The organism is Candidatus Nitrosopumilus sp. (genome assembly GCF_040878665.1).
GTDB lineage: Archaea > Thermoproteota > Nitrososphaeria > Nitrososphaerales > Nitrosopumilaceae > Nitrosopumilus.
This window is the reverse complement of record NZ_JBBDLU010000003.1, coordinates 113,205-169,964: the sequence shown is the minus strand read 5'-3', so window position 1 is coordinate 169,964 and position 56,760 is coordinate 113,205. Positions and strand designations below refer to the sequence as shown.

Sequence of the window (56,760 nt, the reverse complement as noted above, 5' to 3'; positions counted from 1 at the left end):
ATATCTGGTACATTTGCTGACAAAGAATTACTTGATTATGTATCAAAAAACAGAATCATTGTAGCTACTATGGATAAAAATTTAAAAAAACAGATCAAAAGTAATGGAAGTTCTGTAATGTCATTTTCAAATGATAAAATTGTTTTAGAAACTTAGAAATCTTTAATTTTGAGCATTACTAAATTTTGATATGACTTTGACGTTGAAAAGTGATGCATTTGATAATGGTGGAATTATTCCCAAAAAATATGGCTACAAACATGGAAACACTAGTCCTCCACTAAAAATCAGTAACATTCCTGAAAATACAGTATCTCTTGCTTTGATAATGGATGATCCTGATGCTATGGGTGCAGTAGGAAAAGTTTGGGTGCATTGGGTTGTTTGGAATATTGATCCTAATAATATTGAATTTCAAGAAAATTCCACACCATCAAACTGTATTGAAGGTGAAACTGATTTTGGAGAGATAGGTTATGGTGGCCCTGCTCCTCCAGATAAAGAACATACGTATATTTTCAAATTATATGCGTTAGATAAAAAATTAGAAAACAGTAAAGGTTCAACTAAAAAACAAATTGAGGAAGCAATGAATGATCATATAATTACTGAAACTAAACTAGAAGGAAGATATTCTCCTTAAATTATAACTACTCAGCTATTTTTTATACAAAGAATAATAAGCCAAGTTTTTTAAAAAACACTAATTGTTAGCAAATACAAAACTTGTTTCTGTAGGTAGCTTTGACTTTAGATTAAATCATCTTTTAATAATTGGAATTCTTGTTTTATCATTTACTATTTCATTTCTTCTTCGTATTCAGCCTGCTGAATTTGGCTTTGAATTAAATGAATTTGATCCTTTTTTTAATTATCGAGCAACGCAGTATATAGTAGATAATGGAATACCTGCATATTTTGAATGGAATGACAGTCTCAGTTGGTATCCACATGGTAGAGATGTTTCTTCAACTTCACAAGTAATGCTTCATTTAACTGCAGCAACAACTTATTGGATTTTTGGCGGTGGGACTGATCTCTATGACTTTACAATCTTGTTTCCTGTGATATTTGCATCACTATCTGCAATTGTAATTTTTGCTTTGGTAAGAGTGATTGGTGGTACAACTGCTGGATTGTTTTCAGCTTTATTGTTTTCTATTTCTATCCCCATTCTAATTCGGAGTCCAATTGGATGGTTCAAATCAGAACCTTTGGGATTATTTTTTGGTCTTTTGACTCTTTATCTGTTATTAAGTGGAATCAGTTCACAAAACAAAAAGATTGCATTTTTGAAACTTGTAGGGGCAGGAATATTTACTGTATTTTCTATTTCATCTTGGGGAGGGAATCAATTCTTTATCATTCCAATAGGAATTTTTTTCATTTCTTTACCATTTATCAGAACAGATCACAAATTCATAATATGGGCTATTCCACTCTACACAATTACTACCATTTTAGTTTCTTTGACATTAGAACGAGTTAGCTCAAATTTCATTTTTGGGTTAGGTGGAATTTCATTAATCATTCCTACACTATTTCTAATTTCATGTATTTTTATTCAACATAAAAGTTCAAAAAATAAAACAAGAAATGGATTGCTATTTTTGCTTGTACTTTTAATCACTGCATCAATTCTTTTTATGATAAATTCTGATTCTCAATTTTTACCAACAGCTAGTCACAGATACCTAAATGCTCTGAACCCATTTTTGACTACAACAGATCCATTAGTTGATTCTGTTTCAGAACACGCAACAACTACAATACAACAGTCTTTCCTATTCCATTCAGTTTTGATGATTTTTTCGGGTCTAGGAATATGGTTAATAATTAAAAATATTCAAACGAAAAATTTTAGTATTAAGAATGATATGCTATCTTTTTCTTTAATTATGGGATTAGTTGGAGTTTATGTTGCTTCAACTTTTGTTCGATTAGAAGTTTTTGCTTCTATTTCTGTAATTATATTGGCCTCTTTAGGATTAACTGTGTTGACAAAAGAAGTTTTTGCAAACAAATCAACATCAAAAAAACTATTCAATAAATTACTATCATTTCCATTTTTTGCAGGAATTATTATTTTATTGATGCTTCCTATGGTATATCCTGTTGGTTCAGAACCATCATCAATTACTCACATGCCACCAACAATTTTGAATGGTGGTTCAGCATATGGGGTTGCTACAAATGATTGGTTGGATGCATTAGATTGGATAAAAAATAATACTCCTAAAGATGCTGTTGTTGCAGCATGGTGGGATTATGGATACTGGATTTCTACAATGGGAGAAAGAGCATCTCTTGCTGATAATTCTACACTTATTGATTCAATTATTAAAAATATAGCGAGAATATTCCTTGATAATCCTAACAATGCATGGAATTCATTAAATGAAACGCAGGCTGATTATGTATTAATTTTTGTAGCTGGTGAAAAATTGAATCTAAATACACCTGATTCATTTTATACCCTTCTTGGTGGAGGTGATGAATCTAAGAAACAATGGTTTATGAGAATTGCAGGATATGATACTTCAAAATACTTGCATTCTGATGGTAGTAGTGGTACCGATTATTTCTGGAATGAAACTTTACTTGGAAAAATGATACCTTTCAATGTATTAGGATATGTTAATCCTAATAATTTGAATCAACAATCTCCAACTTTTGTTCCAGGAATGGTAGCTATCTATGAGAAAGATATCAAATTTACTTCTGATGGTGATGGACCATTAAGATTAGTTTATGCATCACCAGGTTTTACTGAGGAAAAAATTGGACCCCTAATCGGTGTTTTTATTTATGAAGTAAACAAAGATTACAAACCACTTTCATGATTTTAAGAATATCTCTCAGCTAATCTGTATCTCATGTATTTGTCATCTGGTGAAAACTTGGCAGGATGTACAGAAATTGTTTCTTCACCACACTTTGGACATTTTTCTTTTAATGTATAGTGATTACACTTTGAACATTTTCTTAAAAGAAATCTCATTTTAATTCTCTCTAGTTTTCTTTGACTCTTCTCTAGTAAATTTGAACGAACCTTTCTTCTTCTCCATGTTGGATTCTATCTCCTCAATTATTGGTTTTAATGATTTTTCAGCAGATTTGAAATCTTCAGCTGTAATTGACAGTCTGTATTTTGGAGCTCCTAAATAAGTAATATCTACTGTAGAGTCTTTTTTCAAAACATCTAATAATATTTTTTTAATTATCTCAACACCATCTGATCTAGTACTTGTAACTTCCATAATTCCTCTAATCTCTACTGAAGGAAGTTTAATTTTTGAGCAAATTTCTTCAATTACGGTTGCAGTTTTTTTTGCAAGTTTTAATTCTTTTACAGATTCTATCCCATTTCTTCCAATGGATATGAACGCATCATAAACTGAATCAAATTTTGAATAAATACTGTCCTCAAGCTTTTCAACTTCTTCATCTGTTAATTTTGCTTTTTCTTGAACATTTTGTAATATTGTTTTCCCTTTCTCAAACTTCTTGACTTCTTTTAGTTTTTGTTTTTTCTGGTCCTTTGAAACCTGCTTTAATGACAAATCTATGTCTCCTCTTTGAGAATTTATTTTTTTTACAAGTAGGACTTTTTTCTCCCCGTCTCTGACAAATCTGTTTACTGATCTAATCCAACCTGGTGCAATCTCTGAAATATGTAAAAATCCTTGAATATCATCATATTCATCTAATGTTACATATGCTCCATGATCCATCACTTTGGTAATAGTTGCAAGAACAATTTCACCTTGTTCAGGCATTTCTTGAATCTCAGTAGACATTTCTTCTAAAACCTTTATCAGCGTAAATTAATGTTGCTGGTTAGAAATCAATTCCTTTTTTAGCTTTAATACCCTGTTGAAACGGATGCTTTATCTCTCTCATTTCGGTAACTAGGTCAGCTACTTTGATAACCTCGTCTTTGGCATAATTACCTGTCAGTATCAAATCCATTTCTTTTGGTTTTGATTTTATTATATTTAGAACCTCCTCAACTGAAATTAGATTAAGATTCACTGCATAGTTTATTTCATCTAAAATTACAATATCATAATTCCCTGATTGAATCTTCTCACTACTAATCTTAATTGCTTCTTTGGCAATTCTTTCATGATCCTCTTTTGGACTTTTATCATCAATAATCCCTACAAATCCCTTACCTATTGCAATCATTTCAAATTCCGGTTCAAGTCTTTTTGATGAATCCATCTCACCATAATGCCATGAACCTTTGATGAATTGAATCATACAAATTTTCTTTCCATATCCGGTTGCGCGTAATGCAATACCCAACGCTGCTGTTGTTTTCCCTTTTCCTTTTCCTGTGTAAACAATTGTTAAACCATCATTTTCCATAAATTGTATTCTGGGTTCTCACTAAAAACATTGAGCATTTACTCCAAAATATATCAATTTAAATAAAAAATGATTCTAGTCATGCAAATTGAAAATTCCAAGAATCGTAATAGCAGGTGCATCCAGCGGAGTCGGTAAAACATCAATCACATGTTCAATTATTCATGCATTGCAAAAGCAAGGATATTCAGTTCAACCATTCAAAGTTGGACCTGATTATATTGATCCTATTTATCTGTCTAGTATTTCAAAACATGAAACATACAATTTGGATGCTTGGTTGATGGGTGAGAGTCAGCTATTGGCCAGTTTTATTTCAAATTCAAAATCAAACATATCTGTTATAGAAGGTGTGATGGGGTATTATGATGGATTTGGTGGAGATTCAAATTATGCAAGTACTCATCATATAGCAACATTAACTCAGTCTCCTGTTATTTTGATTTTGGATGCAAGTAAAACTTCTCGCTCTATTGCCGCAACAGCACTAGGATTTTTAAAATTTCATAGAAATTCTCGTATATCTGGAATTATTCTCAATAAAGTAGGTAGCAAAAAACATGAACTTTTGTGTAGAAATGCTTTGTCAAAAATTAAAATTCCAATTATTGGCGTAATTCCAAAAAATAATCTACTTGATATTCAGTCACGTCATCTTGGTTTGATTTCAACATTTGATAAAAAAACTCTTACCTCTCAAATTCAAAAAATTTCCAATATAATTTTAGAATATTTAGATATAAAACAAATCATTAAAATTTTAAAAGATACAATTGATCTTACTAAAAAATCTAAACCCATTTATAAAAAAACGAAAACTACTATTGCAGTTGCACTTGATACTTCATTTAATTTCTATTATCAAGACAATCTAGAAGCATTACGTCGTGAAGGGGCAAATCTTAAATTTTTTAGCCCTGTTAAAGATAAAAAAATCCCAAAATGTGATGGATTATACATTGGTGGTGGATTTCCTGAAGTTTTAGCAAACTCTCTTGAAAAAAATCAAATCATGAAAAAATCAATAAAGAAATTATCTGAAGATAATCTTCCCATTTATGCTGAATGTGGTGGGTTGATGTATCTGACAAAATCCATTTTATCTGAAAATAAAAAATACAAAATGATCGGTTTGTTTGATGCAGAAACCAAAATGACAAAAAAGATGAGGCTCAATTATACAAAAGGTAAAATTATTACAAAAAATCCAATCTCTGATAAATTACATGCTCTCCAAGGCCATGAATTTCATTACTCTCAACTAGATTCGATTGCATCTGATTCAAAATTTGCTTATAATTTAGAAATTGGTGAGGGCATTAAAAAACATCAAGATGGACTAATTCAAGATAACACTTTGGCGTCTTATGGGCATCTATATTTTGATAGTTCAAACTATGCTGAAATTTTTGTTAAAAATTGTATAAATTATTCAAAACGATGATTCTGCTCTAATTAATTTAAAAATTGCATTAATTGTAGCTGATACTGAAGAACTACCTCCCTTCCTGCCAATATTTGTGATAAATGGAGCTCCTTCTAACTTTGATAACTCTTCTTTTGATTCTGCAGCACAGATGAATCCGACTGGCATTCCTATGATTAAGGCAGGTTTTACTATTCCTTCTTTGACCATCTGAATCACTTCTAGTAGAGCGGTTGGAGCATTTCCAATTGCTACTACTCCTCCATCAATATCTGAGACAGCTTCCCTCATAGACACTTGCGCACGAGTTGTACCTTCTTTTTTTGCCAATTCCATGATTTCTGGATTTGAAATATTACAAACTATGTTATTTCCAAAATCTTTTGGATTTTGTTTATTCATACCTCCAATCACTCCGTTAACGTCTACAACTATGCTGCAACCGTTTTTCAAGGCATTCATTCCGCTTTGAATTGCATCTTTATGAAAAATCAATTTGTTTTTGTTTGCAAAATCAAAATCTGCAGTTGAGTGAATTATTCTTCTAACTATGGGCCATTCTTTTTCATTAAATTCATGAGTACCTATCTCATCTTCAATCATCTGCATACTAGCATCTTCAATTGATTGACCTTTCTCAGTTTGCATTTTCTACCTCTTTTGCTCTTTCCAATATCAAATCTATCATTTTTTGATCGGTTCCTATATGTTTTGTAATGAAAGATTGTTTTATACTTGAATTTTCAAGTGCAGGCATCAAATCATTATTGATATCAGTTTTTACATGTGCACCTTCATGAAGAAAATAAAAAACAATGATCAGAACTTTAGGACTGTCTTTTTCACATTTTTTAATTCCCTCAAAAATATCTGGCTGTTCTATCTCTAACCAACATCTACTGACATTTCTATAGGAATCTTTTAGCTGATTTACGATATAATCCATTGACATTTGAGCATTCGGATCTTTGCTTCCATGTCCAATTATCATTACATCTACTTCATTATTTGAAAGAGTAACATTATTTTCTTTTAATGTTGTAGAAATTCTATTTTCAACAACTTCGACCAATTTTTTATGCATACTCATTTGTTTTGTGATTAAAAATTTGACTTTGGTATCTTTTTGGAATTTCATAACATCTGTGACTGCATTTTTCACTTTCTTCCCAGGATACAAAAAATAAGGAACAATTGTCAAAGAATCAATGTCTTCTTTTAGACATTTAACAATGCCGTCTTCAATATATGGTGGCTCTACCTCCAGAAAACAAAAATCAGTAAAAACATAGTCTCCTTTTGCTTTGATCCCTTTACAAATTACATCTAGTTCTTCAGATGCCTCTCTTTCCCTGCTTCCTCTATCAATTAGTAATAATCCTCGCTTCAATACATAATCCTCGCTATTGCTATAGTCAAATTAGGTGGGAATTTCTGTTTTTCCACTATCAATTTTCCTCCAGAAATTTTGATGGCAGCAGCTTCTGACACGCTTGCAGTTCCTTCAAAAGCTTTTACAGTCTCTGAAGGATTTGGAGCAGAAATCTCAGCTAGATCTTCTCTATCTATATATTCTACTGGAATTCCCATCTCTTTTCCAAGATCTATCAGTCCTTGTACATCTTGTGGTTTTTTTATTGACACTAATTTTGCAATAGATTTTGAACTAATCTTGAACTTTTCTAAAGATTCCACAAGTCCTTCTCTGATAGTTTCTTTTGTAGTATCCCAGTGTAATCCAATTCCAACAATTAAACTTGGAGGTCGATATATTACTGACTCCTTTGATATTTCATCATCAATTATTCTATCTGAGATAATTAGACATGCTTTAGAATTTGATTTTTTTAAATCTTCAATACTTTCATAAATTGAAACATTCTTTGGTAATGTTTTATACCATTCTTTCTCACCTGTATCTTGAAAGACTCCTATAGGTTCCTCATTTACCATATGTGCACTGATTTTAGTTACAGTAGAATCATCATCAATTTTCCAACTAAATTCCCTTCCCACAAGATCTACTGCAATTGTTTTGTTTACATCTGCTGCAGTAGTAATAACAGGCAGCGCTCCAAGTTTTTCAGCAATCTCCTCAGTTAATTCATTAGCTCCTCCAATATGTCCTGATAAAACACTGATTACAAAATTCATTTTATCATCAATTACAATTACAGCAGGATCAGTTTTCTTATCTTCTAAATGTGGTGCAATTAATCTAATTACTGCTCCTAATGAAAAAAGACAAATTAACGCATTATTGTTTTTAAAGAGTTCAATTATTTTGTCTGTTGTAGGCTCAGAATACCATACTATCTCATTATTTTGATTTGACAGTTTTGAAGGTGCAAATATGCTCCAATCTGGAAATATCTTCTTTAGATCTTCTCCAATTTTTACTCCGTTTTTAGTAATGGCAAGAACCACTGTTTTTTCCATAATCAAAACTTTCTAACTTTAATAAAATACCTTACTGTTCTGATTTCCTAGCCAAAATATTTCCATCAAAATCAAACAGTATCACATCTATTGGAACTTTTTCTTCAGAATGTTTTCTCATATGATTATAGGTTTCACTACAAATTAAATCAAAAAATCCTTCTATCTTATTTTCTTGAATTATCTCAGAAACGTGTCTTGCGGTATTTGCTTTTTTTATATTCTGAATTACATTTTCATTTGCATTACACTTTTTTGCCAGTTCTGCTAGAAAACTCATGTCTACCTTTGAGCCTTTAACATGAGTTTGTTTTACACCTGCAGCCATCTTTGCAAGTTTTCCAATAAAACCAACAACATATGCTTTTTTGATATTTTTTTTACTGCATTGTTGAATTGTATATCCTGAAAAGTCTCCCATTTGTACAAAACAATGTACTGGTAAATCTACTATCTTTTTTGCAAAATCTTCACTTCTTCCACCTGTAGTTAGTACCACTGTATCATTTCCCATTGCAAGTGCTACATCTAGATTTTGTCTAATTGATGCTGCATACGATGCTGTGGAAAATGGAATTACAATCCCACTAGTTCCTAAAATTGAAATTCCATTTATGATCCCTAATCGTGGATTGTCTGTTTTTGGTCCAAGTTCTTTTCCTTTAGGAACTGAAATTACAACTCTAATTCCATTTTTTAAAAGAATTTCTTTTCCAATCTCTCTCAAATTTTCAATAATCATTTTTTTAGGTACTGGATTAATGGCAGGTTTGTTAATTTCCAAGCCTAATCCTGGTTTAGTAACAATTCCAACTCCTTCCCCACCATCAACTTCAATCTCATTGATTTTTTTTGTAAGTGATAACTCAACAATTATTTCTGCACCATGAGTTACATCAGGATCATCTCCTCCATTTTTTATAACTGAACATTTTGCTTGATTGGATTGAAATTCACATGAATACACTGGAATTTGAATAAAAGATCGTTTAGGTAATAAAATATCTACATTTTCTATCTTTTGTTGTGTAGTCATTGATAATAATGCAGCCTTGGCTCCAGCAGTTGCACAACTTCCAGTAGTGTACCCTGTTTTTAATTTTGATTTTTCTTCTTCCACACTAGTCATATTCATTTTATGGTATTAACTCTTGTTTGATTAATTTTCAAAATCAATTAAATAGATTTAAAATTAAAAATTATCTAATACTATTATGCTTAAATGTCATAATGTAGTTGTTATAGGTGCAAGTGGTTTTATTGCAAAAAATCTTCGAAAACATCTATCTGATAATAATATTAAACTAATTTCAATCTCTAGAAATGATTTTAAAACATTCAAAAATGAATCAAAAATAATCTCAAAACACTGTGATGAAAAAAATATTTTACAAAAAATAAAAAATTCAGATGCTTTAATTCATCTTGTTGGAATAGGAAAACAATCTGTAAAAACTGATTTTGAAATGGTTAATGTTCAATTTACAAAACATATTGTAAATTTAACCAACAAAGCAAAAATCAAAAAAATTATTTATCTGAGTGGTTTGGGAGTTTCACCAAATACATCATCTGGGTATTTTATTTCAAAATACAAAGCAGAAAGAATTATTATTGATTCTGGCCTAAATTACACTATTTTTAGACCTTCATATATTGTTGGACAAGATGATCTGTTTACAAAATATCTTAAAAAACAAATCAAAAATACTCAAATTTTAATTCCCGGTTCTGGAAAATATTCTATTCAACCAATTCATATCACTGATGTTGTACAAATTATTTTACAATCTATAGGTGATAGAAAATTTAATCATAAAATAATTGATCTTGTAGGTCCTGATCTTATAACTTTTGAAAAATATGTTAAACTTTTTTTCAAAGGAACTAAAATTAACATGAAAAAAATTAGTTTAGAAGATGCTTATCATAATGCGATAATTAATCCAAAATCTGATTTTGGAATTGATGATCTCAATATACTAATTGGTAATTTTAAAGGAAATCATGAAAAGTTACGTAAAATGACTAAAATGAAATTCCAATCAATAATTGAATTATTACAATCCAGCAGATTGTCTTAAAATCTGTGCTTTGTCTGTTCTTTCCCAAGTAAATTCTGGCTCATTTCTTCCAAAATGACCATATGCTGCTGTTTTTTTGTAAATTGGTCTCTTCAAATCTAGCTGTGATATGATTCCTGAAGGTTTCATATCAAAATTCTTTCTAACCAAATCCTCAATCTGATTTTCTGGAATTTTGTTTGTTCCAAATGTATTTACATAAAGTGATACTGGTTCTGCTACTCCTATTGCGTATGCTAGTTGTACTTCACATCTATCAGCTAGTTTTGCTGCTACAAGGTTTTTTGCAATATATCTACACATGTAACATGCAGACCTATCTACTTTAGATGGATCTTTTCCTGAGAAAGCTCCTCCACCATGTCTTCCAAACCCACCATAACTATCAACGATGATTTTTCTTCCAGTTAAACCTGCATCTCCATGAGGACCACCAATTACAAATTTCCCTGTAGGATTAATGTGGATTTTAATTTCATCATGCCAAAGATTTCCTAAAACTGGTTTGATTACTTTATCAATGATTTCTCTTGAAATCTCTTCTTGAGAAACTTCTGGTGCATGTTGTGTTGATATTACAATTGTTTCAATCTTAGTTGGTTTGTTGTCTTCATATCTTACAGATACCTGTGACTTGCCATCTGGTCTAACCCATGGTAAAGTTTGGTCTCTTCTTACTTGGGACAATTTCTGAATAAGTTTATGAGCTAATAGGATTGGCATAGGCATTAATTCTTCTGTTTCATTTGATGCGTAACCAAACATCAAACCTTGATCTCCTGCACCTTGTTCTTTGTCTTCAGTAGCTGTTACACCTTGACTAATGTCTGGACTTTGTGAATGAAGTTTTAACTCAACTTTACAACTATCACCATCAAACATCAAATCTTTGTTATCATAACCAATTTCTCTAATTGTTTTTCTGATTAATTCTTCTTGAGCCTTTTGATCAAATACTGCTTTTGATGTAACTTCTCCAGAAACTATAACAAAATCAGTAGTAACCATTGTTTCAACTGCAACTCTAGAGTCTGGGTCTTGTCTAAGATATTCATCCAAGAATGCATCTGAGATATTGTCACATACTTTATCCGGATGTCCTTCTGTTACTGATTCTGATGTAAATAGAAAATTATTGGTCATAAACCACACCCACTAGAGTTCGTTTTCTAGTTTGATAAATAATACATTATTGCCTCTGACGATAACTCTGCCGTAATTTGCAATTGTTTTACCATCATGAAGCTCCTCTGCATCAGTCATAATCAAATTCATGTATGAATCAACGTTATCCATCTTACCTTTGTACTCTACTTCATTTTTCAGTCTGACAGTAACTTTCTTCTTGGTACTTTTTTGAAGAGTTGTTAGAGGTCTTTTTGCGCTATTTGTCTGGGACACTAATTGTTCACTTGTTTTGCAACTTTGTTCTCTACCATAAAAGCCTTACCTCTTTTGCAAATATTGAAATTCCTTAAATTTTTTCTTCTTTTTCTAATAATCATACAAATGATTTCCACTGGTTTGCAAAAATTAGACAAATTCTTGTCTGGAGGAATTCCTGATAGTGTAATTGTAGATATTTTTGGTGGAAATGGAACTGGAAAAACTCTACTATTACTACAATTATCAATAAACTCAATCAAAAACGGTGGTAATGTTTTGTATTTGGATACAACAGGAGGATTCAGACCTGAACGAATATTGGAAATTCAAAAAGAATCTAAAATACTGTCTAATTTACTTGAAAAAATTACAGTATCTAGAATAACAAATACCTCTGAACAGATCAAAATGATACAAAATCTAGAAAAAAATATTTTCTCTCTAATTGTAATTGATAATATCACTGACTTATTTTCTTATGAATATCAAAAAGATGAATCTACTTTTAAAAAAAATTCATTATTTATGAAATACATGCATGATTTATCGAAATTGGCAATTACAAAAAAAATTCCTATTGTTATCACTAATATGATTAGAAATATTGAAGATAAGGAAGTTGAAAATATGAAAAGCGCAATTGATCCTTTTACCCATATCAAAATTCATCTTTTTAAAAATTCATCAAAGTTTAATGGTGAAATCTATTGGGCACTAAAAAAAGAATATTTCTCTTATACAATAAGTCCAATTGGATTTTCTGATAATAGTGAAGATTTTTAATGGTCCATCTAGAAGTTTAACAATGGCAGGAATTTTTGATTCAATCCCGATTATTACTCTAGTTTTACTTGCCCTTGGTTTAGTTGGTGTAATTGTTTATGAAAAATCACGATCACATAACTCAGCCGAATCAACTTGAATCTTTATTCGGAAAATTCGGATTTTCTAAACTAACTGAGATACAGAAAAAAGCTTCACCAATAATATTACAAAAAAAAGATTGTCTTGTAATTGCTCCCACAGGATCAGGAAAGACCGAATGTTCTGTCATCCCAATTTTTTCACTTTTAAAAAACTCTAAAAAAACTGGTAAAATTAAAACTCTTTACATAACTCCATTGAGGGCATTAAATCGTGATGTTTTTAGACGAATTACAAAATATGCACACGCAAATGAATTGACTATTGAAATTAGACATGGTGATACTAGTCAAAAAGATAGAAAAAAAATAGTTGCAAATCCACCTGATATTCTTATAACAACTCCTGAAACTTTGGTTATTCTTTTAACACAAATCAAAATGCTTTCTGCATTATCTGATTTAGAATGGATTGTAATAGATGAAGTCCATGAATTACTATCTAGTGAAAGAGGTTCTCAATTATCTTTAAGTATTGAAAGATTAGAATTAAACTCAAAATATCCACTTACCAAAATAGGATTATCTGCTACAGTAGGAAATTTTGATGAAGCAGGTAAATTTGTTGTTGGTACCAAAAGAAAATGTGAAATAATTCGAGATACATCTGTAAGAAAGTATGATGTAGAAATCAAATATGTTGATGGAACTATTTCTGATGTAGCAGAAAAAATACTAGAATATGTATTGGAGATTGATCTAGATTCTCCCATTCTCTTATTTACTAACACTAGGGGAGAAGCTGAGTTTTTAGCATCAATATTAAAAGAAAAATCTTCAATTCCTATTGAGTTACACCATGGTTCTTTATCCAAGGAGGTTAGAGAAGAAACAGAATTAACTCTACGTGAAGGAAAACGTGGTATTGTAGTGTGTACATCATCATTAGAATTGGGATTAGATATTGGTTCTATTGAATTAGTAATTCATTATGGTTCACCAAGACAAGTATCAAAATTTGTACAAAGAATAGGTAGAAGTAAACATAATCGTGGCGCTTCAGCTCAAGGATTAATCATTACAAATAATCCTGATGATGAATTTGAAGCAAGAGCTATACTTGATCGTATTCAAGAGGGATCAATCGAAGAGCAAAAAATCCATGATGGCTCTCTTGATGTTTTAGCTCATCATTTAGTTGGATTGTCGATGCAAATAGGCGAAATTTCGGTTCCACAAGCTTTTGATTTAGTGACAAAAGCGTATCCATTTAGAAATTTAAAATTTCAAGAATTAGTAGATGTATTAGATTTACTTGATTCAAACTATCTGATATTTTTTGATCGAATGAAAATGACATTTTGGAAAAAGGGTCGCTCATTCAAATATCATTTTGAAAATCTTTCAACAATTCCAGATATTCTTAAATTCAAAGTTTTTGATAGCGTAGGCAAAAAAATTATTGGATCTTTAGATCAAAGATTTGTAGGCGATTTTGGAGATTCTGGAAACATCTTTGTCTTAAAAGGTTCACAATGGAGAATACTCAATGTAGATGAGAAATCATTCACTGTAAACGTTGAACCATTTAGAGGTGGAGGAATCACAGTTCCTTACTGGGAAGGAGAAAGTATCCCAATTGATTATAAAACCGCAAGAAAAGTGGGAAATTTTCGTAGTAAAGTTAAGAATGGAACATTAGTATTAACTAACCATATTATTGAAAAACTAACTTTTGATCAAATTCCTGATGAGAATAATATTGTAATTGAATCAAATAGATCCCAAGGCTCTATTGTAATTCATTCATGTCTTGGTACAAAAATCAATTCCACACTATCAACATTACTTTCATCTATGCTTTCATCAATGTTAGGCTCTATAGTTGATTCTCGTTCAGATGGTTACCGAATTGCTTTGTCATCTAGATCTCGAATTTCAGAGAAGCTTTTTCTTGAAGTTTTAAAAGATGATTATGATTTACATTCAATTGTTAGTGCTTCATTGACTGGAACTCATAATGTAAATTGGAGGACATGGTGTGTTGCAAAAAAATTTGGAATAGTTGGTAGAGGTGCAATATATGAAAGAAAATCTGCCAGATTTTTATATGAAAGATATTCTAAAACTCCTCTTGTACATGAAGCGTTACGTGAATTGTTTCATGATAAATATGATCTTAAAAATACCGCTGAAATACTAAAAATGATTAGAGAAAACAAAATTAATGTTAACTGGTTAGAAATTGATCAATTTTCTAAATTAGCAGAACCAATCTTAGATCATACTGCAAGATATTATGCATCTCCTGCAAATCTTGACAAAGGAATTCTTGATCTTGTTAAAGCAAGATTAGAAAAAACCAAACATCGCTTGGTTTGTGCCCGTTGTGGAAAATGGGAACTAGTAATTCAAACATGTGATATCAAAAATACCTTGATATGTCATTATTGTAAAGGAAGACAAATCACTGCAACATATTATTCTGATTATGAACTACCGAAAATTATTCGTAAAAAATATGATGGAAAAAAATTATCTGCTGATGAGAAACATAAATTTGATCGTGCTTGGAAAGTCTCTTCTTTAGTTGAAAATTTTGGCAAAACTGCTATCACTGTAATGTCTGGATATGGTGTTGGTGCTGACACTGCAGCAAGAATTTTGAGAAATATGGTAGATGAAGAACATCTGTTTAAACAAATCTATGAAGCAGAAAGACAATATATTGTAACAAGAGGTTTTTGGGATTCTTAATTTTTCTTTGTAATTTTAGAAAATGCAGTCACAAATAATTCTATTCTGCCTTCTAATCCTGCTCTAGCATTAAGTCCTGTAATTGAAACAATCTCACCTAATTCACATTTGTCAATTAATCTTGCTTGATTTCTCCAACCTTTCACCCAAATTTGTCCTGTATCATCTTCTACAAACATTTCAGAAAGTGATATTGATTCCCCAGATTTTGTTTGTACTTCACGTCTTTCAGGAACTTTTAATATTATTGCCTCAATACAATAATTTCCATCTACTTTGACATCATTAATTTTTGTTCTAAGTTGTGACAATAATGGGATTGATTCATCGTTATCTAATTTTCTTACAAAAGAATTATCATCTAGCGTAATTGAATTTCCATATATTTTTGATGGCATGCATTCTATTATGTCTCCCTCAGTACATATGCTAGTTGAATTTGAAAAATCACTAATGTTGTACAAGTTCTTTTTACTATCTACTGCTAAAATCAAGTTTTTACCATTTTCAGTTGGTGATATTGATAAAATTCTCGTGATTATTGGTTCTGCTTCTTTTCCTCCTTCAATTTCAATAATTGTTGCATCATTTCCATGAATTTCCAAACCTTGATTTCCTGATTTTACCCTGATACCTAGTAATCGTACTTTAGCTGATTGTGAAATCATGTTTGGTATGGATGATTCATCTTTTCCCCATAATACTGCTCTAACACTAACTCCATCTTTTCCTTTCAGTCTCATTCTGAGCGCTTTTCCAGGTAGGCCACGAGAATTTGTAAATTCCATTTCACTGATTATCCCATCAACCATTCCAGAAATCACAATATCTTTTTGTCCTTCCTGTAATTCGCTAACATCTTTTGTAATAGTATCTATCGTTGGAATCTTACTTTCCGTGTCTACGGTTTCTATATTTGAACCAGAACCAATGTTTATTGTTGGTGATCCATCAAGATCAGATTTCACATAAGCTTTTATAATTTTGATTAAATCACCTGGTTTTAGATTTTCCACGCTTGATAATTTTGCCTTTTCATCCCATAGTTTCACACTGACTGTAGAATCTGCGTCATACACTGTCATCGTTCTGAGATAAAATGGAGAACCATCCTTTCTTGAAAATTGTTTAGCTGGTGAAAAATTTAAAACTCTTGTTTCTAATGATATCTCTTTTGCACCTGCATATAGATCCTTTAAACCAATTTCATTCTTCATTGGTTCTGATAATGTAATTCCATAATCTGACGCAATTAAGAATATAGCTCCTTGATCAGTCAAGTATCCTGCACCAATTTTTTCTTTCTTTTGTTTTATCTGTTCTTCAAGATCAGTTCTTGATAATTCTGGTTTTAGTTCAAGTAATTTACTGACAAGACTCTCAAATTCTGACAATTCATTTTCAGTAAATTTATTCTATTAATAAAAATTTCATTATTTTCCAGAATCCACTCTTTCCAAAAATGATCGCTATATCAAGACTTTTCATAATTTTCAATTTGTGCAATCATCAATTTTTTAAATTCATTCATGATTTGCCTGAATTAATTCCGATCTTTTGAAAATTATCATGATTTACCTCATTAACTAAATTAATAGGAAGATCGCAGTTTTGATATGTCATGCATTGAAGTTAATCATTTGTCTAAATCATATGGCTCAATTACTGCTGTAGATGACCTTGTTTTATCAGTCAAATCAGGCCAAGTTTTTGGATTTTTAGGTCCTAATGGAGCTGGAAAATCTACTACGATCAAACTTCTCACTACTTTGATTCCCCCCTCAAGTGGTTCATTATCTATTTTAGGTGTAGATGCTATCTCAAATCCTCTTCAAATCCGTCATAAAATTGGCGTTGTATTACAACAACCAAGTTATGAACCAACTCTATCTGTTGAAAAATCTCTTGATAAATATGGAATGATGTGGAATGTACCAAAAATTGAACGTAAAAAAAGAATGGAACAACTTTTGAAAGATTTTGATCTAGTTGAAATTCGTAAGAAAAGAAATGAAGATCTGTCCATTGGACAACGTAGAAGAGTCCAAGTTGCACGTGAATTCATGCATGAAATGGAGTTGTTATTTTTAGATGAACCAACTGTTGGATTAGATCCAAGTGCTAGGAGAAAATTATTAGATTACTTGAAAAATAAAGTCAAAACAGGTTTAACTATTTTTTACACTACACATATTTTATCTGAGGCTGAATATCTTTGCAATGAAATAGCTATTATTGATAAGGGAAAAATCATTACTGTTGATTCACCTGATGCATTAAAGTATAGATTTGGAAAAGAAAAAACTATAAAAATTCATCTATTAAAAAAACAATCTGAAATTTCTTCTCTCTTAACTGGAATTTCGGATTGTAAAATTAATTTTGAAAATGGAACTAATATAATAATTCACTCAGAACAATCTGAATTAGTTTTGTTAAAAGTATTAAAAATACTTAATGATAATGGTATTGAGATTGAAGATTTATCTGCTGTTCCAACTAATCTTGAAGAAATCTTTTTAAAAATGATGGAAGAAAATGCACCCAATAGTTAGACTTGTAAATAGAAATCTCACAATTTCTCTTAATCCTGGATTTTTAATTTGGCAAGTGATTTTTCCCCTTATCTATATTTTTGTTGCCGGTTTTGCATATGCGCCATTGATCAATCAAGTTCCATTTGGTGGTAGAGATCTTGACTATCCCGCATTTTTAGCATCAGGAATGATTGGATTTAATATTATGAATAGTACACTGGTTTCTGGTATTATTATTTGGAATGATAGGAGACATGGAATGTTTGAGCAAATTATGTCTGGCCCATTCACTCGAAGTCATTACATTATTAGCAATATTTGTACAATAGGTATAGTTGGGTTGGTAAGTGCTACATTGATAGCTTTAGTAGGTTATCCAGTATTTTTTGAATCAGTAGAATTTTCACTCATCACAATTCCAATGATTGTATTTGGTGCTGTTACTGGTTCAGTGTTATTTGGTTCTCTTGCATCAATAATTTCTACTAGATTACGCTCAAGTGAAGGATTCAATGTAATAATTAATACTGTTTTTCTTTTCTTTGCTTTTGTTAGTACAGCATTTTATCCAGCTGAAGGCGCTCCTGAACCATTACGAACAGCGTTTTATCTAAATCCATTAACATATCTTGTTGATATAATCAGAGCAGGTATCTTTGGAACTGTTAATGAATTTGTGATTATTGAAATGGTTATTCTTGTTAGTATTGCATCTATTTTGTTTGTAATTGCATCTAAACTACTCACTAAATTAGATTTTTAAATATTAAAATTATTTTTTAAATTTTTCATATATTTCATTTATTTTTTTAATGATTTCTAGATTTTCATACTCAATTAAATTTAGATTTGGTATTACACAATGTCCTCCAATAATGCCTGGATACATTTTTGGTCTATTACCTAAATTTTCATGTATTTCATCCGCAAATTTCCACATTTCATCAAAATCTATACCTTCTTTTTCACAAATCATTTTTGTAATTTGAGCATAATTGATTAACCATCCATAATACGTTGTATCAACTAATATTTTTGCTAGCTCTGCAGTTTTAGTTGTTGACATCCAATCCACTTTTTCAAATCTTTTTTCTAAATCAATTTTTATTTTAGTGTCTATCTGTTTATCATCTGTTGAGATAAATTTTGTATATTTTTTAATATCATCCAAAAATCTTCTGTGAACACCACGTACTGGTGAAAATAAAACTGGTATGGTAGATTTGTCTTGAATTTTTTTTGTAGTTCCAGGTTTTACAGTAGAATGAATTACAACTGCTTTCAAATCTTTTATTTTGTTTATCCAATTTGAAACAATATTTGTAAATTCTGTTAATTCGCCTGATAGACAAACATGCAAATATTCTGGATTTTCAATGATTTGGTTCTCAGAATAATTTTTTGATTTGGAGTTAACTGAATCAATTCCAACACAATTGAAATTTCGTTTTACGAGTAAATCAAATAGTGTTTCTCCAACTTCTCCCATTCCTAATATTACATCTGTCATATACCTAATCTCAGAAAAACTATCTGTGTTATATTCGTGTTACAAATACCATTTATTTTAAATAAAGTAGCCCGGCCCAGACTCGAACTGGGGTCAAAGGCTTCAAAGGCCTCTATGCTTGACCGCTACACTACCGGGCTGCTAAATCGAGCACTTTCATTCCCTTAATGAACTTTTTATTTGAATTTGACTCTTAAAACTAAGTCAAACTATTCCTTGATTATACTGATTAATTTTTGTATGGGATCTTCCATCAGGTTCACAATATTTTTTGCCCTTTCCTGATTTTTATTGTTTGTTGATTCAAAAATTTTTTTAATATGATTAGATATTTTATTTGGATTTGTTTCCCTTTTCACTAAATGTTTTTTCACCAAGAAATTTTCAATTATGTTTGGAACTGCATTATATGATATTGTTGGAATTCCCATTAATGCAGATTCTGCAGTCATAGTTCCGCCAGATCCGATAAAAATATTTGTATTATTTAACAAATGTTTTCCATCAAATGACATTTTTACAACTTTTGCTTTTTTACCAATTATTTTCTGTAAATTTTCAACTTGTTTTGCATATCTTCCTAAAATTATAATATTTTCATCTCCATATTTATTGATAATTTTTTTAATAATTGGAATGATTTTACTTGATTTTGATGTATATGATGCCTCTTCTTCTTCTACTCTGATCAAAATATTTTTCTTGTTATTCTTTCTAAATGGCAATGTTGTATCTTGCTTGATTTTTCTTTGTATGGTAACTGCTGCATCAATTGCTTTGTATTGTATGATGTTTTTCTTACTAATCCCATATTTAGAAAATTCATTTTTTGAGATCACATAAGGAATTAATAATTTTTGAATTAATGGCAATGTTAATCGCATAACTGCATCTGCATGTGGCGAATCACAAAATGCTACATGTTTTACCCCTAATCCATATGAAATCCTTGCTGCTTCAGGAGAACAAAAACTAATAACAATATCTGGGGCAAATGTATTGATTTTTCTAAATAATTCGTCCATTCTATCTATGCTTGCTTTGAGTTTAGATTTTTTATCTCCCCCACCGTGTTTTCCAACAAAAATAAGGTCAAAATGGCGTATTTTTGCTAATTTTACAACTTCTCTATAATCTCTTGATGTGCACAAAAGATCATGTTTTTTCCCTAATTTTTCAATTATTGGTTCAGAAAACAATAATTGTTTTGGTGTAAGAATATCTATCCATATTTTCAAGTATTTCTACTAATTATTGTAAGTTCAATAAGTTTTTCTTAGTCTATACCAGTTGTAGTTCAATGGGGGGAGCAAAAGTTGTAGTTTATGGTCTTAGTACAGAAGGATATGCTATTGCATCTCAGATGGCAATTAAAGGTGCCGATGTATATATCATCGACGAATCAACCCCATCAGCAATTTCTCTTAAAGCAGAAATAGCCAAGACCTATCCAAACGTATCTTCTCTGAAAGAAGATGAACCGCTCTTAGCTATGGAACCAATAGATATTGCAATATCTAAAGCTCAATATCTTTTCTTCACTCCAAGAATCAGAAAAACTGGACAAGATATCAAAACCGAAATTCATTCTAAATTTAAAGATGCAATAACATCACTAAAGAAAAATAGTTCCGTTATCTTTACTCTTCCAACAGGGTTTGGTGGTAACAATGAAAATATTTCATTGTTAGAACATGTTACAGGTCTTGAAACAGGTAAACAAATTTCATATTTCTATTACCCATTAGAAGATCTTAATGAACAACCAAAAATAATTGGTTCTTTTAATGGAAAAGAAGATTCAGTATTATCTGAACTACTTACAGTAGGTAAAAAGGAGAAAAGGTTTGTGGCTATTTCATCATCAGAGCATTTTCATGCTATTAATGTATTATCCAGATTTTCTAGTTTATGTAGTGTTTTAGAAGTTTGTAAATATGCTCAAGACGATATTACAAAAAATGATCTTGCTTTAGATGATTTTCAAGAAATCTTTCTTGATAATATGGTTAGTGGATTATTTGATTTGAAATCCTTAAGCTCTTCTTTTGAAGGTACTAATTCTCTTATGTACTTGATTAATGGGAGTGTAAAAGGAATTGACGGATACATTAAACGATTGATTGATGAAATTCGTTTAACATTAAAGAAAAATGATCTAAAAGCTAGTAGAACCAAGATTGCGTTATCTTGGACACTTGATCAACATGCAATGCGTGGAGATAAAATTGAGATGCTTCAAAATTTGACATCACGATTACGTGATTATATTGGTGATGTTGAGGCTTATGAAGATCCAAATTTTGATCTATTTCACAGTGACAAAACCACAATTGTTGTTGCATGTTCAAAATTTGATTTTGATAATATTGAAAAAACCAAACAAAATTCTGATCTAATAATAATAAAAGCTAATCCTTTATGTGAAACAATTCAATAAGAGTATAAATTACCTAAATCATAATTTTGGGTGAATTGTCAAGTGAAACTAATAATGATGAAATTCCAGTCAATATAATATCTGAAAATAAAGCAGAAGATGATGAATCTACAGAGGATTCAAAGTTTTCAGAAATTAGCGTTGAAGAATTAATTAAATTGTTAGATCTAGAAAAACAAAAATCATCTCAATATGAAGAAAAATTAAAACATGTTTTAGCAGACTTTCAAAATCTTAGTCGTAAAACTCAATCAGATATAGAAAATGGTGTAAATACAAAAATTAATGAGTTTTTATTAGATTTTTTAAAAATTTATGATGATTTTATTCTTGCAAAAGAAGTTTTTTCTGATACAAAAATTAATTCAGAAGGATTAGATTCTATTTTAAAAAATATGGATTCTTTATTGAAAAAATATCATGTTATTCCAATTGACGCATTAGGAGAAATTTTTGATCCAAACTTCCATGAAGCTATATCTATCATTAACGATCAGAATTTGGATGATAATACAATCACAAAAGAGATCAGGAAGGGATATATTTCTCATGAGAGAGTTATAAGACCTACGTTAGTAGAAATTTCAAAAAAAGGATGATAAAATATGGCTAAAATTATTGGAATTGATTTAGGAACAAGTAATTCTGCAGCAGCAGTAATAATGGGTGGAAAACCTACCATTATTCCTGCAGCCGAAGGATCTACTGTAGGTGGAAAGGCATTTCCATCAGTTGTAGCATTTACTAAAGACGGTGAACTTTTAGTTGGTGAACCTGCACGAAGGCAATCTGTGACAAATCCTGATAGAACTATTGTTGCTGCAAAAAGAAAAATGGGTTCTGATTATACATTTAAAATTTTAGACAAAGAGTACAAACCACAACAAATCTCATCATTCATTTTACAAAAAATCAAAAAAGATGCTGAAGCCTTTATTGGCGAACCTGTAGAAAAAGCAGTTATTACTGTACCTGCATATTTTGATGATAATCAACGTCAAGCAACTAAAGATGCCGGAACTATTGCTGGCCTAGATGTTGTTAGAATTATCAATGAACCAACAGCTGCATCTTTGGCATTTGGATTAGATAAAGCAGCACAAGATATGAAAATTCTTGTATTTGATTTTGGTGGTGGTACATTAGATGTTACTATAATGGAAATGGGTGGGGGTGTTTTTGAAGTTCTTAGTACTTCTGGTGATACTCAGTTGGGTGGTACCGATATGGATAAAGTTCTAATTGATTTTATTGTAGATGAATTTAGAAAAAAAGAAGGAGTTGATCTTACTAAAGATTCAACTGCCATGACCAGAATTAGAGAAGCTTCTGAAAAAGCTAAAATTGAATTATCTACTGTTATGGAAACTGATGTAAACTTACCATTCATTTCTCACGATCCGTCTTCAGGTGCTAAAAATCTCGAATTAAGAATTACTAGATCTAAACTTGATGAATTGATAAGACCAATTGTTGAAAGATGCAAGCCTTCTATACTCAAAGCATTAGAAGATGCAAAACTCACCAATTCTAATATTAATAAAATTGTCATGGTTGGTGGACCTACAAGAATTCCATTAGTTAGAAAATTTGTCAGCGGAATTGTGGGTCAAGAATCTGAATCTGGTGTAGATCCTATGGAAGCTGTAGCGATGGGGGCTGCAATTCAAGCAGGAATTATTGCTGGTGATGTTACTAGCGACATAGTTCTACTTGATGTTACTCCTCTAACTTTAGGAATTGAAACTTTAGGAGGTGTACGAGAACCATTAATTGAAAGAAATACTACAATTCCAACTTCTAAAAGCAAAGTATTCACCACCGCAGCTGATAATCAAACAGCAGTCACTATTCATATTGTTCAAGGTGAACGACCCATGGCAACTGATAATGTGTCGTTGGGAAGCTTTAATCTTACTGATTTGCCACCAGCCCCACGAGGAATTCCTCAAATTGAAGTAAAATTTGATATCGATGCAAATGGAATAATCAATGTAACTGCCAAAGATCTAGGTACTCAAAAAGAAGCAAAAATCACTATTGAATCCTCATCAAAACTATCCAAAGAAGAAATTGAAAAATTGAAAGAAGATGCAGAAAAATTCTCTGATGAAGATAAAAAGAAGAAAGAGAAAATTGATCTAAAGAATGAAGCAGAGAGCTACATTTACACTACAGAAAAATTAGTCAATCATGATCTTAAAGATAAGATCTCTCAAGAGCAGGGAATTAAAATAACTGATGCTGTTAAAGAAGTTAAAGAAGTTTTAGATAAGGAACCTGCTGAACTAAAACCTAAGCTTGAAGCATTACAAGCTCTAGTTAGTGAAGTTACTACTGAACTTTACAAAAATGCTTCACCCCCACATGGTGCTGAAGGACAACCTGGTGCTGAAGGACAACCTGGTGCTGAAGGACAACCTGGTGCTGAATCATCTACCGATGAAACAAAAACTAACTAAGTTCCAATTCAATTATTTATACTATAATTACAATAAAGGATGATGATTTATGACTGCAAAACGTGATTATTATGAAGTCTTGGGCGTTACAAAAACATCATCTTCGGATGAAATCAAACAACAGTATAGAAAATTAGCACTAAAATTCCATCCTGATCGTAATAAATCTGCAGAATCTTCAGAACATTTTAAAGAAATTTCTGAAGCATATGCTGTTCTTTCAGATCCTGCAAAGAAGCAACTCTATGATCAACATGGACATGCAGGTGTAGATGGTAGATATTCAAGTGAAGATATCTTTCAAGGCGCGCGTGGGGATTTCAGTGATATTTTTGGTCGTAGTGGAGGAGGATTTGATTCAATTTTTGAATCAATCTTTGGTCGTAGTGGAGGAGGATTTAATCAACAACGCGGATCTGATCTTCTATATGAAACATCTGTAACTTTAGAAGATGTACTTCATGGAAAAAAAATGGAAATTAATTTACAAAAACAAGTTCAATGTGATAATTGCCAAGGAACTGGTTCTAAACCTGGTACCAATAAGAAAACATGTGCAACATGTAATGGTCAAGGGCAAGTGAGACAAACTCGTAATATGGGATTTGCATCATTTGTAACTGCTGCACCGTGTTCTACTTGTAGGGGTCAAGGCTCTATCATAGAATCTCCTTGTAGTGAATGTAAAGGACAAGGAAAGAAAAGAGGTTCTAAAACTGTCACATTTGATATTCCACCTGGCATTGATTCAGGTGATTATACTGTTTCTGGTGAAGGAAATGAAGTTCCTAATGGTGTTAATGGTGATTTAATAGTTCGAGTACGAGTTCAACCTCATTCACAATTCACTAGAGATGGAAAAGATATTTTCTATGATCACAATATTTCTATGATTGATGCTGCATTAGGTTGTGAGATAATTGTTCCAACTTTAGAGGGTAAAGAGAAAATTAAAGTTGATTCTGGTAGTCAACCAAACACTATAGTCAAACTAAAAGGAAAAGGAGTTCCTCATATCAATTATAGGGGACAAGGAGATCAATTTGTTCGGATTGTAGTAAATGTTCCAACAAAACTCAACAAACATCAAAAAAATCTTTTAGATGAATTTAGAAAGGCAAGTGACTAATGATAAAATATGAAAATTGCATTAGATGTTGACGGTGTTCTTGCAGATGTAATAAAATCATGGCTAAATCATAGCAATACAATTAGACCTATTATATCCAAACATGAAATTACTGACTGGGAATTCTGGAAGAAATTCAAAATAGATCGTTTTGATTTTTATGCTGAACTTAGTTTATGTTGGAAAAATTGGGTATCTATACCTCCAACAGAAAAAGATCTGTCATCAATTACTAAATCACTCTCAACTATGGGTCAAGTAGACATTGTTACTGCAAGAGAACGTTCCACAGATTCTTTTGTTAAATCATGGCTCAACCATCATGACATATCGTACGACAATTACATATCAGTTATAGATGGACCAATGAAAGCTGATCTAGACTATGACATATTTATTGATGATTCTCCACTTAATGCAGAAAAATTTCTTAAAAATAATAAAAAAATGATTTTGTATTCACAACCTTGGAATCAACATATTTCTGAAACATCAATCCATCGTGTTTCAAATCTTTCAGAAGCAATTGAGAAAATAAAACTTTACTAGTCTTTTTCAAATTTTCTAATGTGAACTTGATGTCCATTCCTTATGTGTGTAGAATGAGTATTGTTCACTAATTCACCAATTTTCTCATCATTATAGTATTTGGTGTTGTAACGACCAAGAATCTTTTTACAATTTGCGCAATACACTTCTCTGAATTCCATTTTATCTCTAGATTAATTGTATGTAATTGTTTAATGGTATAATAAAGAAACTTATTCCTGATCCCAAAATTTTACTATGCGGGAGTCACCCAGCCTGGTCAACGGTGTAAGGTTCAGATCCTTATCTTCTAGGAGTTCGTGGGTTCAAATCCCACTTCCCGCATTTAATCAAGCATTTCTAATTTCTTTTTTATATTTTTTACAAGTAAATTATTTATCATTTCACCAGAAGCTCTCCCTCTCAACTCTTTCATTACAATTCCCATCAATGGACCAATGGCTCTTTCTTTTTGATTTTCAATAATTTCCTGATTTTTCTCTATTATGTTTATGATAATTTTCTCTAAATCATTTTCATTAACAGCCTCAATAGATGCATTTTTCAAAGACTCCTCAATTGTTTTAGATTTTCCAGACATAATGTTCTCATATATTATCTCAATTGATTCTTTAGCAATCTTTCCTTCTTCTAACAATTGGAATGATTTTATGATCTCTTCATTTTTTAATAAATCTGGCCTTAATCCACTTCTTTCTAAATTTGTAATTAATGAACAAAGAACTGACGCAACAAAAGTAGGATTAGTTTTAATTTTTTCAACAATAGTTTCAAATAATTCCATATAACGTGAATCAAAAATCTGTTCAGCGAGTTGTAGATTGATGTTGTATTTTGTTTGTAATTCTTGTATAGATTCATCCCAAGATTTTGGAATATTTTTTTCTGCTTCTATCAATTCTTTTTTTGTGATAATTATTGGAGGAATATCTGTTTCAGGATACATTCTAGCTGCACCAGGTCTTGGTCTAAGAAATTTTGTTTCACCTGATTGAGTAGCTAATCTGGTATCTATTGGGATTCCATGATTTTGAACATATTTGATTCTTAAAATTATTTGATCTATTACTACATTCATTTTTTCTTCAGGAGACGCTAAAATTAAAAATGCATCATTATCATTAATCTCTAAATATTCTCTTAGATTGTTAATGTCTGACTTTTCTATTCCGTAATTTGGTAATTCATCTGAATGGAAAATCCCACCTATTCCAAAAAATCGTACTAGTTCGGCCACTTCTTTACCTAATCTTATTCCTTCGTATGGCGAATAACCAAACAATCCTCCCATGTTTTTAAAAGATAAAGCAATAATTTTTTGATTTTTCTTTATTGCACTTTGAATAATTTTTGATTTGCATTCTGAAAATATTTTTGTAATGTCTTTTTTATCACTCTCACTATATGTCCAATTTCGCTCTTGTATTTTTTTTGAGATTTTGAGTAATCCATGTTGCCTTTTAGCCTCATATTCTACAACTTTTTCTAATTGTTCTAACTGCTGAACTCCTTTTACCTCGATTACTACACCTCCATCTCTAATTGAAACATTAACATCTTGACGAATTGAACCTAAACCTCTTTTCACTTTTTTTGTACTTCTCAAAATTCTTCCTAAAGCCAACGCAATTTTTTTAATTTCATTTGTTTCCACTTCAAAAGGCTCTGTTGCAATTTCAACTAATGGTATTCCTAGTCGTTCTAAACCAAATTTTCTTACAGTACCTTCATCTCCTAATATCTTTGCAGCATCTTCTTCAAGACAAACTGACTGAATTTTTATCTCTGTTTCACCGGCTTTGTAAGAACCTCCTTGCGAAACTAACATTGTACGTTGAAAACCTGTTGTATTTGATCCGTCAATTACTGTTTTTCGCATAGGATAAATTTCATTAAAAATATTTGATTTCAATGAAGAGCAAATAACTAATACAATTTTTTTTGCATCCTCATCTAGTTCATGTGGAGGTTCTTCATCTTGTTCTACCAAACAACTGCTTTGTGGATTTGCATAATACACTATACTTTTTGATTTTGTACTCTCAAACAATGCTGCAGGATCAAATTCTCCTAATTCACTTTTAGATGCTCGTAATTTTCTCTGGAATTTCATTGAATACTCCTCTGATTCAATTGGTGTACAATTACAAAATAATTTTTTATCAGTTGCAAGCTGTTGATGAATTTCTAATCCAACTTTAACTCCTACATCTTTAATTGAAAATTCTTCCATGTTGATACCTGATCATATAGAAAATTCTGATGCAATTTTGTCTAACATAATTTCTTTAATCTCATCACGTTTTTCAGTATTTCCAGCTGCCCACATTGCTTTTACCAACGCAACTTCTGGAATCATATTTTCTAATGGAATTATTCCTAAATTAAGCAAATCTCTTCCACTTTCATATACTGTCATTCTTACTCTACCGTCTATACACTGTGAAGTCATTCCCATAAAGATGTCTTTTTCATTTGCAATTTTCACTATTGGATACATGTTTTCTCCTATGTGTCCTAATCCTGTTCCTTCAAAAATTATTGCCTTATATCCTGAATCAATAATATTTTTTAACAATTCTGGATTGTATCCTGGGTAGTATTTTACTAGAGCTACTTTTTCATTTATTTTTATTTTAGGATCAAATTCTTTAATTGTAAAAAATTCTGTTTTCATATTATTATGAATTTCATTATTTATAATTAAAAATGCAGGATCATCTCCAACCGTTTGAAATGCTCCTCTTTTACTGGTATGATTTTTCCTTACTCTTGTACCAATATGACATGCAATGGTTTCATCATTCTCATCTTGATGCATTATTATGTAAATTCCATTAGTTTTACATTTCGTAAGAAATGATACAGCTCCAATCAAATTTAATGCAGCATCTGATGACGCACGATCTGATGATCTCTGTGATCCAACTAATGCTATAGGTATTGAAAAGCCTGCAAGTGCAAAAGAGAGATAAGATGATGTATAATGCATTGTATCTGTACCATGTGCAATAATTATTCCTGCATAATCTGAATTGGAATATTCTTTTATTGTTTCGGCAATTTTTAGCCAATGTTGAGGCATTATATTTTCGGAATATTCTGAAAATAGTACTTTTGTGTCAATGTTTGCAATTTCGGCAAGTTCTGGCACAGACGAATTCAATTCTTCTGCAGTTAATACTGGTGTGACTGCACCTGTTCTATAATCAATTTTACTTGCAATTGTACCGCCAGTTGACAACAACAAAATGTTTGGTAACTCTTCATTTTTTTTGATTACTTTATTTTTCTCTATAATTTTTTCCGAAGATGCAATTTTTTCAATTTTTTCAATTTTTGTAATTTCTAATCCTATGTTATATCCACTCTTTAGTTTCAAAACAACATGCTTGTCATCACTGTGCTCATATCTAGGCATTATTATTCCTGAATATGTTATATCCGCTGAAATCTTTACAGAATCTCCAACTGTAATTTTGTTTTTCTTGAGAAATTCTAATGACTTTCCTTCATATCCAGTATGTTCTGACATTTATGAGGATTAGATTTGTTATTTTATTAAAACTACCTGTAATAGGAGGCTACTAATTTTTCACCCAACTTGAGGTCTTTTTGTTCTCTTACTTTCTTTACTGCTTCCTCAAAGTGTTTCATAGTCACTTTGGCGTCTATACTACTTTTTTCAATATCTTTGACATCTGGATGTGAATCCAAGAATTCATGGATAACTAATGACACTGCAGTATTTGCAATAGATGCTGTGTCTGCACCACTAAGTCCATCTGTTATCTCTCCAAGTTTTTCAAAATTAATATGCATAGGATCATTTTGATCACTAATAATTGGAATTTTTGCAGCATTAATCTTCAAGATACTCTTTCTACTTTCTTTATCTGGAAGTGGAATCTGAATAATCTTATCAAATCTTCCTGGTCTTAACAGTGCTGGATCAATCATATCTGCTCTATTTGTTGCAGCCAAAACTATTACACCATGCATGTTCTCCATACCGTCTAACTCTGTTAGTAATTGACTTACGACTCTTTCAGTAACTGCAGTTTCTCCACCAGCTCCTCTAATTGGTGCAATAGAATCGATTTCATCAAAGAATATAACACATGGTGCTGATTGACGTGCACGTTTGAAAATTTCTCTTATTCCTCGTTCTGATTCTCCTACCCATTTTGATAGGAGTTCAGGTCCTCTAACTGAAACAAAGTTTGCTTCACTTTGAGTAGCTACTGCTTTTGCAAGTAGAGTTTTACCAGTACCACTTGGACCGTGAAGTAAGATTCCTCTTGGCATACGGTGTCCTAATTTATCATAAAGTCCTGGATATTTCATTGGCCATTCTACAGCTTCTTGTAGTTCTCGTTTGACTTCCTCTAGACCGCCAACATCTTCCCATGCTACATCTGGATTCTCGATGAAAACTTCTCGCATTCCAGATGGAGTTACTTCAATCAAGGCTTTCTGGAAATCATCATGATTTACAATTAGTTTATCTAAAGTTTCTGGAGGTAGTTTCTCTTCTTCTAAATTTAAAACTGGTAATAATCTTCTCAAGCATTTCATTGCGGCCTCTTTACATAGATATTCCAAGTCTGCACCAACATATCCATGACTAACTGATGAGATTTTCTCAATGTCTACATCATCTGATAGTGGCATGTTTCTACTGTGGATTGCAAGAATGTCCTTTCTTCCCTTTTTGTCAGGAACTTTAATCTCAATCTCTCTATCAAATCTTCCTGGTCTTCTTAGTGCAGGATCAATTGCATTTGGTCTATTTGTTGCAGAAATAACAATTACTTTGCCTCTTGCTTCTAATCCATCCATTAAGGATAACATTTGCGATACAACTCTTCTTTCAACTTCGCCAGTGACTTCCTCTCTTTTTGGTGCAATAGAATCGATTTCATCTACAAAGATAATTGATGGTGCTTTTTCTCTTGCTTCTTTGAAAATTTCTCTTAATCTTGCTTCGCTTTCACCATAAAACTTGCTCATTATTTCTGGACCTGAAATACTGATGAAATGTGCATTACTTTCATTTGCTACTGCTTTTGCCAGTAGTGTTTTTCCTGTACCTGGGGGACCATACAACAATACACCTTTTGGTGCCTCAATTCCTAATTTTTCAAAAATCTCTGGATGTCTTAATGGCAATTCAATCATCTCTCTAACTTTTTTAATTTCATTTGATATGCCACCAATGTCTTCATAGGTAACTTGTGGAACCCCACGTAGTGTTTCCCCTTTTTCTGCAATATGGAAAACTGTTTTTTGAGTTACCAAAACAGCATCAGCTGCAGGTGTTACTCCTATTACTTGAAAAGTTAAACGTCCGCCAAAATATGGTACCATCACATTATCTCCCTTAATCAAAGGAACACTCTCTAGAGCATCTGCAAGATATCTCTCATCAATTGGTGGAATAGCTTCTAATGGTGCAACTACTACTTTTTCTGCAGCCACTGCTTTTATTTTTCTAACCGAGATAGTGTCTCCAATAGCAATTCCTGAATTGTTTCTCCCTAATCCATCTATTCTGATAATTCCTTTTCCTTCATCAGATGGATATAACGGAAGACATTTTGCAACTGTTCTTCTTTTACCTTTAATTTCTATAACATCACCAGTTGATGCACTTAGTGTGTCCATAGAATCATAATCTATTCTTGCTACTCCTCTTCCAACATCTCTTGTATATGCTTCAAGAACTTTTAGAGAAAGAGCATTTTGACTCATATACACTAGCCTTAATTCTAATTTTTATACCTTTGTGGTAATTTCTCAAACTGACTAAGAAATGTACCACAAGCTTAAAATTCTCTTTACATAGGAAACGATCAACTTGGGTAAGAGACCACTAGTTCGAAGACGAGGCCGTGGAGGTAATCAATTTAGATCTACATCTACTGGTAAAGTAGGCTCAAAAGCAAATTATCCACGTTTTCCACTTTCAGAACAACATGAAGGTGAAATTATTGATCTAGTTCATGAACGTGGTAGAGAAGCACCATTATCTAAAATCAGATTTGAAGATGGTTCTGTTTCATTTGTTCCTGCTGTTCTTGGAACCAAAGTAGGTGAAACTTTGCAATTTGGATTAAAATCAACAATTGAAAAAGGAAATGTCATTAGTATTCAAAATATCCCTGATGGTACAATTGTATGTAATATTGAAAAGCATTTTGGAGATGGTGGTGCTATTGTAAAATCTGCAGGTACTAACGCAACTATTTTCTCTCACGGCGATGGTGGTGTAACTGTTAAACTACCTTCTGGAAAATTTGCCACCCTTAATCCAAAAAATAGAGCCATGATTGGTACTCTTGCTGGTGGTGGAGCTAGCGAACGATTCTTTATGAGTGCAGGTAACAAGTGGCGTAGTTTTCGAGCTAAAGGAAAGAAATATCCAATTGTAAGAGGAGTTGCCCAAGCTGCATATGTACACCCCCACGGTGGTGGTCGTCATCAACACGTTGGACAAAGTTCAACTGTATCACGAAATGCTCCTCCTGGTGCAAAAGTAGGTAGCATTGCTGCTAGAAAGACAGGTAGAGCTAGAATTAAAGAACGAAAGTAATCTTATTTTAGCCTAATATTGATTAATGCCTGTTTGAAACACAATTTCGATGTCAAATCAGCGTGTTAGACTTTTTGTAACAGGTAAAGTACAAGGTGTTTTTTTCCGTCAAACATTGAAAGTAATGGCAAAGAAAAATGATATTTTCGGTTGGGTTAAGAATCTCAAAGATGGCCGCGTTGAAGCAGTTTTAGAAGGAGATGAAGAAAAGATTAGTAGATTAATTGAATGGGCTCATGGAGGACCTGCTAATGCTAGAGTTGAGGATGTAGATATACGAAATGAAAAATTCACTGGAGAATTCTCAAAATTTGATGTTTTGTATTAATGAATTTCTTCAAATGCATCTTTAATGGCTTGACTAAAGTCTAACATCTTTTGTTCTTTCTTAATGTGAATAATCTGTATTGGTTCTTTTCTATTTTTTTGAATTTTAATAATAACTCCGTCTCTTTCTGGCTCTACGTCTGCAAACCATCTAAATGTCATTGATTTACAAAAAACTACTCTGTGCATCCTGATATCTTCTATCACTTTATCTCCTAATGAGAAACAAAATTCTCTAATTGAATCAAACAGTGGTAAGACCGAACTTGGAATTTGCTTCTTAAAGTCTTCATAGCTTCTTTTGTTTCCAAAAGAGATAATTCCTTCCATGAGTTTGCAAATCCGATTTTAATTATAAAGGTAGTAGATCTGCTGGTTCCAGTCTAGACGAATAGCCCCATTTCAAGGCATACAAGATCCGCCACGTTGACGAGGAAGCGTGGATGCCCCATCTTAGGATTGCTCCCTCCCGGACCTCATCCCTTTCGATGGTTCGGTCTTAGAAGTTATCCCTTCGGATATTTCTAGTCCTGCAACCACCCGCCTCGGCGTGATTTCATTTCCGCACACCAAGCGGGAATTACCCATCTAGAGATTTACCCAACAGTTACTGATCTCTGCATATAGCCGGTTTCAGAATAGGGCACGGCTAGCACCCTGATCTTACCTACTACCAATTTTCCTAAGAAAGTATGTTATATTTGCATAGCGAGGATCATCCTATTATGCTAAGCATGAATCAATGTATATTTTTAAAATTCATGCATGTATTTTTGATCTTATCTAAATCTATATCAAAATGATCTTTAGATCTGTACTCAATCTAATTTTTTTAGATTACTATTATTTTTTCATACTTTGAACATTGTATGATTTACTAGTTAGTGCAAAGCATTCAATGAAACAAGAAGAGATCACTTAACTTGTTGGGTGGTAGTTCACATTTACATTAGGTTTGATTTTCTTTTAGTTTTAAAACCATGCTACATACTGAGCATACGTCGCCTGTACATTCATTACCACATTTTTTACAAATTGTTTTTTGCTTAGTGTTAGAATTTTTAACTATCTGAGATACTTTAAGAATTGATTGATACAAGTTATTTTTAATTCCACTATGTTGATTTTCCAATGAATTTAAAAATTCACGAATTTCTGTTCTTATTCCTTCGTTCATGTGTGGACAAGGTTCAGATTGAAATGGCATATCATTTGTAAATGCGTAAAAAACTATTTCAGATTCGTAAATCTCACAAAATGGTTTGATTTTTCTTAAAGAATTTGTAGATGTGTCAGGATCCATCCATCCAATTTTTGTTGTGTCGCCTGAAAGCATGTTTATGACAAACGTTTGTAATGTGTCATCTAGATTGTGACCAGTTGCAATTACATCTGCACCAATATCTTTTGCAGCGTAATCGATTGCCCTCCTTCTTAATGTTCCACAAATTGAACATGATGATGTTTTGTCATTCTCTCTTAATTCTAATGCTTCATCAAGTGTAAGTTCAAAAAGATCTTTGTATGAATAGACTTTATGTTCAACATTTAGTTCATTACAAAATTTTTCTACAATCTCTAATGCCTCATTTCTATATCCTGGAATGCCTTCATCAATTGTAATGGCTTTAATTTTAAAACTATGTGTAGATGCCATTTCATTAATTATTTTTAATAATGCAAGAGAATCTTTTCCTCCCGATACTGCAACTGCTACTAACTCATTATGTTGAATCATATTATATTTTGAAATTGTTTTAGCAGTTTTTCTTACAATCGAGTTTGAGAAGCATTTTGAACACAGTTTTTCACCTGAATATTTTCTTGTGTATGCTGCAGGATTCTCACACCTATCACATTTCATGAAATTAACTAGTTTTTTTCATTAATGATTCTTTAGGTATGCTGACCAGTCTGTTATAACCATCTAAACACTAACTCTTGCCATGGCTAGTAAGCAGATTTACCAATCCAATCAGAAGGACGACACTATCTACTATCATGTTAATAAGATTGTAATATTTATTGAAAAACAAAACAAACTTCTTTCTGCAAAAAAACTAGAATCTTTTCTAAAATACAATGATGAAATGATTGTTCATGATATTTCAGAGAGCACTAGGTACAGAAATCTTAATCATTTTGTATTATTGGCAAAAATCTTGCAAAAAGATTGGGTGAAATAATAAAGGTAGATGGAAAAACAGGGTAAGACCAATTAGAATTGTAAAATCAGTTCCATATTTGACAAGATGGTAATGAGATAGAACTAATGTGACCTTAACCTAATCTATCTCCCTTACCCAATGGTATTATAATAGACATTTTTGTCTAAACTTTATATATATATCAATACTAACAATACTGCGTGATGGAAGATCCAACGGTGCTTTTAGAAAAGATGGCACCAGCATTGTTATTTGCTCAAAAGCTACCCCCTAGACCTGTCTATAATCTAAAGAACCTCGATACAATGGATGAATCAACAAAAACAGTACATAGACGAATCAAATCATTACTACCACTAGGTCTTGCAACGTATAATCGCGGTAATTTTTCTATCAAAAGAGAAGTTGTATCTCAGCCAGTAAACATTTTAAAAAAATTAATTCCGTCACTACTTACACTAAAACAAGCACGAAGATTTGGACGTTCTTACAATAATTCAGATATCAATTTTGTCATTAATCATAAACCAGAAACTGCAATGATCACACTAGATTATCAAGCATGGGAGATGACTAAATTTCAAATTCCACAAAATCTGTATGTATATGTAGACGATGTAGAAAAAAGTGTTGAGTTTCTTAAAAAAAATAATTTTAGTGAAGGAGTGAAAGGTCATGTCATATTATTACCAAAAATTGGTTCATTTGACAATAAAATAGAAAGAATCTTTTTAGACTGTCTTGCAAATGGAGGAAGAAGCATATTAGATGCAGTTGCGATTCAATTACTATATGGAGATTCAATTAAAGTAAAAGCACGGTTTCCAATTGAAACTATAATTAAAGTTCAAGAGGACTTACCAAGTGAGAAATTAAATGAAACCTATAATTCGTGAAGCGTTTAACATTACAAAAGATTTAGGCTCTGTGACATTTGTAGGAGCAGTTGCAGTAATTTTACAAACAAATGAATTGCGTCAATCACAAGACATTGACTTTGTAATTGCAAATGAAATCTCAAATGAAGAACTACTAAACAAACAATATAGAATTGTGCAGGAAAATAAAAAAGAGAAAAAATACACTCCTAGAGGATATAAAATTGATATCTATAGCTCACGTGATCTAAATGATATTCCTTTGCAGACAATAATCGATAAAGCTCAAGCCATACCTATTGATAATAAAGGAAATACGGTAAATACCATGAGCCTAGAAACGTTAATTGTATCAAAATTTAGGGCAAACAGAGACCAAGACGTTGAAGATTTGAATAGAATTGTCAAGACACGCTACAAGGACATATCCGTAGATAATCTAAGAGAATTAACCAAAAATGATACAGAATTGAAAAACATACAAAACACACTAAGGTTTTTTGCTGAAAATCCTTAATTTCATAGAATATTTAGAAGATCATAGTTTAGTTCTTTTGTGCCTAGACATGTTTAACAAATGTGACTGAATACTTTAGGTATAGCAAATCCATTTTGGTGCTCTAGGATTAGATAGATAGTCTATACAAATCAGTAGTCTAACTTTTTTTATTCTGATCAAAGACATAACATTTCTCTAAAATTATCCTCAAAGGTCAATCGAACTTAATTTGAGCCACATTTTGAACACAAATACTCTACTCCTGAGGAATAATATGTTAGTTCACAATCTTCTTATCTGGTAATAACATCGTCTTTGCAGTATCACAACATCTTACAATTGCAGGTTGCATATTGATCAAATCCTCTAGTATTGCACATTTTCTACCTAGGTCATTTTCTTTTACAAATAACTTTCAGAATTTTCTTTCAGCTCTTTCTAGCGATTTGATTCTCTGAGCGTATTGTGGCCAAATTCATTCTCTTTGAATTTTAGATTTTAATTCATCAGAGAAATTGTCTTTTGAATATACTATGAAGTAATATTATGTCAAATTGATATTTAGCTATTATTCTACAATTAAAACTAGAATTAAGGTATCAGATTAAGAAAATATTCAACACATGAATAATCTAATGTAAAATATTACTAAAATTTATTTTAAAAGTTTGCAATAATAAAACATGTATTGGGATTATTGTACGGGTATTTCATTAATCATAGTACGTGTTAACTTGAGTTCTGTTTTGAGCATTGTTTCTCTGTTGTATAATTGGTCTATTGTCTCCAATTGTTTTCTTAAAAGTGTGTTTAGTGTTCTATTTTTTATTTGAGATGTAGCTGCGGTTTTACTTCTAAGACTAACCATCCTTTGCATTAAATAGACTATTGAACTGACTTTGTTGATCTTATAAGTTGGGGATTTTCCAATATTGCCAGATTGTACAATCATACCATTAGATAGTAACTTGTCAATTTCCTTGAATGCAGTAGTACGACTCATACCGATACCTTTCACTAATTCAGGTACTGTAAATTCATTTTTTGGAAAAGCCATGAAAAAATCAACCATTTTCATACGTGGTGAATCTCCATAAAGTGCAAGTATACCTGACTCTGCTTTAGCCATGCTACACATAATATAATCAATATACTTAAAGATTAATTTCCAATAGTATCATTTGAGTACTATTGGTTAAAAGCACAATGACTGACACGGAAATACAAGATACAATCTTGTTTTATTTGTGGCAAGAGAGTGCATGGGGGGAAGATTATACCAATTATGAAAAGATGAAAAGACGTGTTGGAATGGTAGTCAAGAATAACGGTAAAAACACCGATAAACAGTTAAAGAAATTAGTTAATGAAAGGTTGGTTTTGAAACTAAAACAAGGTCGTACTTATTCATTGAATCATCTTTACATGCAAACTATCGAACAGAGATTAATTACTGTTGAATTTCCTGTATAGTAAAATAAAGAAGGATTTTATCATCTAGGTATTCTAGATTGTGAACCATCCAGACTTGATATATGATAAAGCGATGTTGAGGCCAAATAATGCAAAGGTGAATGCGTAAATTCCCCACATTGTTATATTTACTGCCTTGTCTGAGATTTTTTTGTCAATTATTGTATGGATGAATTTTCCTCCATCTAGAATTGGTAATGGAAGCATGTTGATAATTCCTATGAAAAATGAAATCATCCAAAGCCATAACAAGAACATTGAAACATTGGGATCATTCCATTCAATGAAATTCATTACCGGTTTGTAAGCAAATGAGTTATCTCTCATAATTCCAATTAATCCCCTTTCCGGATCCTCTGGTGAAGGAATGATCTCTACTGGAAATTCTAATGTTTGACCGTCTCTTAGAACAATAACACTAGCTGTTTCACCTGGATTTAAGATGGGAAAATCAATGGGACTAAAGATCGGTATACCATTTATTGATGTAATGATGTCATTTGCTAGTAATCCTGCTTGCTCAGCTCCTGAATTTTCTATGATTGAAAGTATCAATACACCGCTAGGTAACTCATAGAAAATACTTAGAAGTGGTTCAGGTAGCACCATAGCAAAAAACGGATTTGTTAATAGGACTGCACCTAAAATAAATGCAAATATTACATTTGATGTAGCGCCTGCTCCAATAACTCTTAATTTTGAAATCTTTTTGGATTTCTCAAATTCTTCTTCGTCAGGTTCTACGAATCCTGCAAACATTGCAATGAATATTGCAAAACCTCCAGTTTTTATCTTAATTTTCTCAAGAGCTGCTACTATTCCGTGTGCTCCTTCATGAATAACTAGTACAATTGGAATGGAAAGTAAAAAATATGCAATTGATGATGTTGAGGTCAAAGTAACTCCTGGAATAAGTACTGTTAATGGTGCAAAATCAGTTGGCACTACAAAAAAGTTTGAAACATTATTTAACAAAAACCAAAACGCAAAAGCCATCATAATAAAACCGGCAACTACACTTGTATCTGCAAAAACCCTAATGCCTCTTTTTGTTCGACTTAGTACTTTTAGGAGTACTGAGTTTACGCCCTTGTTCTTGTATACCAAACTATATGCCTTTATCTCAAAACCATATTTTTCAAATTTTAGAGCTTTGGCAATGACCACAATTACTACCCATGCCATTAAGACATAGATTATCGAATTCTGAGTAATAAAATCAAGTTCCAAACTAATTGTTAATTTTTTAAACCACAGTCATTTATCGGTTACTATGAAACCAGTGATAATCATCTCAACATATCCTAGTAAAAAATCAATTAGTATTGTTGCAAATGAACTTGTAAAAAATAAGATTGTTGCATGTGTCAATATTTCTAAAATTTCTTCAATTTACTCTTGGAAAGGTAAGATAGAAAATACCTCCGAATACCTTGCTATCTTCAAAACCGTAAGAAAAAACAAGGCATTGTTGAAAAAGAAGATCAAAGAAACTCATCCATATGATGTTCCTGAAATCGCAGAAATTGATGTAACTTCTATTAACAAGCCATATCTTGACTGGTTGATAAAATCTACAAATTAAGATTCTATTGCGTATCGTAACAAAGAAACTATTCCACCCAAACCTGTAACTCTCAAACCAATATCTGTAGATGAATCAACACTGTAAATTTTTACTCCCTTGTCTTCAACATCATTTAGAAAATCCATTATTTGTTGTTCATTATTTTCTTGAATTGCTTTATCAGAAAATACTAGTGATTCCACTGCACCCATTTGATTTGCATTAAAAGTTTCTTCATATCCCATTGTAAATTTCCTGCTTTTCTTATTTGCAAGAATCATGATTTCATCAATTATTGATGATGCTTTGGCCAATTTATTATCTGACATTATTTCTTGCATTGTTTGTGATTTTGTAAACGTGTAAATCCCATCTTCTCCTCCGGAATCAATTCCTTCAACTACCTGAATTTTATATTTTTGAAGTTTTTGTGATTTTTCAATAAAATTTGCAAATCTCTTTTTTGTTTCACCTGGACCAAAAATTACTATTGTGTCACCTTCCTTGAAAATACTTGATAATGCTTGCAGTACTTGATCAAAGAATTTTTCAATATTAAAGTTAGTCTTGTATCTTTTCCCACCAGAACCTGAGTAGATGTTTGGCATGAATTCTAAATGTGTTCCTCTTAATCTTGCAATTCCACTATCACTTGTATCAATTGCAACTAGCACAAAACTAATCTGATTATTACTTGATTCTAAAAGCTTTTTTTCAATAGGCAGCCATTTTTTCTTTAAAATTGTAATTCCATCATTGAGTTTTAAAATAAATGAGTGATGTGATCCATGTGGCACTGATTCACTACTTGATTCAGAAATTGTTCCACCAACTCGTAATCTATCTAAAACCCCATCAAGTGAAATCTTTTCTACTGTTAACGCTATCCTAATTTTTATTCTCTCACCTTTATCTGGTCTGGAATAATCTTTATCTTGTTTTAAAACTCTAGTTGTATCTCCTATCACTTTGTCATTTTCTTTGATTATGCGACGTAAATTCAAAAGATCTTCAGAATCCTCTGGGATGACAGAAATTGAATTGTCATCTATAATTTTTGTTATCATGATTTTGTTTTATTTTACAAAAAGAAAAGAGTTTAGCTTGTTTCTGTCTTTGTCTCTTCAGCTTTCTTTTTCAAGTAATTTTCAACCCAATCTAACGTTAAAACACCTGATTCTGCCAGATTTGTAAGCGAGTTTGCAGAAGCTTCACCAGTGACTTTACCATTAGTTCTTCTTAATTGTCTCCATTTTAGAGACGTATTTCCGCTTTTTGAGTTGTAAATAATTCCTAAAACATCTTTTCCATTAACAAATGTAATGTCTCTAATTTTTTTTAAAGTTACTTTATCAGCTGCTTCGACATAAATTGCACCTAAACTATCTTCTCTTTCTGCAAAAACCTCAAAATCTTCCAAATAACTTCTTGGAGCATAGGATTTACACGTACTTGAGATTACAAATCTTCTGAAACTTTCCAATGAGGCAGGTGTATCTATTGCAACCATTTTGAACTGATCATCAATTCGCCATTTATAATATTATGGAAAAGTACTTCCTGTCTTCATTCTATATTGTAACAAAATGTCTCAAAAACACGTTTGAACAAACATTCTTAGAATTTAAGGTACTGCTCAAAACCTCTTTTTGTATAATTCCACTGTTATAATCATACTTTCATTTGTAGGCTTCTGAGAGGTGTGGTTTGACTCGTAATGGTGCAACATCCTTCTAAAACATTATTAGAAACAAACACTAACTCAAAACATGCAATCTTCTGCAAAAACAAAGAAATCAAATGACCTCACTCCAGAGGAGATAGCAGATATTAAAGAATACTCATCTAGTAAAGAAAAACCAAAACATTTCAAAAATGTTAAAGAACTCATAAAAGATTTAGAAAACGATTAGATTGTGGGAATTTGACAGAAAAAGCAAATTCAAAAAACAATACAAATTGTTAGGTTCTGTCAGACAAGAGAGAGTCAAGAAAGCATTAATGCAACTTGCTTATTCTGAAAAACCCGAGTCATTAGGAGTCTACAAATCATCTATGGAAGTATATGCATATGAATTAGGACGTGACGATCGAATGATTTACAGGGTCGATTATGATAAACATACAATAGAATTAGTCAGGATCGGAGATCATAAAATGACATATGGTAAAGATTGATCCGCTGGTTCACCAACTTGAAAGACTCAATAGGAATCCGCTTAAAATATGACTGTGGGCCGTGATGTACCTATCCCTTTGATTGATGATGAGGATCTTGAGTTCTGAGCCTGCATTAGGATTTTAATTAATGATTGTTATACAAAACATATGAAATCACTAACTGAATATCTAACATTTAAAGTTGGAACACGAAGAGCCTTTGTCAATATCACTTCTGATGTACAAAAACTAGTGATTAAGAGTAAAGTCAAAGAAGGACTTTGTCTTGTAAATGCAATGCATATCACTGCAAGTGTTTTCATTAACGATAATGAAGGTGGATTGCTTCATGATTACGAAAAATGGTTAGAACGATTAGCTCCCCATGAACCAACTACACAATATGATCATAACAAAACAGGTGAGGATAACGCAGATGCTCATCTAAAACGACAAGTGATGGGAAGAGAAGTTGTTGTTGCTATAACTAACGGTGAATTAGATTTTGGACCTTGGGAAGAAATTTTTTATGGGGAATTTGATGGAAAAAGACCAAAAAGAGTTCTAGTTAAAATTATCGGAGAATAATCATCCAAAGTCTGCATCACGTTTTTGACTTTGTGATTCATTCTTTCTTGCAGCATCTCTGAATTCATTACTATGATTTTGAGGACCATGTCCACACTTTACACATGCAATTTTGAATCCGTCATCATTTTTTTCATATGTTTCACATCCACAGAAACATGCCATGAGTCAACATGATCTACAAGACGATATATCTTTTGGGTTCAACCCTAATGCACCGCAAGTTGAAGCAATGAAGCAGTTTCAAGATGCCAAGTCGATTGTGGCGAGTCAGGAAGATAGACAAATGATTAATGTCTCTATATCTTGACAGATTATCTTTTGGGATTTAATTTCACTTATGCTGATTTACAACATTCGCCCATTGGAATTTCATGATCATGTGGACATTTTCTTGGGTGCTTTAACATTACACAAAGAGCATTCGTAAATTGCTTATTCATGTGATGCTCAATTCCACATACCATCTCCTCATCAATTTCCACTTTGAGTGCACTATCCATGAGAACTTCAAGTAATCTGCTGTTTCTCATCATACTTGCACCTATTCTTTCACCGTCTTCTGTGAGTTTTACTCCTGCTTTGTTATAATTTACAAGATTCTTCAAATTTAATTTCTTGAGCATTTGAACAACACTTGGTTGTCTTACATTGAGCATTTTTGCAATGGTGCTTATTTTTACATCCTCACCCCTTTCTTTGATATGCCAAATTGCTTTTAGATACATCTCTACATGTTCTGCTTCGGCAGTACCTACAAAGAGAACTTCATCGTTATCATCATTTAATGTGTCCATACCTATAACCTTCTTAGAGTCTTTTAGTGAACTACCATAAATAAGTTAATGGTCTCTTCTTGTTTCATTGAATGTTTTGCACTCTTGTAAGTGGTTTAGCATCTTTTTGAGGTTTAATGGATTTGGTGTATGATACCCATCTGAATCATATGTGAATGACTTTATGCCAACATCAATTCTAACTGCTTTTGATAGATTAATTTTTGGAATGTTTAGTATCGATTCATTAATGTCACATGTTATACATGCATGCCATTTCTGAGATTTTGTAATTATTACTTGTTTTATGTTTGCATTACCTGGAATTTTTTTATGTTTTCTAATTTTGATCTTACCTATTTTTGAAAGATACAAAAAATTTCCCTGAATCTTTAATCCAGACTGGTAAACACAGTAACTTTTTAAATAACATAAGTGTTATTGTGTAACATGGCACTAAGAGAAGTAAAACCGCTAAATGCAGAACAATGGAAACTAGTTGTTAACACATTAAAAACTGGTCCAACAGACGAACAAAGAAAACTGGTAGCTGAATCTATACAAAGAGCCAAAGAATTACAAAAAATTTAATTTTGTTTTGGACCTAACTTCAATTCAATAAAGTTGGGTATAGAAAATTATCCAATACACAACTTGGATTAAATGACTTCAAATGCTCAAAACAAAAATTTGAAGAGTATCTAAGAGTTAATGCATTAAGTGATCAAGAATTACAAGTTGGGCAAACATGGATTTTTCTTTATGAATCAAAAATTATTGGTTTTGTTACAGTCGCAATGGCACATATGAAAAAAGATGAACATGAAACTTTAGATATTGACACATTTGGAAATATACCGGCATTGTTGATTGGTCATTTAGCAACACATAGAGACTACGAACGAAAAGGAGTTGGGCGATATATGGTTTCATGGGTTATTAGTAAAGCAGTTGAATTATCTGAATCAGTTGGTTGTAGATTGGTTATGCTTAATCCAGAAAAAGATGTGATTGGTTTTTATAAAAAATTAGGATTCATACACGTTCCACATGAAAATGAAGATTATGATAGCATGTTTGTAGATATTAAACAATCATGATCATTTACTAGCATTCTGAATCAGGATTTTCCTTTTTGAGTATTAACAAATCACTTATCAAACTCTCATTATGATCGTCTAGTTTGTCAATACAGAATTTCTCAAACTTGTTTAACATACATTTGTAAACATATCTAGTGTTATCTTACACTTTCTTCGAGTCTTTTAATAAGTATTCAAAGTATTGGCGTGCAAATCCTGCCAATCCTGTATGATCTGCCCATATTGCGACTACCTCAGAAGAATTCTCTCCTCCTATTTCCGGACCTAACAAAATCACCACGTATCTTTTATCAGAAATTATGCCTCCACCAAATAATCCTTTTTTGATTGTTACAGTTGCAACTCTTTTGATTGCCGTAATTGACTCTTTATCCATTTTGTCTGATGTCAAAATTGTAATATTCACTCCTCTATCATGAAGTGATCTTAATTTTGGTAAAGCTTGTTTTACTAGTTCTACTCCTGCTTCAGGCAATGCTATCATTACCTCATTTCTACAGGTTTCAACCATCTCTAAGATTTTAGCTGCAATGTTAATTGCACCTGAAAGAACCCAAATATCTGGCCTTTCACTGGTTCCACTTTTTTCATACAATGGAACTAGCTCATTTAGAATCACATTTCGATTCTGCGAAAAATCAGTCTCCATCTTCTGTTTTGTAGTTTCTAGTCCTGTTGATGGAGATTTTGCAAAATATTTTGTAGGTCTTGAATCATCTGAACCAATCCAGCCTTTCTCTTCTAGAGTTCCCAATACCTCGTAAATTTTTGAATATGGTACTCCTGATTTTTGACTAAGGTCTGACGCTGTTAGTTCTCCTGATTTGAGCAAAGCTGAAAATGTTCTGATTTCATAACTGGTAAGGCCTATTTTTTCTAATGCCTTTTTTGTATTATCAGATATGCTCATATGCGATCTAGTCGATCAGTTTTGATATTTAAATTACATATGCCTACATCCTAAATTCCACCCTAGGGCAAGTATGAAATGCATTATATAGTATCTCAGAAAAATCTTCATAATAGGCATGGCACTAATTCAAATATCAAATCAATCGACTAAAAATTTAGGTAAAAAATCCACAATTAGATTTACTCAAAGTATCTGTCCAGACTGTAACATGATTTTAGATGCTGAAGTCTTTGAGAGAGACAATCAAGTTTTCATGTCAAAAGTTTGTCCAACACACGGTGAATGTGAGGAATTATACTTTGGCTCTTATGAAATGTACAAGAAATTCAGTACATACTGGATGGATGGAAAAGGCGCTCATTCTCCAAATGTGATGATTGACAAATGTTCATGTCCAAATAACTGTGGATTATGTTCAAACCACTTGTCTCACAGCGGACTGGCAAACATGATCGTAACTAACAGATGTGATTTGACATGCTGGTATTGCTTTTTCTATGTAAAGAAAGGTCTTGAAGGTGCTTACATGTATGAGCCAGATCACACTCAAGTCAGAGCAATGATGAAGACTTTGCGAGCAGAGAGACCAATTCCAGGAAACTCTATGCAAATTACTGGCGGTGAACCAATGTTGCGAGAAGATATTGCTGATATTATCAAAATAATGAAAGAAGAAGGTGTTGATCACATTCAAATGAATACAAATGGAATTCGACACGCAATGGATCCAGAAGCTGCAAGAGAAGTAAGGCTTGCTGGATGCAACAACTTGTATCTTTCCTTTGACGGTGTAACTGCAAGAACAAATCCAAAGAATCACTGGGAAATCCCATACGCACTAGATAGTTGCAGAAAGACAGGTACTACTGTAGTCTTTGTCCCAACAGTAATCAAATCAATTAATGATCATGAATTAGGCGGAATTATCAGATATGCACAAAAGAACATGGATGTAGTTCATGCTGTAAACTTTCAACCTGTCTCACTAACTGGAAGAATGGGCAAATCTGAACGTGAAAAATACAGAATTACAGTACCTGATTGTGTGCAAAGAATCGAAGAGCAAACAAACGGTGAAGTAACTGTTGATGACTGGTTCCCAGTCCCAAGCTGTATGCCACTAACAAACGTAATTGAAGCATTCTCTAGCAAACCAAAATATGAATTATCAATCCACTTTGCATGTGGTGCAGGAACATACATCTTTGAAGACGCAAATACAAAGAAGTTTGTCCCATTAACTAAATTCTGTGACATTCAAGGAATGCTAGAATTATTTGAAGATAAAGCAGAAGAGATTCGTTCTGGCAAAAACAAGTACTTTACAATGCTTGAAGTTGTTAGAAAACTCAAGGGATTCGTTGATACAAAGAAGCAACCAGCAGGATTAGACTTGGCAAAGATGTTTGGTAATATTTTGATGAAGAGATCATTTGATTCTGTAGGTTCATGGCATGTCAAGGGATTGTTCCTTGGCATGATGCACTTTCAAGACAAATACAACGAAGATTTGGAAAGACTACAAAGATGTGACATTCACTATGTAACTCCAGACCTTAGAATAGTTCCATTCTGTGCATTTAATGTAATTCCAGAATGGTACAGAGACAGAATCCAAAAGAAATACTCTATTACTGTAGAGGAATGGGAAGAACGGGAAGGCGTCAAATTAGAAGATGGTCTGTATAGGGGATTGATGAGACGTGGTGCAGGTGACGAACTTGCTGCTGGCTGTGCAAAGAGTCAGATGTTCCATGATGCAGCACAAGCTACAATGTAGAATCTGTATTTTAACACAAATCACAAAATATTTTATTAAAAATTTTATAACATGATATTATTCACACTGGAATAATCTCACAATGGTGTGGATTTCAGCCCCCTCTATTGAGTCATATGTACTCGATAGTTTCTTGCGAATTTTCATTTCAGTCTGTGTTCAAAAAATGTTCACAACCTTTTTAAAATCAACGTCTCCTTAAACCTCTATAGAGGTTTAAATGAGTTATGAGAGACGAGATTTTAAAATTAAAAGGAGAAGAAGCAGCCAAATTTCTAAAATATGATACAAGAAAACTTACCGCTCAAGAAAAGAAAAGAAACACTGATGCTTACAGCTATTATCTAAAAAACTGCAAGTGCTAGTTTTATCTACCTCTTAATTACTTTCAATTCTGTGAAATTAGACTATTTTACTTATGAACTTGATACATTACCTACATTAGATTTTACAGAAATAGATGGTTCAGATCCATTACATATTAATGAATTTTATAAAAATGATTTAGACAAGTATTCTAAAAATAACCTAAGTAAAGTATGGATTGTTAAAAAGAAAGGAGCCTCTGAAATTGTAGCTTATTTTACAATTTCAATGAGTGCTATTGAATTATCAAAATTAAATCAAGATGATGAAAAAGTTAAAGGAACAACCCCTAAAAAATATCCATCCATGATGATTGGAAGAATGGGTGTAGTAAAACAATACAGAAGAAAATGCATTGGTGCTGACATGTGTAATTTTATTAGAGGTTTAGCAATTGAACTAGGAAAAAAGGTTGCATGTAGATATCTAATCTTACAAACAAATCACGATGTACATAAAATTAAATTTTACAAAGATTGTGGATTTATACAATCTAATACTAATTCTGGTGGATTAATCTGGATGTATTCTAGAATACTTTGATATGTCCTAACCTATAGATCCTAACTGTAGTGTAAAACAGAGAAATATTTTTCAATTTTATATTCTCTGCAAATGTTCATTTCATTCAAATAAAAAATATTTCTGAAAAGTAATCTATATTCATTTTACACTCAAAATGCTTTTTAACCAAAAGAAGTATTAAAAGTGAAATCAAATGGGAGATGGGAAATAATATGACGCAACAGGTCTTTAAGAACACTTTTGCACCTAATTCAAGAAATAAAGAATTTACGCTATTACAAATCATAGCGGGCATAAAATACGGTGTGATAAAATTTGAAACGCTTCCAGAAAATATAACGGAAATAGTAAAAGCAGAATTGCAAAAAAGAGATCTCTGATCAAAAATATATTTTAGTCTAATCTCTAAATCCTTTTTTGTTTATGAAACACTATCATCTGATTGCCACTTACGCGGGGAAGTTTAGTCACTATATTTGCGGATAAATTTAAGATTGTATTCTTTATCTTTTCCCAGATCCTCTACCATTAACTCAATTGCTTCATTGATGTTGGTTTTTGCTTCTTCAATTCTACCTTCTGCATTAGCATGAAGTTCATCACATCTTGCAAAGATTATTCCATCCTCATCTTTATCTAAAATTACTTTGTATGTCTTAGATATTGCAGAGGTCGAATGTTGCATACATTTAGTATTTGCATCGATCTATAAAAAGAGCGAGACCATATTACAAGACAAACCATGGTATAGAGACAGAATTCAAAAAAAGTACTCTATTACAGTAGAGGAATGGGAAGGCGTCAAATTAGAAGATGGTCTGTATAGGGGATTGATGAAACGTGGAGCAGGCGATGAACTTGCTGCTGGCTGTACAGAGTCAAATACTCCGTGATGCTGCTCAAGCTACAATGTAGAATCTAATTTTTTAATCCAAGACCTTAAAAGGTCTGTAACTAATTTTGTTTTGTGAAAATTCTATTAATTTCACCTACACAATCAGGGATTGGTGGAATAGCACAACATGTACAAGGGTTGACCAAATTTTTGAAAAAAAATGGCCATCATGTAGAAATAATTTCTTCTGAAAACACATTTACCATACCAATTAAAGGATTGAAAAATCCAAGTTTTATGATTTCATCTTTAATCAAGTCAAAATTTAAAAAAAATTTTGACATAGTTCATGCTCATAATATCCCATCAGCTCTTGCAATGAAAAATTCTACAGGAAAAAAAATTCTTACCATTCATGGAATTTTCTCACAGCAAATTGATCAACTTCATGGAAAGACTACGGGAAATATATCAGAAAAATATGAAAAAAATGCACTAAAATGGGCAGATGCAGTAACTGTAATTTCTAAAGAAGCATTTGATCATTATACAAATTTAGGGTATACTGTTTTTCAAGTTCCAAATGCTATAGACATATCCTCTTTAGAAATTAATGCAGATAAAAGATATACAAAACAAATAATTTTTGCAGGACGATTATCTAGTGAAAAGGGAATTGATTCTTTGATATCAATTGCACAAAAACTACCTAATGACATACATCTGATCATTCTAGGTGCAGGACCTGAAGAGCAAAAAATTAAAGATCTGACAAAAACACACAAAAACATTCATTTTTTAGGATATCAAAACAAAAAAGAAACTATCTCCTTAATTCGTGGTTCTGATCTTCTCATTCAACCCTCATTACAGGAAGGAATTAGCTCTACTCTTCTAGAGGCCATGGCATGTAAAACAGCAATAATTACAACCAATGTGGGAGGAAACAATGAATTAATTCAAAATAATGTAAACGGAATACTTCTAGAGCCCAACGATGTTGATTCATTTATCAGACAAATATCGTATCTGTTAAACAATGAACAGCTTTTACAATCGTTAGTGGAACATGCATTCAAAACTGTTCAAAAATACGACTGGAGCCAAATAGGAAATCTCTACTTGGATGTCTATGAATCTATTTTAGGTAAATCAAAATGATTTCACTTTAAAATATAATGTATAAAAATTTAGTTTAGATAAAAAAATTTGCAAGCCCTTCTTTTAACTCAATAGAATATTTCCATTGTAGTGTAGATTCAGTTAAACTAGTATCTGCCTGACTAGACTGTACATCCCCATCTAATGCTTTTTCGTATTGTGGTTCAAGTTTAAAACCAGATATATCAATCATTATTTTTGCAAGCTGTTGAATCGAAGTCGTAATGCCTGTGCCAATATTAAAAAATCCATTCTTGACATTACTTTGCATAGCAACAATGTTTGCAAGTGCAACATCTTCAACAAAAATAAAGTCTCTTAACTGTGTACCTGAGCCAAAAATTATTGGAGATTTTTTCTCTTTTAGTCTACTGATGAATTTTGTAATTACACCAGCATAAGAACCAGTTTGACCCTCTCCGTATACATTGAAATATCTTAGACCAATAATGGAGACATTATCTTTAGAGTATTTCTCAGCCAACAACTCATCATCTAATTTTGTTTCTCCATATGGGTTAATTGGATTACGTTCACTATTTTCAACTATTGGAATTTTTTTTGGGTTTCCATAAATACTTGAGCTGCTTGCATAAACCACTTTCAAATCAAACTCTTTTGCAATTTTAAAAATATTCTCAGTTCCTTTTACATTGACATCATTGTATTCTTGTTGTTTTGTAAATGATTCTTGAACATCTGTAAGGGCAGCTTCATGGAATATGCCATCAGAATTTTTTATTACGTTTCTAACTTGCTCAAAATCTCTTATATCGACTTTATGAAATTCAACATCAAGTGATGAAATTCTCTCAATCTTTCCTCGACACATATTGTCAATCACAATTGGAGTATGATTTTGCTTGAGGAGTTGTCTTACTATGTTGTTTCCGATGAATCCCGCTCCTCCTGTTACTACAAATTTCACGTCGTCACTAAAATTTTCCAATCTTTAAGTCTTCATCATTAATAAAACTAAAAAACAAGTAAATTATGTGAAGTTGTAATACTGCAATGAAAAATCTTTTAGAAATGAGCGAATCTGAGTTCAATATTAGTATACAGTCAGGATCGCTCAAAATATGTGTAATTGGAATTGGACGAATAGGGCTTCCTACCGCTTTATCTTTTGCTAATTCTGGTCTATCTACAATTGGACTTGATATTAATTCTGAACTAGTTGACATGATTAATCAAGGTGAATTTCCTTTAAAGGACGAACCGGGATATCCTACAATCTTTGAAAAAGTTTTAAAAGAAAAAAAATTCTCTGCAACTACTAAAATTCAAGATGCTGTTCCTCAATCAAATGTAATAGTTTTATCGCTACCTACCCCAATGGATAAACAAAATATACCAAATTATGATGCTTTACGTTCTGTGGGACGACAACTTCATGATTTTCTAGCTCCAGGCTCTATAGTAATTGTTGAAAGTACAATTGAGCCAGGTTTTATTGAGAATGAGTTAAAATCAATCATTGAAGGAAACGATCCAAAACTAATTGCAGGAAAAAATTTCAGCATTGGTGTATGTCCAGAAACTGCAAATCCTGGACAAATTCTTAATGATTTTGAGAGATTGCCTAGACTAGTTGGAGCGATAGATCAAAGAACACATAATATGATCAAAAAAATCTACAAACATATTTTTACAGTTGATTTAATCTCTATGCCTGACTGTAAAACTGCAAATGCAGTAAAATTAACAACAAATGTTTTTCGTGATCTAAACATTGCATTTATCAATGAACTAGCATTAATCTTTGAAAAATCTGGAATAGATATAATGACCGTTTTAGAAGCTGCAAAAACAAAATATAACTTCCAAGTTCATTATCCTGGTGCTGGTGTAGGTGGACCTTGTTTACCTGTAAACTCATATCAAATGATAAACTTTGCAAAAACTTTTGGTTTTGATAATTTTTCAATTGTTGAAACAGGAAGAAAAATTAATGAATCCATGCCTGATCATGTGATTGAACTGTTAAAAGATGCTTTTGTTGAATCATGTACCGATCTAAAACAATCAACAATATTGATTTTAGGAGTAACATACAAACCTGATGTGAAAGATATTCAACTCACTCCTGCAGAACCAATTATTTCAAAATTACAACAATTAGGATCTAATGTAAAAATATATGATCCATACTTTAAGAATTCAACCTTATTTGGAATAAACTGTGAATCCAATCTTATAGAATCTTTGAATCAATCTGACGCATTAATTGTAGTTACAGCTCATAAAGAATTCCATGATCTAGAACCGACATTCTTAAAATCAACTATGAAATTACCTATAGTGATCGATTCTAGATGTATACTTGATCAATCTGATGCAAAAAATGCTGGGTTGATTTATCGTGGAGTTGGACGTGGAAAACTCTAATTCAAAATTAGATCCTAAATCAATTAAAAATATTCTTACATTAAGATACAATCCAACAAAAAATTCACTAATTCCAAAAAAAACTTGGAAAGATTTTATAGAAAAACCAATCTTAAACCCAGTTGATTTTGTAGAAGAATCTATAAAATCAAACATCAAACATTCTATAAAAAATCCTAGAACAAAGATAGCAGTTGCTCTAAGTAGTGGTGTTGATTCTACATTGGTTTTAGCACTTTTAAAGAAAACATACACGACAGTTCCAGTTAGTACAATATCTGTAAGATTTGCAGAAAGTGTAGATGAATCAAAATATGCTACAAAAATTGCACAGAAATTTGACGCTGATCATCATGTATTATACATTGAAAACTATCTTGCAGAACTTCCTAAAGCAATAAGTATTATCAAGCAACCGTTTTGGGATTTACATTGGTATTATATTGTAAAAAAAGCAAAAACTCTTTCTAAATTTCTTGTCTCTGGTGATGGCGGTGATGAATTATTTGGAGGGTATACATTCAGATATGAAAAATTTCTCTCACTTGTAAAAATAAATTCTTCTCCACTTGCAAAAGTTAAGGCATACATGCAATGCCATGAAAGAGATTGGGTACCAGATCAGCAAAACTTGTTTGGAAAAAGGATAAATTTTTCATGGAAGGAAATGTATGATTATCTTTTACCATATTTTGATAATTCATTACATCCACTTTCACAGGTATTTCTAGCAGACTTTAACGGCAAATTACTATACAATTGGATTCCACTAAACACTGCATTTCACAGATATTTTAAAGTAAAATCAATAACACCAATCCTATCCAACAATATGATTTCTTTTGCTACTAACATCCCAATTGATATGAAATATGATAAAAAAAGAAATGTCGGCAAACTAATTTTGAGGCAAATTTTACAAAAATATTCACTTGAAAAGATGCTAATAAAGAAAAAACAAGGTTTTTCTGTAAATACTCTTAATTTGTGGAAATCACACGGATATGATCTATGTGATTATTATCTATCTGATGCAAGAATCATACAAGATAAATGGATAAACAAAACCTGGATTCAAAAACATTTTCATAAAAATGATCTAGATATCAGATATGTAAATAAATTTCTAGGATTATTGGCATTAGAAATTTGGTATAGGCTGTTTATTACAAAAGAAATGAGGTCTAATACAAAATTATCTTAATCTAGATGACTGATCTTGTAGATGCAATAAAGTCTTTTGCGATTTTATCCCAATTAAAATTTTCTTCAACAAATTTTCTACCTGTTTTTCCCATCTCTTTTGCCTTTTGTTCATCATTGATTAGAATAGAAAGATATTCAATAATCTGTTCATGATTTCCTTTTTCTACAAGAAAACCTGATTTTTTATCTTGCATTAATTCTGGAATTCCTCCCACATTTGTTGCAATGATGGGTTTTTGCATCAGTTGAGCTTCTTGTAATGTTAATGGAGACATGTCTATTCCACTGATTAAGGCATAGACATCTATTTCTGAAAGATATTCTCTTACTTTATCAGGATAATCCAATGCACCTAACCATACAAAATTTTCATATTTTGATAAAATTGGAAGTATTTTACTTAAATATGGTCCATCTCCAACCCAATAAAATGTAATTTTTGGAAATGCTTCTAATACTTTTCTTAATGTGAGTAATTCTTGAGTCTTACCCCATATTGTGGCACCTTGCAATAAACCTACACAAGGATGTTCTAATCTCATACTTTTAACATCATACCAATTTGATGGTTTAATTCCTTGATACATTATGGAGATTTTTTTATCTGGATAAAATTCTCTAACACGACTTTCTAAATATTTACATATGGGTAAAAGTAAATCTGATTTTTCAAAACATTGCATAGCAATTTCTTCCCATTTTTTAATTACAAATTTTTTTGGAAATTTACTATATGTTGTCTCTTTTGCCCATTCTATCTCCTTCCAAAAATCACCTCTAATGTGAGTTATTACTGGAATTTTTGTTTTAGAAGCTTCAACTCCAAAATGTCTTTGTCTGTCAACCAAAATCAAATTTGGTTCAAATTCTTTAATTAGACTATGGATTCTTTTTGTTCCATTTACCCATTTAATATAATTGCGGCTTGGATATCCATCACAATAATTTACATCTTCTACTATTTTACATTCTATGTTCAGTTTCTCTAGAGCATTTCCAAATTCTTTTAGATGAAAAATCTTAGATGGTGCTCCTCCTATCAAAATTTTCAATTTTTAACCTTAAGTGAAATCACATCCTTAAAAATTTATTTAAAATAGACAATTTTTATAATCTTTTTTGATTCAATTCATTTTAACCATTTGGTAATATTACTTAGTTAGAACTAGTAATTTTCAAAAAAAGCGTTGAAAATCTTATGAGAGATAAGTTAGGATTTCGAGGCTGGTTTTATTTTAGGCAAGGTTGGACTACTTATTTTGCATTTATTTTTGCTGCAATTAATACAATGACAGTAACGTATTATCTTGCAATTGAAAATATTCCTCTTCTAAAAAGTATTTTTCCAACTTTTTATGTTTATTTAGTTGTAATGGCAGCTGCTGGAATTCCACTGTTAGTTTTCATTGGATATATTCATTTTAAACGAACATCAGCTTACAAAGCAGAAGCAGATATCTATTATGAATCAAATCCATTTGCTTTAAGGACTTTAGTTAATTCTGAAGTTATGGTTAGTATTAATTTAAAATTGATCAAATTACTCGTTAAAATGAATAACAATGAAAAAATCTCAGAAGAAGAATTAAAAGAAATTAATCAAATGCAAGAAGAATTACTTAAATTCACACAGGATAGAACTATTAAAAATAATAAAGATTTAGAATTTTTCAAGAAAATATGATTTCAAAAAATTAATTTGTTAATTTTTGATAATTATCTTTTCCCCATGCTTGAATATTTTTATTTTTCATTTTTTTCCTGTAATACACTTCTTCTATAAAATTTGCAAATAAATTTTCTACTTTCATTCTAAAAATATTGTCTTTTCTGTTAATATTACTACATTTCATATGTATTTTTTCTAAAACCTTCTCCCAATCATGAGCCACGTTATTTGGTTCAGATATTTTTTTAATGTATTCATATTCTTTTTCAGATAAATTGTCTCTGAATTCTTTAGATTCAACTATTTTATCTATTAACAACGCTAATTCTTTTGGATTTTTACTATTTGGTAAAAATGGTGGAATGATCTCTTCTCCATCTATGATACTTTTTTTATTCACATCTGTATAACATATTACTGGTTTTTTACAATTTGCAGCGTCTCTTTCAATTCCTCCTTGAATCCCTGCCCTCATCTGTCCTAATATTGCATCTGCACTCATGAAATATCTTGCTAAATTTTCTCGTTTAATTAATGGGATGAATTTCACTTGTTTTGGTATTTTTTCTAATAATTTTCTATTGATTTCTTTTTCTTCTTCTGTTCTCTCAATAAACCACTTTACTTGTAATACTTGAAAATCTGTTTTACAAAGTGGTAACGCGTTCCAAATCACATCAAAACCTTTTTCTAATCCAAATCTTTGTGCTGATAAAAATGTGAATTTTTCTTTTGAATTCAAATTTGGTTTTATATGCTCATTAAATAATTCAACATCTACAAAAATTCTGTCCATTCGTATTGCATCTTTTCTATATTTTTTTAACTCATTGAAATATTCTGATGTAGGAGCAATACATGCAATAGCTTTGTTTAATATTCGTTTGTAAAATTTTCTTTCAATTAAATTATGATTTAAAATAGGCGTTGATAAATATGATATTTTTGGTTGTTTTATGAATGGTGGCACAATAATATCATCACCAACAAAATACATTACATAGTTTAAATTTGCTAAATATGCTATTCTTGCTGCAGCCCATGACATCACTAAACAGAGATCAAATTTATTTTTAATTTGATTTACTTTTTCTACCTGTTTTGATATTAATAATGAATCAAAAAATTCTACTCCTTTAGTAGAATGTGTAAGTAATGCATTTTGTTTTCTAGGAAAATTTATCAAATGAATCTCTAGATTCTTTGAAAATTTTTTTAATGAAATTATATTATCTGCTGTATCACCTAAAGCTAAAATTTTTAAAGTCAAAATTATAATACTTCTATTAAAAACGAGTATTTTTATCTAATTACTTATCTTGGTAATCATTGAAAGATGAAGAAATTAGTGATTTACACTCACAATTATGGCGATTATACTGTGATTTACGTTCTGACAAGAAGCAAAAATTTGATAGAATAATCCCATTTAATGAATTATTATTTGATAGATGGGAAAAAGCTAAATTTGCAAAAACTAAAAATAATTCAAGTATTTACGATAATAGCTATATTTTTGGTAAAGTAACTATTGGAAAACATACTTGGATTGGTCCATACACAATTTTGGATGGTAGTGGAGGAAAATTGGCTATAGGTGATTTTTGTAGCATTAGTAGTGGAGTTCAGATTTATACTCATAATACAGTTAGTTGGGCTTTGACAGGTGGTAAATCCGAATACGAAAAAAAATCTGTAAGAATTGGTGATAATTGTTATGTTGGTCCCAACTCAATAATTAGTATGGGTACAAGTATTGGAAAATGTAGTGTAATTGGTGCATTAAGTTTTGTAAATTCAAAAATCCCACCATATTCAATAGTT

At 31.6% G+C, this 56,760-nt stretch carries 64 protein-coding genes, 2 tRNA genes, 1 other RNA gene and 1 pseudogene (2 of these 68 running past the window's edge); 36 read left to right on the top strand and 32 right to left on the bottom strand.

What is annotated here, in order from left to right:
• The 3 genes from WDZ98_RS03510 to WDZ98_RS03500 all read left to right on the top strand — a co-directional run.
• Window positions 1–156 carry the 3' portion of a PIN domain-containing protein gene (locus tag WDZ98_RS03510; protein ID WP_368057057.1) on the top strand. Its footprint begins 213 nt before the window's first position, so the window shows 156 of its 369 coding nt (coding positions 214–369); its start codon lies beyond the left edge, outside the window; it ends in the stop codon at window positions 154–156.
• Between the two features lie 34 nt (window positions 157–190).
• On the top strand, window positions 191–643 hold the full coding sequence (locus tag WDZ98_RS03505; protein ID WP_368057056.1) for a YbhB/YbcL family Raf kinase inhibitor-like protein: 453 nt from the start codon (window positions 191–193) through the stop codon (window positions 641–643).
• Between the two features lie 64 nt (window positions 644–707).
• A complete protein-coding gene (locus WDZ98_RS03500; protein ID WP_368057055.1) occupies window positions 708–2,843 on the top strand; it encodes an STT3 domain-containing protein in 2,136 nt (711 codons plus the stop codon).
• Between the two features lie 2 nt (window positions 2,844–2,845).
• Here WDZ98_RS03500 and WDZ98_RS03495 read toward each other — a convergent pair whose 3' ends face one another.
• From WDZ98_RS03495 to cobO, 3 genes are read right to left on the bottom strand one after another with little or no spacing between them, the layout of a single operon-like run.
• Window positions 2,846–3,001: an RNA-protein complex protein Nop10 gene (locus tag WDZ98_RS03495; RefSeq protein ID WP_368057054.1), complete on the bottom strand. Its 156-nt coding sequence runs from the start codon at window positions 2,999–3,001 to the stop codon at window positions 2,846–2,848.
• 1 nt (window position 3,002) lies between these two features.
• Window positions 3,003–3,800 (bottom strand): translation initiation factor IF-2 subunit alpha, encoded by a 798-nt coding sequence (locus WDZ98_RS03490; protein ID WP_368057053.1) that lies wholly within the window; start codon window positions 3,798–3,800, stop codon window positions 3,003–3,005.
• Window positions 3,801–3,840: 40 nt separating this feature from the next.
• Entirely contained in the window at window positions 3,841–4,374 is a 534-nt protein-coding gene (gene cobO, locus WDZ98_RS03485; protein ID WP_368057052.1) for a cob(I)yrinic acid a,c-diamide adenosyltransferase, read from the bottom strand.
• Between the two features lie 88 nt (window positions 4,375–4,462).
• Between cobO and WDZ98_RS03480 the strand changes: the two genes are divergently transcribed.
• Complete coding sequence (locus WDZ98_RS03480) at window positions 4,463–5,818, top strand: cobyrinate a,c-diamide synthase (RefSeq protein WP_368057051.1); 1,356 nt, start codon at window positions 4,463–4,465, stop codon at window positions 5,816–5,818.
• On the opposite strand, the gene WDZ98_RS03475 is transcribed toward WDZ98_RS03480, so the two are convergent.
• The 4 genes from WDZ98_RS03475 to WDZ98_RS03460 are packed head-to-tail and all read right to left on the bottom strand — an operon-like array spanning window position 5,807 to window position 9,374.
• A complete protein-coding gene (locus WDZ98_RS03475; RefSeq protein ID WP_368057050.1) occupies window positions 5,807–6,448 on the bottom strand; it encodes a precorrin-8X methylmutase in 642 nt (213 codons plus the stop codon). The two genes, WDZ98_RS03480 and WDZ98_RS03475, sit on opposite strands and share 12 nt — an antisense overlap.
• Window positions 6,438–7,190, bottom strand: a complete 753-nt coding sequence (locus WDZ98_RS03470; protein WP_368057049.1) for a sirohydrochlorin chelatase — start codon at window positions 7,188–7,190, stop codon at window positions 6,438–6,440. The genes WDZ98_RS03475 and WDZ98_RS03470 overlap by 11 nt, the downstream gene beginning before the upstream one ends.
• A complete protein-coding gene (locus tag WDZ98_RS03465) occupies window positions 7,187–8,239 on the bottom strand; it encodes a cobalt-precorrin 5A hydrolase (protein ID WP_368057048.1) in 1,053 nt (350 codons plus the stop codon). Before WDZ98_RS03465 ends, WDZ98_RS03470 begins: the two co-directional genes overlap by 4 nt.
• 31 nt (window positions 8,240–8,270) lie before the next feature.
• Complete coding sequence (locus WDZ98_RS03460) at window positions 8,271–9,374, bottom strand: cobalt-precorrin-5B (C(1))-methyltransferase (protein WP_368057047.1); 1,104 nt, start codon at window positions 9,372–9,374, stop codon at window positions 8,271–8,273.
• Window positions 9,375–9,453: 79 nt separating this feature from the next.
• Between WDZ98_RS03460 and WDZ98_RS03455 the strand changes: the two genes are divergently transcribed.
• The gene (locus WDZ98_RS03455) at window positions 9,454–10,323 is read left to right on the top strand and encodes an NAD-dependent epimerase/dehydratase family protein (protein WP_368057046.1); all 870 of its coding nucleotides are present in this window, start codon (window positions 9,454–9,456) and stop codon (window positions 10,321–10,323) included.
• On the opposite strand, the gene metK is transcribed toward WDZ98_RS03455, so the two are convergent.
• Window positions 10,300–11,466 carry a methionine adenosyltransferase gene (gene metK / locus WDZ98_RS03450; RefSeq protein WP_368057045.1) on the bottom strand — a complete coding sequence of 389 codons (1,167 nt, stop codon included), beginning with the start codon at window positions 11,464–11,466 and terminating at the stop codon, window positions 10,300–10,302. The genes WDZ98_RS03455 and metK overlap by 24 nt on opposite strands.
• 12 nt (window positions 11,467–11,478) lie before the next feature.
• Window positions 11,479–11,724: a U6 snRNA-associated Sm-like protein LSm6 gene (locus WDZ98_RS03445; RefSeq protein ID WP_182129550.1), complete on the bottom strand. Its 246-nt coding sequence runs from the start codon at window positions 11,722–11,724 to the stop codon at window positions 11,479–11,481.
• 108 nt (window positions 11,725–11,832) lie between these two features.
• Between WDZ98_RS03445 and WDZ98_RS03440 the strand changes: the two genes are divergently transcribed.
• On the top strand, window positions 11,833–12,492 hold the full coding sequence (locus WDZ98_RS03440; RefSeq protein WP_368057044.1) for an ATPase domain-containing protein: 660 nt from the start codon (window positions 11,833–11,835) through the stop codon (window positions 12,490–12,492).
• Between the two features lie 98 nt (window positions 12,493–12,590).
• A complete protein-coding gene (locus WDZ98_RS03435) occupies window positions 12,591–15,329 on the top strand; it encodes a DEAD/DEAH box helicase (RefSeq protein ID WP_368057043.1) in 2,739 nt (912 codons plus the stop codon).
• Here the strand turns inward: WDZ98_RS03435 and WDZ98_RS03430 are convergent.
• Entirely contained in the window at window positions 15,326–16,723 is a 1,398-nt protein-coding gene (locus WDZ98_RS03430) for a single-stranded DNA-binding protein (protein ID WP_368057042.1), read from the bottom strand. The two genes, WDZ98_RS03435 and WDZ98_RS03430, sit on opposite strands and share 4 nt — an antisense overlap.
• Before the next feature lie 222 nt (window positions 16,724–16,945).
• On the opposite strand from WDZ98_RS03430, the gene WDZ98_RS03425 reads away from it, so the two are divergent.
• Both WDZ98_RS03425 and WDZ98_RS03420 read left to right on the top strand, forming a co-directional pair.
• Complete coding sequence (locus tag WDZ98_RS03425) at window positions 16,946–17,884, top strand: ABC transporter ATP-binding protein (RefSeq protein WP_368057041.1); 939 nt, start codon at window positions 16,946–16,948, stop codon at window positions 17,882–17,884.
• On the top strand, window positions 17,868–18,629 hold the full coding sequence (locus tag WDZ98_RS03420; protein ID WP_368057040.1) for an ABC transporter permease: 762 nt from the start codon (window positions 17,868–17,870) through the stop codon (window positions 18,627–18,629). The genes WDZ98_RS03425 and WDZ98_RS03420 overlap by 17 nt, the downstream gene beginning before the upstream one ends.
• 9 nt (window positions 18,630–18,638) lie before the next feature.
• Here WDZ98_RS03420 and WDZ98_RS03415 read toward each other — a convergent pair whose 3' ends face one another.
• The 3 genes from WDZ98_RS03415 to WDZ98_RS03405 all read right to left on the bottom strand — a co-directional run bounded on the left by WDZ98_RS03415 (window position 18,639) and on the right by WDZ98_RS03405 (window position 20,614).
• On the bottom strand, window positions 18,639–19,376 hold the full coding sequence (locus WDZ98_RS03415) for a GDP-mannose dehydrogenase (protein WP_368057039.1): 738 nt from the start codon (window positions 19,374–19,376) through the stop codon (window positions 18,639–18,641).
• A 67-nt stretch (window positions 19,377–19,443) separates the two neighbouring features.
• Window positions 19,444–19,516 (bottom strand) — tRNA-Gln (locus WDZ98_RS03410).
• A gap of 69 nt (window positions 19,517–19,585) precedes the next feature.
• Complete coding sequence (locus WDZ98_RS03405; RefSeq protein ID WP_368057038.1) at window positions 19,586–20,614, bottom strand: DUF354 domain-containing protein; 1,029 nt, start codon at window positions 20,612–20,614, stop codon at window positions 19,586–19,588.
• A gap of 62 nt (window positions 20,615–20,676) precedes the next feature.
• Here WDZ98_RS03405 and WDZ98_RS03400 point away from each other — a divergent pair, with 62 nt between their 5' ends.
• From WDZ98_RS03400 to WDZ98_RS03380, 5 genes are read left to right on the top strand one after another with little or no spacing between them, the layout of a single operon-like run.
• Window positions 20,677–21,816 (top strand): hypothetical protein, encoded by a 1,140-nt coding sequence (locus tag WDZ98_RS03400; RefSeq protein WP_368057037.1) that lies wholly within the window; start codon window positions 20,677–20,679, stop codon window positions 21,814–21,816.
• A 35-nt stretch (window positions 21,817–21,851) separates the two neighbouring features.
• On the top strand, window positions 21,852–22,415 hold the full coding sequence (locus tag WDZ98_RS03395) for a nucleotide exchange factor GrpE (RefSeq protein ID WP_368057036.1): 564 nt from the start codon (window positions 21,852–21,854) through the stop codon (window positions 22,413–22,415).
• Window positions 22,416–22,421: 6 nt separating this feature from the next.
• The gene (gene dnaK, locus WDZ98_RS03390; protein WP_368057035.1) at window positions 22,422–24,278 is read left to right on the top strand and encodes a molecular chaperone DnaK; all 1,857 of its coding nucleotides are present in this window, start codon (window positions 22,422–22,424) and stop codon (window positions 24,276–24,278) included.
• A 49-nt stretch (window positions 24,279–24,327) separates the two neighbouring features.
• The gene (gene dnaJ / locus WDZ98_RS03385; RefSeq protein WP_368057034.1) at window positions 24,328–25,407 is read left to right on the top strand and encodes a molecular chaperone DnaJ; all 1,080 of its coding nucleotides are present in this window, start codon (window positions 24,328–24,330) and stop codon (window positions 25,405–25,407) included.
• 9 nt (window positions 25,408–25,416) lie between these two features.
• Entirely contained in the window at window positions 25,417–25,956 is a 540-nt protein-coding gene (locus tag WDZ98_RS03380) for a hypothetical protein (RefSeq protein WP_368057033.1), read from the top strand.
• Here WDZ98_RS03380 and WDZ98_RS03375 read toward each other — a convergent pair.
• A complete protein-coding gene (locus WDZ98_RS03375; protein WP_368057032.1) occupies window positions 25,953–26,117 on the bottom strand; it encodes a hypothetical protein in 165 nt (54 codons plus the stop codon). The two genes, WDZ98_RS03380 and WDZ98_RS03375, sit on opposite strands and share 4 nt — an antisense overlap.
• A 78-nt stretch (window positions 26,118–26,195) precedes the next feature.
• Between WDZ98_RS03375 and WDZ98_RS03370 the strand changes: the two genes are divergently transcribed.
• Window positions 26,196–26,280, top strand: a tRNA-Leu gene (locus WDZ98_RS03370).
• 1 nt (window position 26,281) lies between these two features.
• Here WDZ98_RS03370 and gatE read toward each other — a convergent pair.
• The 3 genes from gatE to WDZ98_RS03355 are packed head-to-tail and all read right to left on the bottom strand — an operon-like array spanning window position 26,282 to window position 31,710.
• Window positions 26,282–28,189, bottom strand: a complete 1,908-nt coding sequence (gatE, locus tag WDZ98_RS03365) for a Glu-tRNA(Gln) amidotransferase subunit GatE (protein ID WP_368057031.1) — start codon at window positions 28,187–28,189, stop codon at window positions 26,282–26,284.
• Window positions 28,190–28,201: 12 nt separating this feature from the next.
• Complete coding sequence (gene gatD, locus WDZ98_RS03360; protein ID WP_368057030.1) at window positions 28,202–29,491, bottom strand: Glu-tRNA(Gln) amidotransferase subunit GatD; 1,290 nt, start codon at window positions 29,489–29,491, stop codon at window positions 28,202–28,204.
• A 32-nt stretch (window positions 29,492–29,523) separates the two neighbouring features.
• Window positions 29,524–31,710: a CDC48 family AAA ATPase gene (locus WDZ98_RS03355; RefSeq protein ID WP_368057029.1), complete on the bottom strand. Its 2,187-nt coding sequence runs from the start codon at window positions 31,708–31,710 to the stop codon at window positions 29,524–29,526.
• Window positions 31,711–31,816: 106 nt separating this feature from the next.
• On the opposite strand from WDZ98_RS03355, the gene WDZ98_RS03350 reads away from it, so the two are divergent.
• Window positions 31,817–32,551 (top strand): 50S ribosomal protein L2, encoded by a 735-nt coding sequence (locus tag WDZ98_RS03350; protein ID WP_368057028.1) that lies wholly within the window; start codon window positions 31,817–31,819, stop codon window positions 32,549–32,551.
• A gap of 49 nt (window positions 32,552–32,600) precedes the next feature.
• On the top strand, window positions 32,601–32,879 hold the full coding sequence (locus WDZ98_RS03345; protein WP_368057027.1) for an acylphosphatase: 279 nt from the start codon (window positions 32,601–32,603) through the stop codon (window positions 32,877–32,879).
• Here WDZ98_RS03345 and WDZ98_RS03340 read toward each other — a convergent pair.
• From WDZ98_RS03340 to WDZ98_RS03330, 3 genes are all read right to left on the bottom strand, one after another.
• Entirely contained in the window at window positions 32,876–33,208 is a 333-nt protein-coding gene (locus WDZ98_RS03340) for a hypothetical protein (protein WP_368057026.1), read from the bottom strand. The genes WDZ98_RS03345 and WDZ98_RS03340 overlap by 4 nt on opposite strands.
• Window positions 33,209–33,239: 31 nt before the next feature.
• Window positions 33,240–33,551: signal recognition particle sRNA (ffs, locus tag WDZ98_RS03335), an RNA gene on the bottom strand.
• Window positions 33,552–33,827: 276 nt separating this feature from the next.
• The gene (locus WDZ98_RS03330; protein ID WP_368057025.1) at window positions 33,828–34,742 is read right to left on the bottom strand and encodes a TIGR00269 family protein; all 915 of its coding nucleotides are present in this window, start codon (window positions 34,740–34,742) and stop codon (window positions 33,828–33,830) included.
• 82 nt (window positions 34,743–34,824) lie between these two features.
• On the opposite strand from WDZ98_RS03330, the gene WDZ98_RS03325 reads away from it, so the two are divergent.
• The 3 genes from WDZ98_RS03325 (at window position 34,825) to WDZ98_RS03315 (ending at window position 36,441) form a co-directional block, all read left to right on the top strand.
• The gene (locus WDZ98_RS03325; protein ID WP_368057024.1) at window positions 34,825–35,064 is read left to right on the top strand and encodes a hypothetical protein; all 240 of its coding nucleotides are present in this window, start codon (window positions 34,825–34,827) and stop codon (window positions 35,062–35,064) included.
• 182 nt (window positions 35,065–35,246) lie between these two features.
• On the top strand, window positions 35,247–35,942 hold the full coding sequence (locus WDZ98_RS03320) for a hypothetical protein (RefSeq protein WP_368057023.1): 696 nt from the start codon (window positions 35,247–35,249) through the stop codon (window positions 35,940–35,942).
• Window positions 35,923–36,441 (top strand): nucleotidyltransferase, encoded by a 519-nt coding sequence (locus tag WDZ98_RS03315; protein WP_368057022.1) that lies wholly within the window; start codon window positions 35,923–35,925, stop codon window positions 36,439–36,441. The genes WDZ98_RS03320 and WDZ98_RS03315 overlap by 20 nt, the downstream gene beginning before the upstream one ends.
• 676 nt (window positions 36,442–37,117) lie before the next feature.
• On the opposite strand, the gene WDZ98_RS03310 is transcribed toward WDZ98_RS03315, so the two are convergent.
• The gene (locus WDZ98_RS03310; RefSeq protein WP_368057021.1) at window positions 37,118–37,552 is read right to left on the bottom strand and encodes a hypothetical protein; all 435 of its coding nucleotides are present in this window, start codon (window positions 37,550–37,552) and stop codon (window positions 37,118–37,120) included.
• A 77-nt stretch (window positions 37,553–37,629) separates the two neighbouring features.
• Here WDZ98_RS03310 and WDZ98_RS03305 point away from each other — a divergent pair, with 77 nt between their 5' ends.
• Complete coding sequence (locus WDZ98_RS03305; protein WP_368060927.1) at window positions 37,630–37,896, top strand: hypothetical protein; 267 nt, start codon at window positions 37,630–37,632, stop codon at window positions 37,894–37,896.
• 33 nt (window positions 37,897–37,929) lie between these two features.
• Here the strand turns inward: WDZ98_RS03305 and WDZ98_RS03300 are convergent, their stop codons facing one another.
• A complete protein-coding gene (locus WDZ98_RS03300; protein ID WP_368060925.1) occupies window positions 37,930–39,081 on the bottom strand; it encodes a site-2 protease family protein in 1,152 nt (383 codons plus the stop codon).
• 88 nt (window positions 39,082–39,169) lie between these two features.
• On the opposite strand from WDZ98_RS03300, the gene cutA reads away from it, so the two are divergent.
• Window positions 39,170–39,481: a divalent-cation tolerance protein CutA gene (cutA, locus tag WDZ98_RS03295; RefSeq protein WP_368057018.1), complete on the top strand. Its 312-nt coding sequence runs from the start codon at window positions 39,170–39,172 to the stop codon at window positions 39,479–39,481.
• On the opposite strand, the gene WDZ98_RS03290 is transcribed toward cutA, so the two are convergent.
• Both WDZ98_RS03290 and WDZ98_RS03285 read right to left on the bottom strand, forming a co-directional pair.
• Window positions 39,478–40,530: an mRNA surveillance protein pelota gene (locus tag WDZ98_RS03290; protein ID WP_368057017.1), complete on the bottom strand. Its 1,053-nt coding sequence runs from the start codon at window positions 40,528–40,530 to the stop codon at window positions 39,478–39,480. The two genes, cutA and WDZ98_RS03290, sit on opposite strands and share 4 nt — an antisense overlap.
• A gap of 32 nt (window positions 40,531–40,562) precedes the next feature.
• Window positions 40,563–40,973: a hypothetical protein gene (locus tag WDZ98_RS03285; RefSeq protein WP_368057016.1), complete on the bottom strand. Its 411-nt coding sequence runs from the start codon at window positions 40,971–40,973 to the stop codon at window positions 40,563–40,565.
• A gap of 259 nt (window positions 40,974–41,232) precedes the next feature.
• Between WDZ98_RS03285 and WDZ98_RS03280 the strand changes: the two genes are divergently transcribed.
• From WDZ98_RS03280 to WDZ98_RS03270, 3 genes are all read left to right on the top strand, one after another.
• The gene (locus tag WDZ98_RS03280) at window positions 41,233–41,376 is read left to right on the top strand and encodes a hypothetical protein (protein WP_368057015.1); all 144 of its coding nucleotides are present in this window, start codon (window positions 41,233–41,235) and stop codon (window positions 41,374–41,376) included.
• A 1-nt stretch (window position 41,377) separates the two neighbouring features.
• Window positions 41,378–41,641: a hypothetical protein gene (locus WDZ98_RS03275; RefSeq protein WP_368057014.1), complete on the top strand. Its 264-nt coding sequence runs from the start codon at window positions 41,378–41,380 to the stop codon at window positions 41,639–41,641.
• A 150-nt stretch (window positions 41,642–41,791) separates the two neighbouring features.
• On the top strand, window positions 41,792–42,211 hold the full coding sequence (locus WDZ98_RS03270; RefSeq protein WP_368057013.1) for a secondary thiamine-phosphate synthase enzyme YjbQ: 420 nt from the start codon (window positions 41,792–41,794) through the stop codon (window positions 42,209–42,211).
• On the opposite strand, the gene WDZ98_RS03265 is transcribed toward WDZ98_RS03270, so the two are convergent.
• The 3 genes from WDZ98_RS03265 to WDZ98_RS03255 form a co-directional block, all read right to left on the bottom strand.
• Window positions 42,212–42,376: a hypothetical protein gene (locus WDZ98_RS03265; protein WP_368057012.1), complete on the bottom strand. Its 165-nt coding sequence runs from the start codon at window positions 42,374–42,376 to the stop codon at window positions 42,212–42,214.
• A 173-nt stretch (window positions 42,377–42,549) separates the two neighbouring features.
• Window positions 42,550–43,008 carry a metal-dependent transcriptional regulator gene (locus WDZ98_RS03260; RefSeq protein ID WP_368057011.1) on the bottom strand — a complete coding sequence of 153 codons (459 nt, stop codon included), beginning with the start codon at window positions 43,006–43,008 and terminating at the stop codon, window positions 42,550–42,552.
• A gap of 45 nt (window positions 43,009–43,053) precedes the next feature.
• Window positions 43,054–43,362, bottom strand: a complete 309-nt coding sequence (locus WDZ98_RS03255; protein ID WP_368057010.1) for a hypothetical protein — start codon at window positions 43,360–43,362, stop codon at window positions 43,054–43,056.
• A gap of 75 nt (window positions 43,363–43,437) precedes the next feature.
• On the opposite strand from WDZ98_RS03255, the gene WDZ98_RS03250 reads away from it, so the two are divergent.
• Together WDZ98_RS03250 and WDZ98_RS03245 are read left to right on the top strand one after the other, a co-directional pair.
• Window positions 43,438–43,578 (top strand): hypothetical protein, encoded by a 141-nt coding sequence (locus tag WDZ98_RS03250; RefSeq protein ID WP_368057009.1) that lies wholly within the window; start codon window positions 43,438–43,440, stop codon window positions 43,576–43,578.
• A gap of 104 nt (window positions 43,579–43,682) precedes the next feature.
• Window positions 43,683–44,087 (top strand): annotated as a pseudogene (locus WDZ98_RS03245) (GNAT family N-acetyltransferase); the annotation flags it as partial.
• 145 nt (window positions 44,088–44,232) lie between these two features.
• On the opposite strand, the gene WDZ98_RS03240 reads toward WDZ98_RS03245, so the two are convergent.
• Window positions 44,233–45,000: a TrmB family transcriptional regulator gene (locus tag WDZ98_RS03240; RefSeq protein ID WP_368057008.1), complete on the bottom strand. Its 768-nt coding sequence runs from the start codon at window positions 44,998–45,000 to the stop codon at window positions 44,233–44,235.
• 118 nt (window positions 45,001–45,118) lie between these two features.
• Between WDZ98_RS03240 and tes the strand changes: the two genes are divergently transcribed.
• The 4 genes from tes (at window position 45,119) to WDZ98_RS03220 (ending at window position 48,054) form a co-directional block, all read left to right on the top strand.
• Window positions 45,119–46,783 (top strand): tetraether lipid synthase Tes, encoded by a 1,665-nt coding sequence (tes, locus tag WDZ98_RS03235; protein ID WP_368057007.1) that lies wholly within the window; start codon window positions 45,119–45,121, stop codon window positions 46,781–46,783.
• Between the two features lie 227 nt (window positions 46,784–47,010).
• Complete coding sequence (locus WDZ98_RS03230) at window positions 47,011–47,148, top strand: hypothetical protein (RefSeq protein ID WP_368057006.1); 138 nt, start codon at window positions 47,011–47,013, stop codon at window positions 47,146–47,148.
• A 31-nt stretch (window positions 47,149–47,179) separates the two neighbouring features.
• Window positions 47,180–47,692 carry a hypothetical protein gene (locus WDZ98_RS03225; protein ID WP_368057005.1) on the top strand — a complete coding sequence of 171 codons (513 nt, stop codon included), beginning with the start codon at window positions 47,180–47,182 and terminating at the stop codon, window positions 47,690–47,692.
• Window positions 47,693–47,886: 194 nt separating this feature from the next.
• Entirely contained in the window at window positions 47,887–48,054 is a 168-nt protein-coding gene (locus tag WDZ98_RS03220) for a hypothetical protein (RefSeq protein ID WP_368060923.1), read from the top strand.
• Between the two features lie 83 nt (window positions 48,055–48,137).
• Here the strand turns inward: WDZ98_RS03220 and WDZ98_RS03215 are convergent, their stop codons facing one another.
• A complete protein-coding gene (locus WDZ98_RS03215; protein ID WP_368057004.1) occupies window positions 48,138–48,359 on the bottom strand; it encodes a type II toxin-antitoxin system HicB family antitoxin in 222 nt (73 codons plus the stop codon).
• Window positions 48,360–48,641: 282 nt separating this feature from the next.
• On the opposite strand from WDZ98_RS03215, the gene WDZ98_RS03210 reads away from it, so the two are divergent.
• Window positions 48,642–49,670, top strand: a complete 1,029-nt coding sequence (locus tag WDZ98_RS03210) for a glycosyltransferase family 4 protein (protein WP_368057003.1) — start codon at window positions 48,642–48,644, stop codon at window positions 49,668–49,670.
• A 34-nt stretch (window positions 49,671–49,704) separates the two neighbouring features.
• Here the strand turns inward: WDZ98_RS03210 and WDZ98_RS03205 are convergent, their stop codons facing one another.
• Entirely contained in the window at window positions 49,705–50,598 is an 894-nt protein-coding gene (locus WDZ98_RS03205; protein WP_368057002.1) for an NAD-dependent epimerase/dehydratase family protein, read from the bottom strand.
• A gap of 104 nt (window positions 50,599–50,702) precedes the next feature.
• Between WDZ98_RS03205 and WDZ98_RS03200 the strand changes: the two genes are divergently transcribed.
• Both WDZ98_RS03200 and WDZ98_RS03195 read left to right on the top strand, forming a co-directional pair.
• Window positions 50,703–52,061 (top strand): nucleotide sugar dehydrogenase, encoded by a 1,359-nt coding sequence (locus WDZ98_RS03200; RefSeq protein ID WP_368057001.1) that lies wholly within the window; start codon window positions 50,703–50,705, stop codon window positions 52,059–52,061.
• A complete protein-coding gene (locus WDZ98_RS03195; protein WP_368057000.1) occupies window positions 52,048–53,265 on the top strand; it encodes an asparagine synthase-related protein in 1,218 nt (405 codons plus the stop codon). Before WDZ98_RS03200 ends, WDZ98_RS03195 begins: the two co-directional genes overlap by 14 nt.
• Window position 53,266: 1 nt before the next feature.
• Here the strand turns inward: WDZ98_RS03195 and WDZ98_RS03190 are convergent, their stop codons facing one another.
• A complete protein-coding gene (locus WDZ98_RS03190) occupies window positions 53,267–54,319 on the bottom strand; it encodes a glycosyltransferase family 4 protein (RefSeq protein WP_368056999.1) in 1,053 nt (350 codons plus the stop codon).
• Window positions 54,320–54,465: 146 nt separating this feature from the next.
• Between WDZ98_RS03190 and WDZ98_RS03185 the strand changes: the two genes are divergently transcribed.
• Window positions 54,466–54,951, top strand: coding sequence for a hypothetical protein (locus WDZ98_RS03185; RefSeq protein ID WP_368056998.1), 486 nt, complete (start codon window positions 54,466–54,468; stop codon window positions 54,949–54,951).
• Between the two features lie 10 nt (window positions 54,952–54,961).
• Here WDZ98_RS03185 and WDZ98_RS03180 read toward each other — a convergent pair whose 3' ends face one another.
• Window positions 54,962–56,206, bottom strand: coding sequence for a glycosyltransferase (locus WDZ98_RS03180; RefSeq protein WP_368056997.1), 1,245 nt, complete (start codon window positions 56,204–56,206; stop codon window positions 54,962–54,964).
• Window positions 56,207–56,265: 59 nt separating this feature from the next.
• On the opposite strand from WDZ98_RS03180, the gene WDZ98_RS03175 reads away from it, so the two are divergent.
• Window positions 56,266–56,760 carry the 5' portion of a DapH/DapD/GlmU-related protein gene (locus tag WDZ98_RS03175; RefSeq protein WP_368056996.1) on the top strand. It continues 78 nt past the right edge of the window, so only the first 495 of its 573 coding nucleotides appear in the window; its start codon is at window positions 56,266–56,268; its stop codon lies off the right edge, out of view.

What these genes read in the sequence shown, in the direction of transcription:
- WDZ98_RS03440 (WP_368057044.1), top strand. Translation starts at nt 11,833, where the DNA reads ATGATTTCCACTGGTTTGCAAAAATTAGACAAATTCTTGTCTGGAGGA.
- WDZ98_RS03215 (WP_368057004.1), bottom strand. Translation starts at nt 48,359, where the DNA reads ATGCAACATTCGACCTCTGCAATATCTAAGACATACAAAGTAATTTTA.
- dnaK (WP_368057035.1), top strand. Translation starts at nt 22,422, where the DNA reads ATGGCTAAAATTATTGGAATTGATTTAGGAACAAGTAATTCTGCAGCA.
- metK (WP_368057045.1), bottom strand. Translation starts at nt 11,466, where the DNA reads ATGACCAATAATTTTCTATTTACATCAGAATCAGTAACAGAAGGACAT.
- WDZ98_RS03200 (WP_368057001.1), top strand. Translation starts at nt 50,703, where the DNA reads ATGAGCGAATCTGAGTTCAATATTAGTATACAGTCAGGATCGCTCAAA.
- WDZ98_RS03240 (WP_368057008.1), bottom strand. Translation starts at nt 45,000, where the DNA reads ATGAGCATATCTGATAATACAAAAAAGGCATTAGAAAAAATAGGCCTT.
- dnaJ (WP_368057034.1), top strand. Translation starts at nt 24,328, where the DNA reads ATGACTGCAAAACGTGATTATTATGAAGTCTTGGGCGTTACAAAAACA.
- WDZ98_RS03495 (WP_368057054.1), bottom strand. Translation starts at nt 3,001, where the DNA reads ATGAGATTTCTTTTAAGAAAATGTTCAAAGTGTAATCACTATACATTA.
- WDZ98_RS03305 (WP_368060927.1), top strand. Translation starts at nt 37,630, where the DNA reads ATGACTGACACGGAAATACAAGATACAATCTTGTTTTATTTGTGGCAA.
- gatD (WP_368057030.1), bottom strand. Translation starts at nt 29,491, where the DNA reads ATGTCAGAACATACTGGATATGAAGGAAAGTCATTAGAATTTCTCAAG.
- WDZ98_RS03425 (WP_368057041.1), top strand. Translation starts at nt 16,946, where the DNA reads ATGTCATGCATTGAAGTTAATCATTTGTCTAAATCATATGGCTCAATT.
- WDZ98_RS03270 (WP_368057013.1), top strand. Translation starts at nt 41,792, where the DNA reads ATGAAATCACTAACTGAATATCTAACATTTAAAGTTGGAACACGAAGA.
- WDZ98_RS03250 (WP_368057009.1), top strand. Translation starts at nt 43,438, where the DNA reads ATGGCACTAAGAGAAGTAAAACCGCTAAATGCAGAACAATGGAAACTA.
- WDZ98_RS03355 (WP_368057029.1), bottom strand. Translation starts at nt 31,710, where the DNA reads ATGAGTCAAAATGCTCTTTCTCTAAAAGTTCTTGAAGCATATACAAGA.
- WDZ98_RS03465 (WP_368057048.1), bottom strand. Translation starts at nt 8,239, where the DNA reads ATGGAAAAAACAGTGGTTCTTGCCATTACTAAAAACGGAGTAAAAATT.
- WDZ98_RS03415 (WP_368057039.1), bottom strand. Translation starts at nt 19,376, where the DNA reads ATGACAGATGTAATATTAGGAATGGGAGAAGTTGGAGAAACACTATTT.
- WDZ98_RS03285 (WP_368057016.1), bottom strand. Translation starts at nt 40,973, where the DNA reads ATGGTTGCAATAGATACACCTGCCTCATTGGAAAGTTTCAGAAGATTT.
- WDZ98_RS03315 (WP_368057022.1), top strand. Translation starts at nt 35,923, where the DNA reads ATGAAACCTATAATTCGTGAAGCGTTTAACATTACAAAAGATTTAGGC.
- WDZ98_RS03310 (WP_368057021.1), bottom strand. Translation starts at nt 37,552, where the DNA reads ATGGCTAAAGCAGAGTCAGGTATACTTGCACTTTATGGAGATTCACCA.
- gatE (WP_368057031.1), bottom strand. Translation starts at nt 28,189, where the DNA reads ATGGAAGAATTTTCAATTAAAGATGTAGGAGTTAAAGTTGGATTAGAA.
- cutA (WP_368057018.1), top strand. Translation starts at nt 39,170, where the DNA reads ATGAAACCAGTGATAATCATCTCAACATATCCTAGTAAAAAATCAATT.
- WDZ98_RS03260 (WP_368057011.1), bottom strand. Translation starts at nt 43,008, where the DNA reads ATGGACACATTAAATGATGATAACGATGAAGTTCTCTTTGTAGGTACT.
- WDZ98_RS03185 (WP_368056998.1), top strand. Translation starts at nt 54,466, where the DNA reads ATGAGAGATAAGTTAGGATTTCGAGGCTGGTTTTATTTTAGGCAAGGT.
- WDZ98_RS03435 (WP_368057043.1), top strand. Translation starts at nt 12,591, where the DNA reads ATGAAAAATCACGATCACATAACTCAGCCGAATCAACTTGAATCTTTA.
- WDZ98_RS03340 (WP_368057026.1), bottom strand. Translation starts at nt 33,208, where the DNA reads ATGGAAGGAATTATCTCTTTTGGAAACAAAAGAAGCTATGAAGACTTT.
- WDZ98_RS03460 (WP_368057047.1), bottom strand. Translation starts at nt 9,374, where the DNA reads ATGAATATGACTAGTGTGGAAGAAGAAAAATCAAAATTAAAAACAGGG.
- WDZ98_RS03345 (WP_368057027.1), top strand. Translation starts at nt 32,601, where the DNA reads ATGTCAAATCAGCGTGTTAGACTTTTTGTAACAGGTAAAGTACAAGGT.
- WDZ98_RS03265 (WP_368057012.1), bottom strand. Translation starts at nt 42,376, where the DNA reads ATGGCATGTTTCTGTGGATGTGAAACATATGAAAAAAATGATGACGGA.
- WDZ98_RS03280 (WP_368057015.1), top strand. Translation starts at nt 41,233, where the DNA reads ATGCAATCTTCTGCAAAAACAAAGAAATCAAATGACCTCACTCCAGAG.
- WDZ98_RS03380 (WP_368057033.1), top strand. Translation starts at nt 25,417, where the DNA reads ATGAAAATTGCATTAGATGTTGACGGTGTTCTTGCAGATGTAATAAAA.
- tes (WP_368057007.1), top strand. Translation starts at nt 45,119, where the DNA reads ATGGCACTAATTCAAATATCAAATCAATCGACTAAAAATTTAGGTAAA.
- WDZ98_RS03475 (WP_368057050.1), bottom strand. Translation starts at nt 6,448, where the DNA reads ATGCAAACTGAGAAAGGTCAATCAATTGAAGATGCTAGTATGCAGATG.
- WDZ98_RS03505 (WP_368057056.1), top strand. Translation starts at nt 191, where the DNA reads ATGACTTTGACGTTGAAAAGTGATGCATTTGATAATGGTGGAATTATT.
- WDZ98_RS03420 (WP_368057040.1), top strand. Translation starts at nt 17,868, where the DNA reads ATGCACCCAATAGTTAGACTTGTAAATAGAAATCTCACAATTTCTCTT.
- WDZ98_RS03220 (WP_368060923.1), top strand. Translation starts at nt 47,887, where the DNA reads ATGACGCAACAGGTCTTTAAGAACACTTTTGCACCTAATTCAAGAAAT.
- WDZ98_RS03330 (WP_368057025.1), bottom strand. Translation starts at nt 34,742, where the DNA reads ATGAAATGTGATAGGTGTGAGAATCCTGCAGCATACACAAGAAAATAT.
- WDZ98_RS03300 (WP_368060925.1), bottom strand. Translation starts at nt 39,081, where the DNA reads ATGGCATGGGTAGTAATTGTGGTCATTGCCAAAGCTCTAAAATTTGAA.
- WDZ98_RS03325 (WP_368057024.1), top strand. Translation starts at nt 34,825, where the DNA reads ATGGCTAGTAAGCAGATTTACCAATCCAATCAGAAGGACGACACTATC.
- WDZ98_RS03290 (WP_368057017.1), bottom strand. Translation starts at nt 40,530, where the DNA reads ATGATAACAAAAATTATAGATGACAATTCAATTTCTGTCATCCCAGAG.
- WDZ98_RS03490 (WP_368057053.1), bottom strand. Translation starts at nt 3,800, where the DNA reads ATGTCTACTGAGATTCAAGAAATGCCTGAACAAGGTGAAATTGTTCTT.
- WDZ98_RS03455 (WP_368057046.1), top strand. Translation starts at nt 9,454, where the DNA reads ATGCTTAAATGTCATAATGTAGTTGTTATAGGTGCAAGTGGTTTTATT.
- WDZ98_RS03375 (WP_368057032.1), bottom strand. Translation starts at nt 26,117, where the DNA reads ATGGAATTCAGAGAAGTGTATTGCGCAAATTGTAAAAAGATTCTTGGT.
- WDZ98_RS03230 (WP_368057006.1), top strand. Translation starts at nt 47,011, where the DNA reads ATGAGAGACGAGATTTTAAAATTAAAAGGAGAAGAAGCAGCCAAATTT.
- cobO (WP_368057052.1), bottom strand. Translation starts at nt 4,374, where the DNA reads ATGGAAAATGATGGTTTAACAATTGTTTACACAGGAAAAGGAAAAGGG.
- WDZ98_RS03400 (WP_368057037.1), top strand. Translation starts at nt 20,677, where the DNA reads ATGGGGGGAGCAAAAGTTGTAGTTTATGGTCTTAGTACAGAAGGATAT.